Raw genomic sequence first — 57671 nt, 5'->3', positions numbered from 1 at the left:
ATGGTCTCGCGGCGCAGCTTGTCGAACTTGTAGCCGTACACATCCGCAAAGCGCTTCTTGTCGGTCGGCTTGTCGTCTGCGATGCGCATGCAGTCCGGCTCGCGGCGGCGCATGTAATCCTCTGCAAAGTTGACGGATGCGCCGTTCTTGCAGCGTACAACGTCAGCTTCCTTGATCTGGCCCTTGCCCGGTACATCGAATACAACGTCGTACACGTCGGCATGTTCCGGACCGAATACCATGTCGTACAGTTCCGCCTTGCTGGTGGGAACAACTACGCCCTTGCAGTTCTCGATGACATCGGTCAATTCATCGGTAAAGGTGAATTTGGTGAGCAATGAGTTCATCTGTATCATTTCCTCCTTAAGCACCGCGGAGTCCCTCGCCACGGCATGCTAACCGGGCCGGTTAAATTTCTTAACCTTTGCCCCATTGTCTTTCGATTATAGCATACCGCAAAACCCACCCTCTCGTCAACTGTGATTTTGCTTTTTTTGCAAGTTGAATTACAAGTTCTTGCAAAATGTACAAAACCTGAGGGATTTCTCACTGTTTTCCCGACACGGTCACTTGTCCGCCGATAGGACTTTTTTACGAAAACGTTTCCGCATGGCAAAATCCGTTTCACAATGCGCAATCGTGTATCAAAAGTGCGATACTGTGCATCTGTGTACACTTTATCTCACATTCCAGCGCTCCCACACGCGGGTGACGGAATTGCATTTTCCGTTTCTTGTAATATCGAACAGCGCACCGGAAACTGCACAGTCGCCCTCAGCTGTCTTGAAATACTCGGTCAGGTCACCGCGAAACATGGCGATAGACTGCTCCACGCGCACGCCGAGCACGGATACGATCGGGCCGGTCATGCCGATATCCGTGATATAGCCGGTGCCCTTGGGATTGATGCGCTCATCCGCGGTCTGCACATGCGTGTGCGTGCCCCAGACAGCCGCCGCGCGGCCATCGAGGTAATAGCCCATGGCCAGCTTTTCGCTCGTGGCGTTCGCGTGGATTTCGGCAAGCGCCACGTCGTACATGCCCTCGTTTTCCTTGAGGATGCGGTCTGCACACAGGAACGGATTGTCCGGGCCGAATTTCATGTCGCAGCGGCCGATCAGGTTCATGACAAGCAGGCGCATGCCCTGCGGGCCATCATAAATGCCCCAGCCCCGACCGGGGCTTTGCGGCGCAAGATTGGCCGGACGGAGAATATCCGAACGACTGTCCAGATACGGCACGATCTGCTGCTTGCCGAACACATGGTTGCCGAGCGTGATCACGTCCGCGCCGGCGGCAAAAATGTCATCCGCCTGACGCGGGAGAACGCCGTTTCCGGCTGCATTTTCGCCGTTTACGATGACGAAATCTGCGCCGGTGTCGCGCTTGATGCGGCGGAGCAGGCCGTGAAGCGCGTCGATACCCGCCTCACCGACCACATCGCCGATGACTAATAGTTTCATGGATTACCTCTTTCTATCATTGCTGCAAGCCGTTGATTGGTTCCGCTGGATTCAGCGAGGAGTGCGCCGCGCCCCGTGGCGGGGAGTGCGCTGACGCCGCGCGGGCGCACAAGAGGATAGACACCTACGGTTTCCACCCTCTTGTGAATCTCCCCTTTTCCCTTCGGGATAGTCTGGCGCAGAATGCCGACATGTGACCGCTACGAAAATGGGGAACGGCAGAGGATTTTTTCTACCGTAGGGGAGCACAGTGTGCTCCCCTGTCCCGACATATTCGCAGTGTCATATAACGTACTGCTACACATGTGGTTTCATCTCCGCAGGGCGCGGCATGACAGTGCCGCGCAATTCGTTAACGCGTTATGATAGACAGCACCTGCGAAGATAAATTGTACTAAACACCTAATTCGTAGGTGCCATACGGTATAACGCGTTAAAGAATTGCGCAACACGGGTATGTTGCGCCCTGCGCAGAGTAGCCGGTCTGTGTAGCAGAATGGTATCTGACCTTGCGAACAGGTTGCTCAAGAGGACGGACTCCGAAGGTAGTCCGTCCGTAGCAGAGAAAAAATCCTCTGTCGTACCCCTATTTTCGAAGCGGTCGCCGCTCTCCGATTTTCGCCGGGCAATCAAACAAGGGAAAGGTAGGAGTTCAAAGAGGAAGGAAAACCGCAGGTTGTCCTTCCTTTTTGCCCCCGCGGCGGGTGCCGCGACGCTCCCGCCGTCCGCAGACGGCGAATCCCCCCCGCTGCGGTTCAGCGAAAAACTTTCCGCCCGTTAGGGGCGAACACGCTAACGCAGTTCGAGTACCCCGCTCAGCCGGTGCAGAAAAGAAGCCGCCCGTCAGGGGCGAACCCGCTGACGCCGTTCGTGCCCCCGCTCAGCCGGTGCTGAAAAGGCTGCCGCCCTGTCAGGGGCGAACACGCCTGCGGCAGTTCGTGTCCCCCAGCTGGTCGGTGCAGAAAATATATACAAAAAAGAGCCGCTGCACCCATGCAGCAGCTCTTTTCCATGCAAAAACTTAATCGAACAGAGTAGATACGGACGTCTCCTCATAGATACGCGCGATCGCCTCGGTGAACACCGGTGCAACCGGCAGGACGTTGATCTTATCCAGCTTCTTGTCGTTGGTCAGCGGGATGGTATCGAGGATGGTCAGCTCCTTGATCGGGCTGTTCTGGATGCGCTCGATCGCCGGACCGGACAGTACGCCGTGGCTTGCACAGGCGTAAACCTCGGTTGCGCCGCCGCGCTCTACCAGAGCGTCCGCTGCGTGTACGAGCGTGCCTGCGGTGTCGATCAGGTCGTCAACCAGAATGCACTTCTTGCCCTCTACGTTGCCGATGATGTTCATAACCTCGGATACGTTGGCCTTCGGACGGCGCTTGTCGATGATGGCAAGCGGCATATCCAGCTTCTGGGTGAACTTGCGGGCACGGGTAACCGAACCCAGATCGGGAGAAACGATAACGGTATCATCGGTGCCAACGCCGAACTTGCCCGCAATGTACGGGATCAGAACGGAAGAACCGAGCATGTTATCCACCGGAATGTCAAAGAAGCCCTGGATCTGTGCAGCGTGCAGGTCCATAGTCAGCACGCGGTCAGCGCCTGCAGCGGTAATAAGGTTTGCGACCAGCTTTGCGGAGATCGGGTCACGCGCCTTGCTCTTGCGGTCCTGACGAGCGTAGCCGAAATACGGGATTACAGCCGTGATACGGCCTGCCGATGCACGCTTGCAGGAGTCGATCATGATGAGCAGCTCCATCAGGTTGTTGTTTACCGGACCGCAGGTGGACTGTACGAGGAACACGTCCGAGCCGCGAACGGATTCCGACATGGAAACCGAGATTTCGCCGTCAGCGAAGGTAGAGATGGCAGCCTTGCCGATCGGCAGTCCGAGCGCAGAAGCGATCTGCATCGCCAGTGCGGGATGGGAGTTGCCGGAGAAAATTTTGATGTTTTTTCCGTGAGAAATCATTGATTTGCCTCCGTCATATAAATATATTTTTTGTTCCGTGTGGATTTATATACGTTTTATGGATTTACTTCTTGTCCTTCTCGTGTGCGGCACGGCGGCGGTCGTTCCAGCCCTCGAGGTTGGTCTGACGGGCGCGCGCAACGCTCAGCGCACCGGCGGGTACATCCTTGGTGACGGTCGTACCGGCAGCCGTAAAGGCGCGGTCGCCCAGCTTGACGGGCGAAACGAGGTTGGTGTTGCAGCCGATGAAGCAGTCGTCACCGATCTCAGTGCGGTACTTGTGATAGCCGTCGTAGTTGACAACGACCGTGCCGCAGCCGAAGTTGACGCGCTCACCGACGGTCGCGTCGCCGATATAGGTCAGGTGCGAAACCTTGGTGCCGTTGCCGATGGTGGACTTCTTCAGCTCTACAAAGTCGCCGATGCGGCAGCCGTCACCGACCACGCTCTGCGGGCGGATATAGGCAAACGGACCGACCGTGGTATTGCTGCCGACGGTGGATTCATAAACCTGCGAATTGTTTACCGTGGTGCCTGCGCCGATCTCGGCTTTTTCGAGGATGGTGTTCGGGCCGATGACCGCGCCCGCGCCGACCTTGCAGCCGGGACGGATGTGACAGCCGGGCAGAATGGTCGCGCCCGGAGCAATATCAGCGTCCGGCGCAATGTAGGTGCTGGTCAGATCGAAGATCTGCACGCCCTTCTTGATGAGGCCGAAGTTGACACGCTGCATCATCTCGACCTGCGCCATAAAGGCCGCCGTACCGTCGCAGATGACGTAAATCTTGTTGGTGATGGCAATGCCCTTCTGCGCACCGGCTGCAACAGCCGCCGCAACCAGGCCGTCGAGCGTATCAGCGCCGCTCGCGAGTGCCTTTTCCAGCATATCCCAGGTGAACATGGCGGCATAGCAGCGGCTGTCTCTCGGCAGCGGCTGACCTTCCGCGTCAAAGCCCTGCTGCTCGGCAGACAGTACGCTGACGCCGTAACCGGTGTTCAGGTGCGTCTCCGCCAGATGGAACAGCGCGTCCTCCTCTGCCAGTGCAAACGGAGCCGCCAGCACCAGAACGTGCTCGCTCTCCGGCAGCGCAGCCAGCGAGGCAAAACGATTTGCAGCATCGAGCGCGATATCCTGTGCGCCGGCAACGGCAGACTCTCTGTCGTCGTGCGCAAAGAAGCATGCCTCCACCGCATCAGGCAGTGCATCCCGCATTGCATCGCCCGCAGTGCCGAACAGCACCGGACGCGCAAAGGCAGAAATGCCGCTTTCGTCAAACAGGCCGCCAACCATGACGGCATTTACTTTATTCATCGCAGAAATCCTTTCGTTTCTCAAGGGTCATACGACCAGATTTTCCGATATAGCTTTATTATACAACAGTATGCCGCAAATTGCATTATCATTTTTCGATAAATTTCTTCTCACCGCATAATATTTTTCGCCGTTTGCATACAAAGGCCGCAAAGCAAGCGTTTTGGTGGGAATTCGAGTAACGGAAAATTAAGACACCCACCGCAGTGGACGTCCAGCGAGCAACCGCCGCAGGCGGCTCTTAGCGAGTCGGAATGGAGGATGGCGAATTCGTGTGGAGAGTGAAGAGCACGCCAACCGCGAACCACGTTCGCGGCATACAATACGCGGTTTGCTTGCATAACCGCACCCACAAGGCAGGCGGCGCGTGCCGCCGAGCCTTCCGCGGGCGACCGCATTTCCGCCACCCCATAAAATTCCGCAGGGATTTCTGCACCCAGAGAGCCCATCACGCCGCGGAGCGCATAAAATGAAGCGCGTGCGCGACAAAAATGGCAGGACATGCGCCTGCCATTTTTAACAAACAGTAAAACACCCCGAAAACCGGAAAGTTTTCGGGGTGTTTTGCTGCAGCAGGTGTTCCCGCCCTGTCCGTGAAACGGACACGCGCGGCGACACCGTCCCTTGATTCAAAGGACAAGTCCTTTGAATCGAAAAAGCCGCAGGCTTTTAGCCCTGTACGGCTACTACTTCTACCTCAACCTTAGCGCCGAGCGGCAGAGCAGCTACTTCAACGCAGGAACGAGCCGGAGCGCCTTCCGGGAAGTACTTCGCGTACACGCCGTTGAATGCAGCGAAGTCGTTGATGTCGGACAGGAAGCAGGTGGTCTTGACAACACGGTCAAAGCCTACGCCGCCCTGTGCCAGAACGCACTGCAGGTTCTTCATAACCTGCTCGGTCTGCTCCTCGATGGTGGTTGCTACGATCTTGCCCTCCTTCGGGTCGATCGGAACCTGACCGGAGGTAAATACAAAACCGTTTGCAGCGATTGCCTGAGAGTACGGGCCTACTGCTGCCGGTGCGAGATCAGTGTGCAGAACTTCCTTGATAGCCATGGTGGGAATTCTCCTTTATATATCTTTATTTTTTGATAACAGGGTGAAATGAGTGCTTTTGTGCATAAAATCCGCACAGAAACGTAATTGTGGCGTTGCCACCATTACTTCTTGCCGCCCTTGGTCTTTTTCAGACGCTCGGTGTTGGACAGAACGCGCTTGCGCATACGGATGCTCTCCGGGGTGATCTCGAGCAGTTCATCGTCGGAGATGAACTCGAGAGCTGCCTCGATGGACATCTGGCGCGGCGGGATCAGGCGCAGCGCATCATCCGAGCCGGATGCACGCATGTTGGTCAGCTGCTTCTTCTTGCAGACGTTTACAGCCATATCCTCGCCACGCGGATTCTCGCCAACGATCATGCCTTCGTATACCATCGTGCCGGGGCCGATGAACAGCGGGCCGCGATCCTGTGCGTTGAACAGGCCATAGCCGACAGCCTCGCCGGCCTCAAACGCGATCAGAGAACCGGTGGTGCGCTTCTGGATATCGCCCTTATACGGCTGATAGCTGTTGAATACGGAGGACATAACGCCCTCGCCCTTGGTATCGGTCAGGAACTCGGTACGGTAGCCGAACAGGCCGCGTGCCGGAATGATGAACTCGAGGCGCATACGGTCGGTGCCCTTCGGGTTCATGGAAACCAGCTCGCCCTTGCGGGAGCCCATCTTCTCCATGATCGCGCCGACAGCATCCGCCGGAACGTCTGCGATCATGCGCTCCATCGGCTCGCAGGTCTTGCCGTCGATCTCCTTGAGCAGCGCCTTCGGTGCGCCAACCTGGAACTCGTAGCCCTCGCGGCGCAGGTTCTCGATCAGGATGGACAGGTGCATCTCACCGCGGCCGCAAACGCGGAATGCGTCGGTGGTGTCGGTTTCGTTTACGCGCAGAGATACGTCCTTGAGCAGCTCACGGAACAGACGCTCACGCAGGTGGCGGGAGGTGACAAACTTGCCTTCCTTGCCGGCGAACGGAGAGTCGTTGACCATAAAGGTCATCTCAACGGTCGGCTCGGAAATCTTAACGAACGGCAGAGCCTCAACGTGCTCGGGGTCGCACAGGGTCTCACCGATGGTTACGCCCTCGATGCCGGAGAAGCAAACGATCTCGCCTGCCTGTGCCTCCTCGATCGGCTGACGGCCCAGCTCCTCGATGGAGTACAGGGTAACCAGCTTTGCGTTATACGGCTTGGTGTTGCCGTGGTAGTCGCAGACGGTAACCTGCTGACCTACCTTCATCGAGCCGCGCTCGATACGGCCGATGCCGATACGGCCAACGTACTCGTTGTAGTCAATAGAAGAAACGAGCATCTGGGTCGGGCCTTCGGTGTCAACCTGCGGTGCCGGAATGTGCTCGAGGATCTGCTCGAACAGCGGGGTCAGATCCTTGCCCTCCACGTTCGGGGACATGGAAGCGGTGCCTGCACGGCCGGAGCAGTAAACGATCGGGCTGTCCAGCTGCTCGTCGGTCGCATCAAGGTTGAGCAGCAGCTCGAGAACCTCGTCGCCGATCTCGTTGAGACGAGCGTCCGGACGGTCGATCTTGTTGATTGCAATGATGATCTTGTGACCGAACTCCAGTGCCTTCTGCAGCACGAAGCGGGTCTGCGGCATCGGGCCTTCTGCTGCGTCAACCAGCAGAACAACGCCGTCTACCATCTTGAGGATACGCTCTACCTCGCCGGAGAAGTCGGCGTGGCCCGGGGTATCTACGATGTTGATCTTTACGCCCTTGTAATGTACAGAGGTGTTCTTTGCCAGAATGGTAATGCCGCGCTCACGCTCGATGTCGCCCGAGTCCATGACACGCTCCTCTACCACCTGATTTTCGCGGAAAGCGCCAGCCTGCTTGAGCATCTGATCGACCAGAGTAGTCTTGCCATGGTCAACGTGCGCAATGATGGCGATGTTGCGTAAATCGTTACGGATCATATATTCTATTCCTCCATCAACGGGATTATTTTCGTACAGAATTTATTATACCCGTTTTTTCGTTCATTTTCCACCTATTTTATCGTCAAAATTACGGCGATATATCCGCTCTAAATTGTAAAATATTTTGCTAACTGAGAAAAATTCCGCTCAGGATACAGTTGACGCAGACAGGCTGCTGCCGTACAATGAAGAAAAGGCACAGATGCCTGATAAAAGGAAGGAGAATCTCTATGAACAAAATCGGAAAGGCAATGCTCTGCACTGTACTGACCGGCGCAATGGCTGTCGGCGCTGCAGGCGCGGCTGACCTCGGTTCCCTGTCTCCGCAGGGTGCTAAGGCGTATCTGAATCAGATCACCACCCTGCAGAACCAGTACGGCAAGGCTGCCGCGCGTACAGATGACGGCTTCAGCGGACTGCTGACCGGACTTTCCATGGCAAAGCTGGTGGATATGGACGGCGACGGCACGCCCGAGCTGTACTGCGGCGCAGGTCTGGACGGGCAGCATATGTATTCGTATGCGGATGGGAAAATCTACGCGCTGGATATTCCGGAGGGCGTGAGCAACTTCGGCACGGATGTTTCGCCGTGCGCGGATTTCTATGTGGACGACACGAAAGCCTATCTGGTGGACGGCCATGAGATCATGAACGGCTTCCCCGTCAAATATCTGACCAAGCAGGGCCGCAAGATCGTCACCGCGCTGACCTATACCGATGCCATCGACGACGATACTGGTAACCATATCTGTACGCTCAACGGCGAAAGCGTGACCTATCACGAGCTAAGTGCCGCACAGGTTGCCTTCACCAAGGGTATGACCTGGGAGCACTACTCCTTCTGGGAGAGCCCGTACAATGTGCCGGAGGTGCGCTCCGCCCGCGCATCGCTGACCGACACCATCACTTCCCTTCGCACGCTCACCAATCCGACTGCATATGTTTCCAAGCACAAGGTCGAGCTCAACGGTGCAAAGGCCAATCTTGCAGCCTATACCATCAACGGCAGCAACTATTTCAAGCTGCGCGACCTCGCCGCTGCCCTCAAGGGTCTGGACAGCGAGTTTGCGGTAACATGGAACGCCGCCCAGCAGCGCATCGACCTGACGAGCAAGACCGCGTACACGCCGGTCGGCGGCGAGCAGACTGCCCTGCCCTCCGGCAATAAGGCTGCCACGCTCACGAACGCCGCTGTCTACCTCGACGGCAAGCCGCTTTCCCTCACCGCCTACTCCATCGGCGGCAACAACTACTTCAAGCTGCGCGACCTCGTTTTCGCGCTCGGCTTTTCCGTGGATTGGAACGCGGACACCATGACTATGATCTTGACCGTAAAATAAAAAACACGCTGCACACAGCAAAAAGCCACCGTTTCAAAGAAACGGTGGCTTTTTCATGCGCAAAACGAAATCTTACTGATTTACTTCGATGTAGTTTACGATGTCACCGATGGTGCTCATCTTAGCAGCTTCCTCGTCGGAAATCGTTACGCCGAAGTTCTCCTCGAGGTCCATCATCAGCTCTACAACGTCCAGAGAGTCTGCGTTCAGATCCTCCTTGACCTTGGTGTCCATGGTCATGGTGGAAGCGTCAGCGTCAAACTTGTCTGCCAGGATTTCACATACCTTTTCAAACATGGGATTTACACTCCTTCATTACTTTCTTGATTTATTGTTCTGAAAACTCCGACTCTGCGGAATTTTTCATACCGTTTCTGCAGCATCGTGTCGATGTCCGGCTCAGCATCCAGCTCGGCAAGCTGGTCGCGCAGCGTGCGCGCCACATTGCGGATAAGCTGTGCGGAGGATGTGCCCTCCTGAATGATGCCTTCGATCATACCGAAGCTGTACAGGTCCTGCGCGGTGATATGCAGCGTGTCCGCTGCCTCCGCCTCGCGCTTGGGGTCCTTCCAGAGAATGGACGCGCAGCCGCGCGGCGAAATAACCGAATACAGGGCGTTCTCGAGCATGAGCACACGGTCTGCCACCGCCAGCGCCAGTGCGCCGCCGGAGCCGCCCTCACCCGTCACGATAGAGATAACAGGCGTTTTCAGCTCGATAAACTCATACAAACAGCGGGCAATGGCCTCGCCCTGACCGCGTTCCTCAGCGCCTACGCCACAGAACGCGCCGCCGGTGTCAACAAAGTTGATGACCGGGCGGTGGAATTTCTCCGCCTGATGTGCGAGACGCAGGGCCTTTCGATAGCCCTCCGGGTGCGCCATACCGAAGTTGGCGTCCATATTCTGCTCAATGGTGCGGCCCTTGCGGTGGCCGATTACCGTCACCGGTGTGCCGTTGAAGTAGCCAACGCCGCCGAGGATGGCATGGTCGTCCGAAAAATAGCGGTCGCCGTGCAGCTCGGTGAAATCGGTGAACAGCTCATTGATATAGTCCGTGAGCATCGGACGCTTGGTATCGTGAATGATACGCATTTTTTCACTTGCGGGTTTGTTAATCACGACGCCACACCTGCCATTTCTTGGACTTGGAGCCGCAGTGCAGCTTCAAGAGTTTTTCCAGCGTTTCTCTGAGTTGATTACGCGGAACTATTTTATCACAGAAACCGTGCGATAGCAAGAACTCCGAGGACTGAAAATCGTCCGGGAGGGTTTGGCCGATGGTTCCCTCGATAACACGGCGGCCGGCAAAGCCGATGGTCGTGCGCGGCTCCGCGAGGATAATATCGCCCAGCATGGCGAACGACGCGGTAACGCCGCCCGTGGTCGGGTCGGTCAGCACGGTGATATACAGCAGTCCGGCATCCGAGTGACGGCGCGCCGCCGCGGACACCTTTGCCATCTGCAGCAGCGAAAACATGCCCTCCTGCATGCGCGCACCGCCGGAGCAGGTGAACAGCACGACAGGCAGACCCTTTTCGGTCGCGTACTCGAACAGACGGGTCAGCTTTTCACCGACGACCGAACCCATAGACGCCATCATGAAATGGCTGTCCATCACGCCGATCGCGGTCTCCACGCCGCCGATCTTACACACGCCGGTCTTGACCGCGTCCGGCATGCCGACCTTTTCAGCCAGCACTGCCGTTTTCTCTGCGTATCCCGGGAAGTGGATCGGGTCCGCCGGTGCCAGATTTGCGTACAGCTCCTCAAAGCTGTCCTTATCCGCGATCTGACGGATGCGCGTGCGCGCGAGCAGTCGTCCGTATCGTCCGCAGTGCGGGCACACATACAGATTCTTGCCGTAGGCATACGCCTTCAGTTCTGCGCCGCAGCCCTTGCAGGTTACAACCTTGGCCGCTTCGTCCTCCTGCGGTTTCATTTCCATAGAGGTCTCGCGTGTTTTTTGAAACAGGTCGATCAGACCCATGCGTAACTCCCCTTTCGTTTGGAGGCAGTACCGCACGATTGGCCTTCGGCGCTTTGCGGCTGTTTTGCCCCCTGGTTTTGTTGCGTACTTTTGCAATACAGCGTACTGCTGCAAGTCCGCGCCGCACCAGTGAACAAAACATCTCGCAAATCGCTCTTGTCCAACCGTGCGGTACTGCCTTTGAAATCCTTCGGATTACAAAAACTTCGCTTTTCAAAATACGCTGATTTTGTAAGACCTTCGGATTCAACTATACTTATGCTAAATCTATTATACCATAATAATTGATTTAGTCAAAATCGCCGTTTGCGATGGAATTAACATTAAAGTTTGCTTCCACAAACGCCTTCGAGCACAGGATGTGCATCTGATAGTCGGTTGCGGTCACAACACCCTCAAACAGCATCTCCGCGAGGGCGCGGCGCATGCGAACGATAGCCTGCTCACGGTCGGCGCCATAGACGATCAGCTTGCCGATCATGGAATCGTAGAACGGCGGAATCTTGTAGCCCTGATAAGCCGCGGAATCCACGCGCACACCGGGACCGCCCGGCAGATGCAGGGACACCAGCGTGCCCGGACAGGGTGCAAAGTTTCTCGACGGGTCCTCCGCATTGATGCGGCACTCGATGGCGTGACCGCGGATGGTCAGATCCTCCTGCTTAAAGGACAGCGGCTCGCCTGCCGCCACGCGAAGCTGCTCGCAGACCAGATCTACGCCGGTGACCTCCTCGGTGACCGGATGCTCGACCTGAATGCGGGTGTTCATCTCGCAGAAGTAGAAATTGCGGTCGTTATCGACCAGAAATTCGATCGTACCCGCGTTTCGGTAGCCGACGCGCTTTGCCAGCGCAACAGCCGCCGAGGTCATCTTCTCGCGCAGCTCGGGCGTGACAAAAGCCGACGGACTTTCCTCGATCAGCTTCTGGTGGCGGCGCTGCACCGAGCACTCACGCTCGAACAGGTGCACCACGTTGCCGTAGTTATCGCCCAGAATCTGCACCTCGATATGGCGCGGATTGTGAATATACTTTTCCATGTACAGGCGGCCGTCACCGAAGTTGGCGATAGCCTCTGCAGCGGCGCTGTCGTACGCGTCCTTGAGATCCTTGACGCTCTCCGCCACGCGTATGCCCTTGCCGCCGCCGCCGGATGCCGCCTTGAGCATGACCGGATAGCCGATGCGCTCGGCCTCGGAGATGGCTTCGTCAAAATCGCGCAGCGGGCCGTCCGTGCCGAGCGCGACCGGAACGCCTGCGGCGATCGCGTTGCGCTTTGCCTCGGATTTGTCGCCCATCAGGCGGATGGTTGCCGCAGTCGGGCCGATAAACGCCAGACCGGCCTGCGTGATGCGCTCGGCAAAATCCGGATTCTCGGACAGGAAGCCGAAGCCCGGATGAATGGCCTGACAGCCGGAAGCCAGCGCCGCCGAAATGATATTATCCATATTCAGGTAGCTGTCCGCCGCACGGGCCGGACCGATGCAGACCGCTTCGTCCGCGATCTGCGCATGCAGCGCTTCGCGGTCAGCCTCGGAGTAAACGGCCACCGAGATAATGCCTAAATCTCGGCAGGCCTGAATAATGCGGACCGCAATCTCGCCGCGGTTCGCAATGAGTACCTTCTGAAACATTCGATTAGCTCTCTCCCGCCTCAGTCATTGATGACCATGCATTTGATCTCCGCTTCGGCGGCCTTCTCGTCACCGACCCAGGCGATGCCCTCGGCTACTGCCATCGGGCCGCGGCGCTTGGTGAAGGTGACCTCCAGACGAAGGGTATCGCCCGGCTTTGCCATTGCACGGAATTTCGCCTTGTCAATGCCGGTGTAGACCGCAGTCTTGCCCTTGAATTCGGGCAGAGACAGCAGCGCTACGCCGCCTGCCTGCGCGAGCGCCTCCAGACGGAACACCGCGGGCATGATCGGGTTGCCCGGAAAGTGGCCCTGGAAGAAGAACTCGTCGCCGGTCAGGTGCAGCGCACCGACTACATGGTTCTCGTCCATTTCGAGGATCTCGTCCACCAGAAGCATCGGCGGACGGTGCGGAAGGATCTCCATGATCTGTTCTTTGTTCAGCATATTATAATCCCTCTCCTTACAAAATGCAAGTAAAACACGCAATACAGCACTAATTATGCGGTAAAACCGCAATGCTTTGCATTGCGCATGAAATAGAAGCGCCTTGCGCTTCGTAAAAACCCGCGACATGTGCGGCGCAGCGCGAACGGCGTCGCGCAAGGTTAGCGCTGGGTTTTTACACCCCGACTCAGCCGTCTTGGGCGCTATCCTTGTGCGACTTCTTGGTCGCACTGCGCGCGGCGACATTCGGGTATCGAAAACAGGTTTCTACGGAACCTGTTTTGTATACAGGGGGCTTGTGAAGCCCCCTATAAGCGTCATTCGATTACGCAGAGCACCTGGTTGTATTCAACCATATCGCCCGGCTGTGCCATAATGCGGATGATCTTGCCGTCGCACGGTGCCTTGATCTCGTTCATGATCTTCATCGCCTCGATGATGCAGAGGGTATCACCCTCCTTCACCTGCTGACCGACCAGCACGAACGGCGGTTCGTCCGGAGACGGAGAAGAATAAAACGTGCCGACCAGCGGGCTCTTGACCTGCGTGCCTGCCGGAAGCTGCTCCTCTGCCGGAGTGGCCTCGGTGCTCTCTGCTGCGGGTGCTGCCGCCGGCGCCGCTGCGGGTGCCGCCGCTGCTACCGGTGCTGCAGCGATAACCGGAGCCGGTTCAGCTGCCTTGATCTTGATTTTTGCGTCATCCAGCTCGAGCTCGACCTCGCCCAGCTTCTTTGCAGCCAGCGCGTCCATCAGCTCGAGGGCAATGTCTTTCAGTTCTTTCATATCCATAGCTTGTTACACTTTCTTAATAAGGATGCAGGCGTTGTGACCGCCGAAGCCCAGCGAGTTCGAGATGGCAACGTTTACCGGCATCTCAACCGCCTTGTTCGGAGTGATATCCAGATCGCACTCCGGATCCGGCTCCTTGTAGCCGATAGTCGGCGGTACAATGCCCTCGCGGATTGCCATAACGCAGGCAATGGCCTCAACCGCAGCCGCGCCGCCCAGCAGATGGCCGGTCATGGACTTGGTGGAGGATACCTTCACGTTGTAAGCCTCCTCGCCAAACGCCTTCTTAATGGCAATGGTCTCATACTTTTCATTCAGCGGCGTGGAGGTGCCGTGCGCGTTGATATAGTCAACGTCAGCCGGGGTCAGACCGGCATCCTCAATGGCACCGCGGATAGCGTGTGCAGCCGCATCGCCGTCCGGAGACGGGCTGGTGATGTGGTAAGCGTCGCCGGAGGCACCGTAGCCTGCCACCTCTGCCAGAATGGTCGCGCCGCGCTGCTGTGCGTGCGTCAGGCTCTCGAGTACGAGACAGCCTGCGCCTTCGCCCATGACAAAGCCGGAACGGCGTGCGTCAAACGGGATGGAAGCCGCCGTCGGGTCCTCGCCCATGTGAACCGCCTTCATATTCTGGAAGCCTGCCATCGAGATCGGAATAATGCCGTTCTCGGTGCCGCCGCAGACAACAACGTCCTGATAGCCGTGGCGGATGGCGCGCATTGCCTCACCGATGGAGTGGTTGCCGGTCGCGCACGCGGAGACCGGGCAGAAATTCTCGCCCTTGAAGCCGAAGTGCATGGAGATATAAGCCGCTGCGATGTTGGCGATCATCTCCGGGATAGCGAACGGCGAAACGCGGCCGGGACCCTTTTCGAGCAGCTTCGGGACCTCCTGCTCTGCAACGTGCAGACCGCCTACGCCCGAGCCGAAGATAACGCCCGTGCGATAGGGATCGAAATTGCCTTCCTTGAGGCCTGCCTGCTCGACAGCCTGAACCGCTGCCGCCATTGCGTAATGCACATTTGCGTCTGCGCGGCGCGCCTCACGCTTCTCCATATACTGGGTCGGGTCGAAATTCTTGACCTCTGCACCCAGCTTTACCTTAAAATCGGATACATCAAACTTGGTGATGGGACCGATGCCGCACTTGCCGGTCTTGAGCGACTCCCAAAACGACGGCACATCGTTGCCGACCGGAGTGATGGCACCCATGCCGGTGATTACTACACGTTCCATATATTTGCTCCTTCATTCCAATATCACGCATTTATCTAATCGCAATTTTTATTCCACGCAGCAAAAAAGGTTTCACCGGATAATTCGGCAAGAGCAATTTGCGCAGGAATTTTGCGTTCTGATTAGGCGCGGGTTTGCAGCAATACTTTGTGTATTGCAAAAAGCGCAGCAGTGCGGCCGGAGCCTGCACAAGAAACTGCGGCCGGCATCAGAGCGGAAAATTACCGCAAAGTGCCGCAGGCGAATTGTCCGGTGATGCCTTAATAAAGTCCGCCGTCCGCGATGATCGTCTGGCCGGAAATATAGCTTGCAGCGTCGGAGGCCAGAAAGGCAACCACGCCTGCGATCTCCTCCGGCTTGCCGAAACGGCCGAGCGCAATCTGCTTCTTGGCGTTCTCGCGGATGTCCTCGGGCACCTTGTCGCTCATCTCGGTGGCGATCCAGCCCGGAGCGACTGCGTTTACTGTAATGCCGCGCGCACCCAGCTCCTTGGCGGCGGTCTTGGTCATGCCGACCATACCCGCCTTGGCAGCAGTGTAGTTGATCTGGCCGTAGTTTCCGGTGAACGCCGAAACCGAGGTGATGTTGATGATACGGCCCTGCTTGGCGCGCATCATCATCGCACCGCACAGGCTGAGCATGTTGAATGCGCCCTTGAGGTTGGTGCGGATAACGTCGTCGAACTGGTCCTCCTTCATGCGGACCATCAGACCGTCGCGGGTGATGCCCGCATTGTTGACGAGAACGAACGGTACGCCGATCTCTTCCTTAATTTCCTTAAGCGCGGTGCTGCAGGCGTCATAGTCCGCAACATCCCACTTCTTCACATAAGCGTTGACGCCGTGCGCGCGGCACTTCTCCGCCACAGCCTCAGCCTTTTCGACCGAGGACGCACAATTGATGAGGACGTCGAAGCCGTCCTGCGCCAGCTTTTCCGCGATTGCCGCGCCAATGCCGCGGGAACCGCCGGTTACGATTGCTAAGCTCATTGTTTACTCCATTCTATAGACAGGCAGGAGTGAGGAGTTTTCGCATCTCTTCACTCTCCGCTCTTATTCAAATCTCTTGTAAGCGTTCTTCAGAAGGTCCTCCGCCTGCGCGGTCATGCCCTTGAGGATCTCCTCGCACGGATGCAGCTCCTTGAGCATACCCGCAATCTGACCGGACATAAAGGTGCCCTCCTCATAGTTGCCGTCCTGCACAGCCTTGCGCAGCGAACCGGCGGTTGCCTTCTCAAGCTCCTCAAGGGAGGCATCGGTGTTCTGCTTCTCGAGCTCGAGGCACTTGCGCGCCATCGGGGTCTTGAGCGAACGCACCGGATGACCGGACGGACGACCGGTAACAACGGTCGAAATGTCGGTAGCCTTGAGGACGAGTTCCTTATACTTTTCCGAAATCTGGCACTCCGGCGTTGCAAGGAAGATCGTGCCGCACTGTACGCCTTCGGCGCCAAGCATCATGGCAGCTGCCATGCCGCGGCCGTCTGCAATGCCGCCTGCGGCGATGACCGGAATATCTACCGCGTCCACGACCTGCGGAACGAGCGGCATGGTGGTCAGCTCACCGATGTGGCCACCGCCTTCCATACCCTCTGCGATAACCGCATCTGCACCTGCGCGCTCCATGCGCTTTGCCAGTGCAACCGAAGCAACGACCGGCATAACCTTAATGCCTGCGTTCTTCCAATCCGCAATATACTTGCCCGGATTGCCTGCGCCGGTGGTCAGCACTTCGATCTTCTCGTCGATGGCCAGCTGCGCCAGATCGTCCGCATTCGGGGAGAGCAGCATGATGTTCATACCGAGCGGCTTGTCCGTGATGGCACGCGCCTTATGGATCTCCTCACGGATGTAATCGACCGGAGCCGCGCCGCCCGCGATAATGCCCAGACCGCCTGCCTTGGAAACCGCAGCAGCCAGATGGTGCTCCGCGATCCACGCCATCGCGCCCTGCACGATCGGATATTCGATACCGAGAAGTTCTGTGATCTTGGTTTTCATAGGTTTGTTCTCCCCTTTTTAATAGGTAGTAAATTATTATAACATATTTTAACGCAAATAATAGACAGCGTGCATATTTTAGACAATTTACCTTAAATTTGTCTAACAGATAATGCCGGACGGCTGCAAGAACCGTCCGGATTTATCCAATATTATAGTTTAATCACAAATGCGCCATAAGTCAAGCCTCCGCCGAAACCGGTGCAGACAATGGTCTGTCCCTCGTGCAGCAGGCCGTTCTTACGCATTTCGTTCAGGCAGATCGGCACGCTTGCCGACGAGGTATTACCGAAACGATCCATATTGACGTAAATTTTCTCCTTCGGCAGATGGTATCTGCGTGCAATAACATCCAGAATGCGCAGATTCGCCTGATGCGGCACCACCCAGTCGATTTCCTCTGCGGTGACGCCCGCCCGCTTGAGTGCGGTGTCGATCGCAAGCGGTACGGCTCTTGCGGTGAAGCGCACGACCGGTGCACCCTGCATTTTCAGGAAACGCGCCTTCGGGTCCACCGTGCGGTCGCCGGAAAGCGGATCCTCGACCGGCAGGGCTTCCATGTGCAGGTACTCTGCACCCGAGCCGTCTGCCGCGGTGAAGGTGGACAGAATGCCGACCGATTCGTCCTCGGTCGCCTGATAAACGGCCGCAGCGGCACCGTCGCCGAACAGAATGCAGGTCGAGCGGTCGGTGTAGTCCACAATGCGCGAAAGCGTTTCCGCCGAGACAACCAACACGGTCTTTGCCTTGCCGGATTTAATGTAGCTGTCCGCAATGTCGGTTGCAGAGACAAAGCCGGTGCAGGCGTTGTTGATGTCGAACGCGCCGACCTGACGCGCCCCCAGCTTGTCCTGCAGGATAGACGCCGTATTCGGCGTGTTGGTATCCGGCGAGCAGGTGCTAACGAGAATGAGGTCAAGCTCCTCTGCGGTGATGCCTGCGTCCGCGAGTGCGTCCTGTGCGGCACCGAGCGCCAGCTCCCATGTATGTGTATTCTTTGCGATGCGGCGCTCGCGCACACCGGTGCGCTGCACGATCCACTCATCGTTGGTATCGACCATTTTTTCTAGCATGGCGTTGGTCAGGACAAAATCCGGAATGCAGGCGCCCGTGCCGATCAGTTTACTGTTGATGATTTCCACGCTCCTAAAAAGTCCAAATCGCTCTCCCAAAAAGCGTGGAAAAGCGACAATAGTTAGATTGACAAAGTATTCTCCGACTATTATAATAAAAGCACAGTAAATTGTCAAGACAGACCGTTATTATTTAGCAACACTTTGTGTAAAGAATATCTATTAAAATACGGTGCTGTCAGCGTTTGATTATTATTTTGGAGGAACGAAACGTGAACTACGGTTTTGCATTTTTCCCGGGTCAGGGCGCACAGGCCCCCGGCATGGGCAAGGATCTTTATGAGAACTCGCAGGCTGCCAAGCTGGTTTTTGAGGAAGCAAGCGAAGGTGCCGGTCTGGATGTAGCCAAGCTGTGCTTTGAGAGCGACAAGGCAACGCTCTCCCGCACGGAGAACAGCCAGATCGCTATTTTCACCCATTCCATGGCAGCCTGGGCTGCACTGAAGGAAGCAGGCGTGGAATTCAAGGCAGCGGCAGGCTTCTCGCTCGGTGAATACACCGCACTGGCGGCTGCAGGCGTTGTTTCCCTCGCAGACGGCGTGAAGATCGTTTCCATGCGCGGCAAGCTGATGCAGCAGGCAGCGGACTCGATCGACGGCGGCATGGCGGCTATCCTCGGTCTGGAGGACAGCGTAATTGAAGAAGCCTGCGCGAAGGTGACCTCCGGCGTGGTCCGTCCGGTAAACTACAACTGCCCGGGTCAGCTGGTTATCGCAGGTGAAAAGGCGGCTCTCGCAGAGGCGATCGAAAACTGCAAGGCTGCCGGCGCACGCCGTGCGCTCCCGCTTGCGGTATCCGGTGCATTCCACACCCCGCTGATGGCAAAGGCTGCCGCAGAGCTGCGCGCTTACGTTGCGGACTTTACCTTCTCTGCACCGAAGATGGATATTTACTCCAACCTCGACGGCAAGGTTTACGACTGCTCCGACCTGCCGGCACATCTCGAGCAGCACATGATCTCTCCGGTTCGCTGGACGCAGCTGGTGAAGAACGGCATGGCTGCCGGTCTGACCTCGGCGTGCGAGATCGGTCCGGGCAAGACGCTGACCGGCTTTGCGGGCAAGATCAGCAAGGAACTGACCTGCAAGACCGTGCAGGATATGGCAGGCGTCGAAGCCGCCTGCCACTAAGGGGGACACGTGTCCCGAGGCAGTGGGATAAAAGTCAGGTACACGCCCTGACTTTTATAGAGAATTGAATGCGGCGCACTGCGGTGCGCCTGTCCTGCCTGTTTCGGCTTTGCCGAAATGCGGCAGGAGCTGCAAAAAAAATTGCACGCCCTGGGCGTGCTCTTTTTTTGCTGTGGAACGGTAAAATCAGCTTTATCCCAGAAAACCCAAATGCTCCAGCAGGATTTTGAGACCCATCAAAATCAGTACGATACCGCCGAACAGCTCTGCGCGGGACTTATACTTTGTGCCGAACACATGGCCGATCTTCACGCCGATGCACGACAGCACAAACGTGATTGCACCGATGAACGACACCGCCGGAACGATATCGACCTGCAGGAACGCAAACGTCACACCGACCGCAAGCGCGTCAATGCTCGTGGCAACCGCAAGCGGCAGCATGGTCATAAAGCGGAACGAATCGCTGACGCTTTCGTCATCGTGCTCGCGCGACTCGCGCACCATGTTTGCGCCAATAAGCCCCAGCAGCACAAAGGCGATCCAGTGATCAATGCTCGTGATGAGCGACTGAAAGCGCACGCCGAGTGCAAAGCCGATGAGCGGCATTAAAAGCTGAAAGCCGCCGAAATACAGTCCGCAGATGACCGCGTGCTTAGCCTTGAGCGTGCGCACGCTCAGTCCCTTGCAGACAGACACCGCGAACGCGTCCATCGACAGACCGACTGCGATCAAAAACAACTCCAGCAAACCCATTTTCTTGTCCTCCTCAGTCGTTTATCCGGCGGAAAACAGGCACAAAAAAAGACCCATCTGCCGCGTAGAACAGATAAGTCTCGTCATTTCATGCAAAACCAGAGGAGCGTCCTCCCCAGTATGTTGGCTCTGCCGCGCGGCGGAACGCTCCGCGCCGACTACTCCCTTATTGCGCTTTATGATAGCATATGCGCAGCCGAAAGTCAATATGCGGGCAAAATTGTTGCCCTATGCAAACCGAAAAGCCGATACGGAAACGGCGGCACAGGCTGTCCGGTGTGCCCGAACCGCGCAGGCGGTTCGCCCTGTCCGGGCGGGGAGCTTTGCCGTGAACCACAGCGGGGAATTGCCGCTACGCGCGGCAGGCGCACAAGAGGATAGACAACCTGCGGTTTTCCACCCTCTTGTGAATCTCCCCTTTTCCCTACTACCTTGGGTGCAGACGGTAGACTGCGTAAGCGTAGAAAAAAGAGAACGGCAGAGGATTTTTTCTTCCGCGTTGTATAACACCTATTCGCATTTCGGCTACCATACTGCTACACAGGCGATTTACTCCACGCAGGCGCGGCATAACAGTGCCGCGCAACATTTTTACCTGTGCCGATTATCCCAATCCTGCGGGTATAGCTGATTGGCACTCGCAACCGAGTTGCGCGGCACCGTCATGCCGCGCCTGCGGAAAGTAGCCGGTATGTGTAGCAGTAAAGTAGCCGAAATGCGAATATGCGGATACCACGCGGAAGAAAAATCCTCTGCCGTTCCCCTTTTTTCGCAGCGGTCACATGTCGGCAATCTGCGCCAGACCCTCCAAGGGAAAGGAGTGATTCATAAGAGGGTGGAAACCGCAGGTGTCTACCCTCTTATGCTCCCGCGGCGAGTGCCGCAATCCCCCGCTGTGCCACAGCGCACTCTTCGCCCAGAAACGGCGAACCGTTCACACGGTTCGGGCACACCGGAAAGTCTGTGCCGAGAAATCTTCGCTCGAAAAGCGCACGCCGATCAGCTCTCCTGACGTTTTCCCTTGTGCAATGCCGCAAAATGCGCTATACTTATTTTATATGACTTGAAAAAAGAGGTTACAACAATGAAACTCCAAACCAGACTGGCGGTGCTGGTGTGCAAGGCATCGGGCGCTGTCCTGCGCAGGCTGGGACGCGGCGGCACCAACCTGCCGGGCAAGCTGGCACTGAAAATTGATAAAAATATTCTGGGTGAGCTGTCGCGCGGCGTAAAGGTCACGGTCGTGACCGGCACGAACGGCAAGACCACCACCTCCCGCATGATCGAGCAGGCGTTCGCCGATGCGGGACTCAAATATTTCTCCAACAAGTCGGGTGCGAACCTGCTGACCGGCATCATCGCGGTATTTGCACAGCATTCCACGCTGTCCGGCAAATGCCCGTACACGCACGCGCTCATCGAGTGCGACGAGGCAGCCTTCCGCAAAACGAGCGAATACCTGCCGGTTGAATGTCTGGTCGTCAACAACATCTTCCGCGACCAGCTTGACCGCTACGGCGAAATTACGCACACGCTCAACGCCATCCGCGAGGGTATCACGCATGTGCCGAATGCAACGCTCTGCCTGAACGCGGACTGCTCGCTCACCGCTTCCCTTGCGGACAGCGTGCCGAACAAGATCGTCTGGTTCGGCGTGAATGTCCCGATTTACAAGGAGACCGCTCACGAGCTGTCCGACGCGCCGTACTGCATCCACTGCAAGACCGAATATGAGTACGATTACATCACCTACGGCCATCTCGGCGGCTTCCGCTGCCCGAAGTGCGGCTACCACCGCCAGACGCCGCAGGTCGCTGTCACCAAGGTGCTCGCCACCGGTGCGGACTCGTCCGACATCATACTGGACATCTTCGGTCACGAGCACGAGGTACACGTCAACCTGCCGGGCGGCTACAACATCTACAACGCCGCCGCAGAAGCCGCTGTCGCGCATGTTGTCGGCATTGACGAGCAGACCGCGGTCAGCGCGCTTTCTCAGTTCGAATGTGGCTTCGGCCGTGCCGAGCAGTTCAAGCTCGGTCAGGCGCAGGCGCGCATGATGCTGGTAAAGAATCCTGCCGGCTTCAATCAGGTCATCAACCTGATCGCGCACGATGAGGGCAATTACAAGCTGGCCTTCCTGCTCAACGACCGCTTCGCGGACGGCACGGACATCAGCTGGATCTGGGACGTTGACTTCGAGGCACTCGCCGACCAGCAGGTGCGCTTTACACGCGTACTGGTTTCCGGCGTGCGTGCGGATGATATGGCGCTGCGTCTCAAGTACGCAGGCTTTGCACCCGAGCGTATCGAGGTTATCCGCGAGTACGACAAGCTGCTGACCGAGATCGGCTCGGATGAGACACCGGCGTTCCTTATGCCGACGTACACCGCCATGTTCGACCTGCGCGGTGAGATCAGCAAACACACAGACGTCAAGGCGTTCTACGAATAAGGGGGGCAACTGCAATGGAACTGAATATCTGCCATCTTTACCCCGACATTCTCAATCTGTACGGTGACCGGGGCAACATTATCACGATGAAGCGCCGTCTGGAGAGCCGCGGCATCAGCGTCAATGTGGACGAGTGCTCGATCGGTCAGCCGCTCGATGTGGACAAGTACGACATTTTCTTCATCGGCGGCGGACAGGACTTCGAGCAGGAGGTGCTGCTACGCGACCTCGCCTCCGGCAAGGGCAAGGACATCTGCACCGCTGTTGATGAGGAGAAGGTGTTTCTCGCCATCTGCGGCGGCTACCAGATGCTCGGCCAGTATTACAAAACGTGGGACGGAGTGCAGCTCGACTTCATCGGCGCGATCAACGTGCACACCATCGGCGCGAAAGAGCGCATGATCGGCAACTACATGTACCGCACAACGCCCGAGAGCAGCGGCTCCATCGTGGTCGGCTTTGAGAATCACTCGGGCAAAACCTATCTCGGCGAGGACGTTGCGCCGCTCGGCATGATGATAAAGGGCTACGGCAACAACGGCGAGGACCAGACCGAGGGCGCACGCTACAACAATGTGTTCGCCACCTACTCGCACGGCTCCCTGCTGCCGAAGAATCCCGTGCTGTGCGACTTTATCCTGCAGACCGCGCTCGACCGCCGCTACGGCAAGACCGAGCCGCTCGTACCGCTCAACGATACTCTTGAGCTGAACGCGCACAATTATATGGAGCAGCGTCTGAGCAAATAACCTGATAAAAGTTACAGAAAAAGGCATGATTTGGAGTCATGCCTTTTCTATTTGTCTCTCTGCGGAAAATATGTTAAAATATTATCAAGAGAAGATCGGGAGCAGCTCCCGACAGAAAAGGAAACGAGGAGGCACATCACATGAAAAGGAGAATGATCGCAGCAGCACTGGCATGCCTTGCCTGCACAGCAGGACTAAGCGCCTGCGGCGGCTCGGCAAGTGCAGAGAATGTATACCGCATTGCGGTAATTATCAAGCATACAGACGAACACTTCAAAAAAGTCATGGCGGGCGCGGAAGCCTGCGCCAGCGAGCACCCGAATGTAGAGATCGACATCCAGTCGCCCACCTCGGCGACCGCCTACGACGAGCAGCTGAACATGGTCGAGACCGTGCTCCACAACGACGGTATAGACGCCGTTGTCCTTGCACCGCTGCAGTCCAGCTCGGCGGCTGCGCTGGCGGAAACCGCAGACAAGCCGATCATCGCACTGGATACAGATTTCACCTCGGATAAAAAGCTGTCCTTTGTCGGCACCGGCAACGAAGCAGCCGCTCAGGCCGGCGGCGCGGTCGCTATGGAAAAGGCAAAGGCGAACGGCGCGGACAAGCCGCAGGCTGTCATCCTGACCGGCGCACAGGGCGACGAGACGCATGAAGCCCGTCTGCGCGGCTACCGCAGCGCCGTGGAGCAGGCGGGCGGCACTGTGCTCGAGGTGCAGTACTGCGACGCGCAGCCCGACCGTGCGGCAGCCGCGATGGAGGCTGTCATGCAGAAGTATCCGCAGGGGGTGGACGCGCTGCTCGTTACCAGCGATGATATGGCGCTTGCGGCCATCAAGTGCATCTGGGATAACAACAGCGCCGCCTACCGGAAAACCGTTATCTGCGGCTTTGACGGCAATCAGGCTGCGGTGGAAGCGCTCGACCGCGGTGAGCTGACTGTCGATATTGCCCAGCAGGGCTATGAAATGGGCTACAGGGCCGTCGAGGCCGCTTTGGACGCACTCGAGGGCAAATCCGTTGAATCGGTGATCGACTCGGGTTCCGAGGTCATCACAGCGGACAATATCGACGCATACATTGCCGACTGCAGGGAAAAAGGCTTATGGAAATAAACAAAAGAGGAAGTTTCAGCTGAAACTTCCTCTTTTTTCGCGTTAAAAGCCTTCTCGATGCACCAACTGATACAGCAGCGCATTGACAATGGACGCGGCTACATTCGAGCCGCCCTTGCGGCCTCGTGCGATGATATACGGCGTGTCCCCGCCGATGAACAGCTCCTTCGCCTCGACCACGTTGACAAATCCGACCGGCACGCCGATGACGAGCGCAGGCGCGACAATGCCTTCCTCAATCAACTCATGCAGACGGATAAGCGCAGTCGGCGCATTGCCGATGGCGAAGATGAGCGGGCCTTCCAATTTGGCGGCGTGCTCCATCGAAACGACCGCCCGCGTGACACCGCGAGCCTTGGCCTCGCTTGCCACCTGCTCATCCGCCATCAGGCAGACCGCCTTTCCGCCGAGCTTTGCCAGCGTCGCCTTGTTCACCCCGGAGAGCGCCATATTGGTATCGGTAACCACCGTCGCCCCTGCCGCAAGTGCGGCTTTTGCCTTTTCGATCACGTCCGGCGAAAACGCAAGGCTGTCCGCGTAGTCAAAATCCGCCGTGGTGTGGATGACGCGCTTGACTACCTCGGCGATGCCCGCCGGAAACGTGCGCTCGCCCAGCTCGGCGGTGATGATTTCAAACGACCGCTTTTCAATGTCCTGCGGCTTCATGTATCCATTCAAAATTCGATTCCCTCCCGCGCAGCGATGCCCTTTTCAAACGGGTGCCGCTGCATTTTCATTTCTGTAATGTAGTCCGCGTGTGCCTGCAGCGCTTCGGACGGACCCCGTCCGGTCAGTACGACCTCGAGCGTTTCCGGCTTGGTCTCAAGGAATTTTACGACCGTTTTCTCATCCAGAAAGCCGCACGAGATTGCCGCGCAGACCTCATCCAGCACGAGCAGCCGCGCGTGCTCCCGCACAGCAAAGCCGGTTGCCGCATCGAAGGTGCGGGTGAGCGCGTCCGCTGTCTCCCGCTTCTCCGCCTCCGTCATGCGGAAGGAGAACTTGCCGACCGGATTTGCCGCCATCACGGTCACTTCGGGCAATTTCGCCAGCACGCGGCACTCGCCCGAAGTCCCATCCTTGAGAAACTGCGCGAACACGACCTTGTTTCCGCGTCCGGCGCAGCGCACCGCCAGTCCGACCGCCGCCGTGGTTTTACCCTTGCCGTCACCGCAGTACAGGTGAATAAGTCCTGTCATGCTTTTCCCTCCATTATACGGTAAATCCACTCCATATCGAGCGATTTTCGCACCGAATCCGCCAGTTTGTCGTACTGCTGCTCCTTGTAGGCGTGTGTGTCGAGCGCTTCACCGGTGAGCGTCACACCCTTCTTTTGCGCCAGTGCCTGCGCCGTCCGCAGCGCCGCCTCCGGCGCATCGAACACGCCGTGCAGATAGGTGCCGAAGGCGTTTTCCGTCTGACAGCCGTCCTCGATTTCGCCTTCCCTGCGAAGCAATCGAACGAGCGGCTTTGCACTCGCGCCGCGCACAGTTTCACCCATGTGAATCTCATAGCCCTCGACCGCCAGACCGCTCAAATCGGACAGCACGCCGTCAATCTCAAGCAGCGTGCCGCGCGTCTGCGTCGTGGTCTTGCTCGGGCGGAACACCGTGTCGATCGGCAGCAGCTTCATGCCGCGCAGACTGCCGCCGCCCTCGGTATTGTCCGGGTCGGAGACCGTGCGTCCCATCATCTGGTAGCCGCCGCAGATACCGAAAACCGGTGTGCCTGCCGCGTGCGCCTTGAGAATCTGCGCCTCCATGCCGCTCTCGCGCAGCCAGCGCAGGTCTGCCAGCGTGGACTTGGTGCCCGGCAGGATAATCAGGTCGGCTCCGGCAAGCTGTGCCGGTTTGTCCGTGTACGCGACGCTCACGCCGGATACACGAGAAAGTGCGGAAAAATCCGTAAAATTGGAAAGACGCGGCAGCTTTACCACCGCAATGTTCACCAGTGCGGGAGCAGCCTTTGCGTCCAGACGCTCGGACAGGCTGTCCTCATCGTCGATGTCAAAATGACCGTACGGCACCACGCCGATGACCGGCTTGCCGGTCAAATCCTCGAGCTGCGTCAGACCCGGCCGCAGAATCTCCACGTCACCGCGGAATTTGTTGATGATGAGACCGCGAATCCGCGCCTGCTCGTCCTCCTCGAGCAGCTTGACTGTGCCGTACAGCGACGCGAACACACCGCCGCGGTCAATGTCGCCGACCAGCAGAACGGGTGCATCCACCAGCTTCGCCAGACCCATATTTACAATATCATCCTGCTTGAGATTGATCTCCGCCGGACTGCCCGCACCCTCGATCACGATGATGTCATTCTCGGCGGCAAGGCTGTCAAATGCGTCCTTGATCATGGGCAAAAGCGCCTTTTTGTGCCCCCAATATTCGCGCGCGGTGCGGTTTCCCTGCGCCTCGCCCATGATGATGACCTGCGAGCCAACGTCGCTTGTCGGCTTGAGCAGGATCGGGTTCATACGCACATCGGGTGCGATGCCCGCCGCCTCGGCCTGCACGACCTGCGCGCGGCCCATCTCCCTGCCGTCCGCCGTGATGAACGAATTGAGCGCCATGTTCTGTGACTTGAACGGCGCAACGCGGTAGCCATCCTGCCGGAAAATCCGGCACAGAGCCGCGCAGAGAAGGCTTTTGCCTGCATTCGAGCACGTTCCCTGTATCATGATTGTCTTTGCCATTTTACACCTCACATTGGGTATAATTAGTAATGATTTGCAGTAACCGCTCACTCGCTTCTCTCGTTTTTACGGCAACGCGATAGTATCCCGCCGAAAGTCCGCGATAATTATCGCAGTTTCGTATCATTATGCCGTGTTCAGCGAGTTTCTTGTGCAATCCGGTATCGTTTGAGCGGAACAGCAGGAAGTTGGCCTCGCCCGGAAAGACGGTCAGTCCGCAGGCTGCAAGTCCGTCGGATAAAAACCTGCGTTCCTCGGCAATGCGTTTGGCGGTTTCAGTGGCCCAGTCCGGCTCGTTTGCCGCCGCGACGGCGCACGCCTGCGCGATGACCGACACGTTCCACGGCTGTCCGGCATGGTATAATTTCTCAATCAGCGCCGCATCCGCCGTCATGCACCAGCCGAAGCGCACACCGGGCACGGCGTACATTTTCGTGTACGCGCGCAGAATGATCAGACCGGGATTGGATTCCAGCAGGTCTTTCCGTGTGTGCCGCTCTGCGTCTGTCAGGAAGTCGTTGAAGCACTCGTCTACAACCAGTTTTACGCCGTTTTCTGTACATTTCCGGACGATTTCCCGCAGAAGCTCTGGCTTAACGGTTCGCCCGGTCGGATTGTTCGGATTGCAGAGATACACCGCATCCAAATCCGGTGAAATCTCGTCCAAAATGCGCTCCGTGAGCGCAAAACCGTCCGTTTCCCGCAGATTATGCACCCGAATCTCCGCACCTGAGAGCGTGCGCTCGTACTCCGCAAAGGTCGGTGCGGTGAGAAGTACCTTGCGCGGTTTCAGCACCGCCGCAAGACGGTCAAGCACATCCGCCGCACCGTTGCCGCAGTACAGAAAATCCGGATTGACGCCTTCTCTCGCACCAATCGCCTGCCGCGCGGCGCGGCAAAACGGGTCGGGATACTGCGTGCAGTTATCCACAGCCCTGTGCATGGCCGCGCGTACCGCGTCCGGTATGCCGAACGGATTGATGTTCGCGGACAGGTCGAGCGGCGCGAAGCCGTGGCGGTCGATGTAGGTTTGGATGTCGCCGCCGTGGACATAGGTTGGCAATGTTGTCACCCTTTCAAATACGAATTTTCTCTCTCGCACAGCGTCCTAACTTTTTACGATCAGGCGGATTGCACAGCACAGCACCAGCGCAAACACGCTTGCCGCCGTCATCAGATCGACCGCTGCGAGAATATCCGTGCGGTCTACGCGGCGGATCGGATCACCGAAGGCGGCCTTTTTAACGACTTTGCCGAAGTAGCTGGCATCGCCGCCGAGCTGGATGTGCAGTGCGCCCGCGCACACAGACTCGGTCTGACCGGCGTTCGGACTTTTGTGCTTATTGCGGTCTCGGCGATAAATCCGCAGCGCATTTCGGTTATCGAGATGCAGCATTCCGGCACCGGCGATCATGCACAGTGCGGACAGTCTGGCAGGGATAAAGTTGAAAAAATCGTCCATTTTTGCCGAAAACTTGCCGAAATACTCGTATTTATCGTTATGATAGCCGACCATGGAATCCAGCGTGTTGACCGCCTTGTACAGCATGCCGAGCGGCGCTCCGCCGATGAGCATGAACACGAGCGGCGAGACCACACCGTCCGTCAGGTTTTCAGCCACGGTCTCAACAGCGGCCTTGACAACGCCCTCCTCGGACAGCTCTGCGGTGTCGCGGCCGACGTACCACGCGATGGCCTTGCGGCCCTCCGCAAGCGACTGCTTGATCGCGCCGTAGACATGGCAGCCGGCGTCTGCGAGGCTTTTTCGTGCAAAAATCATCCAGCAGAGCAGTGTTTCGGCGGCAAAACCGAGCCAGAAGTTCACATGATACAGCCAGCGCAAAAGGAAAAACGGCACGGCAAAGCTCATACCGCAGGTGATGAGCCAGAGTAAAATTCCGGCGAATGTCAGTGACGCAGGCGTTGCGGGAAAGATGCGGCGCAGAACTTTTTCGGTTCCTGAGATGAGTTTTCCGACCGCACATACCGGATGCGGCAATTTTTTCGGGTCTCCGAGCAGCCAGTCGAGCGCGAAGCCGAGCAGCACGGCAAGGGTTATCGTCATGGTTGTTCTCCTTTGATGAATTGCGGCACGCCTGCGATCACGCGCACGACTGCATCTGCTTTCTGTGCCAAAGCACAGCACAGACGACCAACCGTTTCACGCCAGTTTTCGTCCGCACGGTCGATGGGAACGATGCCGCAGCCGATCTCATCGCAGGTGATAACGTGTCCGCACAGCGTATCTGCGAGCGACAGCGGGTCTTTGCCTTCCTTCAGCATTTTTCGCACGATTTCGTGCAGATTTTCAATTCTCGGCAGGTCTGCATACAGGTTTTCGGCAACTTTTCGTTTCCCCTGATATGCGCCGCCAATGATGAGCACGGTCATAAAATCAGCCCTCCAATCGCTGCTGCCGCAAGCGTGATCAGTTCCGACAGCGAGATGCAGAATCCCGCCAAGTCTCCGGTGACACCGCCGAACACACGGCGGCTTATGTGCTCATGCACAGCATACCACGCAACGAGCACGATAACGAGCACTTTCGCCGCAGCAAGCGCGTGCGGCACGCGGTATATCCACAATCCGAGAAACACCGCAAACAGAACGAATTCAGCAACTAACATGCGCGATACCGCGCGTTTATCGCTGTTTTCCGCAAAGATATGTGCAAGTCCGCTGTCTTTCGCGCACGGTGACGCAACCACCTTGTGGCCGCCCATTGCCCGTGCGAAAGCAAATCCTGTGCATGCCAGCGGAAGAAGCACAGGCCGGTCGTAAATCTGGGCAAAACACCCGACCTCGGCCAGCAGGAATGCCATCAGCCAGAGCGGCCCAAACGCGCCAACGTGCGGGTCCTTGAGGATGGCCAGCCGCTTTTCCCGGTCGCCGAACGAGCACAGCGCGTCGCAGGTGTCGCACAGGCCGTCCAGATGAATGCCGCCGGACACTGCCAGAGGAATCAGCGCTGCGATCACAGCGTAAAACACGCCTGCCGCGCCGAAATGCACGCAAAATACGAACCAGAACCACTCTATCGCACCGATCAGCACACCGATCAGCGGCAGGAAGCCAAGTGCCCACCGCATGGTCTGTTTTTCCCAGTTCACCTGCGGAACAGGTATCGCAGAGTACATTGAGAACGCGACCAAAAGTCCGCTGATTACACTTTTCACGGCTGTTTTCCCTCCTTTACCGGCAGTAAAATTCCGCATACCGATTCATATACCGCGTCTGCTTTCCCAGTTAATTTCTGGTGCAGTTCTCCCAAAATCCGAATATACTGCATGGTCTCCGGCGGGTACGGCACGCCGTCCGCAAAGATTTCGTTGGAAACGATAACCAGCGTTTCACAGTATTTTTGCAGATTATCCACGCCTGCAACAATGCTGTCGAACGCCGATCCTGCGCCTGCGCCTTCCGGCGCAAACAGCTCGTTTGCCAGCAGATTGCCCAAATCCTCGAGCAAAATTCCGTCGTATTGCTGAGAGAGCCTGAGATTCGCTAAATCAAGTGTTCTCTCCACCGTAGCGAACCCCTTTCCCGCACGAAGCGCCCGATGCCGTGCAATCCGCGCCTCTGCAGACTTGCCGAACGGCTGCATGGTCGCCAGATATAATCGACTCTGTGCTTTTTCACACAACAGCCGTTCCGCGTGCTCCGACTTGCCCGAAGCCGCTCCGCCGGTCACTAAAATCAGCATTTTCGCTCCCCTTTCTTAATTAGACTTGCAATCCGCTCTGATTTTCGATACAATAACTTTATCCGAGTAAGTTGAGGTAAGGAAAAATGGAGCTGCATTACGATATCACCAAACAGGATTTCATTGATTTTAATTTGAATTATTACAACAATAATGCGATTGTTCAACGCAGCATTCGCACCATGAGAATCGCCACTGCGGCTATTGTCATTCTCGGCGGCAGTGCGCTCATGTACTGGCTGCATACGCTCACGCCGGTTTCCATCGCGGTTTACGTTGCGCTCGCTGCCGTCTGCTTCTGGGGCACACCGCGCTATATGCGTCATAAAATGATCAAAAATATCGAGAAAATCCTCAAGAACGCAAAGAACAAACAGCTTTGCGGACCGAAAACGCTCACGCTGCGCGAAAGCGAATTCGAGCTGTCCGGCGAGAACGAAGATACCGTTTACCAGTATTCGGCCGTTCAGCGCACCGCAACCGATGACAAGCATTATTATATTTTTGTTGATGAATTCTCCGCGGTCATCGTGCCGTTCTCAGCGTTTGAAAACGATGCGCAAAAGCAGGAGTTCTACAACAAAATCACCGCAAATATCGCGGATGAAGCTCTGAAATGCTAAGAATTTGAACCGTAAGCACCGAGTTAACGCTCGGTGCTTTTTGCTGCACGCAGTATTCCTGTAAAGAATGCGGGCAGATCGCATTTATCGGCGTTACACACAATATTTATATAAAAATTTGTGCTATCTGTCAGACAAACAACTACTTTTGCGGCTGATATGCCTCTATTCCAATGTCCGCGAAGCTCACCATTTCCCGATATGGCGCCAGTGCCAGGTCCAAAAGCGCCACGCCTGCCGCCGCGCCTGTCCCCTCCCCGAGGTGCATGCCCGCCGTCAGGAACGGCCGCTTACCGAGTGCATCGAGCAGCAAAATGCTCGCCGGTTCGTCCGATCTGTGCGCGGCAACCATAAAATGCACAGACTGCGGGCACAATCGCACCGCGAGAAGCGCCGCCGCACACGAAATCACGCCGTCCAGCACGACCGGAATGCGCTGCGCCGCCGCACCCAAATACAGACCGCACAGACCCGCGATGTCCAAACCGCCGACCTTGTGCAGCACGTCGATCGAGTCATTCGAGTCGGGTTTGTGAAGCGCCAGCGCCGCCTCGATCACCGCGATTTTCCGCTCCAGACCGGCCGTTGACAGACCCGCTCCGCGTCCTGTGACCGCCGCAGCCTCCGCGCCGGTGAGCGCCGCCGTGACTGCCGCGCTCGTAGTCGTGTTTCCGATGCCCATTTCGCCGCCAATAAGCAACGAATATCCCTTTTCAGCACACATTTCCGCCATTTTAATACCGATTTCGACCGCTTCGAGCGCCTCTTTCCGCGTCATGGCAGGCTCATGCGCAAAGTTTGCAGTTCCGCGCCGAACGGAAAATTGCAGTACTTTTTCGCTCTTTATCGGCTGTGCAACACCTATATCGACCGGAAACACGTCCATTCCGAGCTGTTTTGCCATTAGACACACGGTGGACTCGCCGCGGCCCATATTTTCCGCGACCGTTGCTGTCACCTCCTGCCCGCACTGCGTCACGCCCTCGGCGACCACGCCGTTGTCCGCGCAGAAAACTACCGCCGCACGTCTGGAAATATCCGGCACCGGCTGACCGAGAATACCTGCAAGCTGCACGATCGCGTCCTGCAGAAGCCCCAGTCCGCCGAGCGGCATGGCAATATTTGCAAAGCGGTTTTGCGCCGCCGTCATGCTTTTCTCATCCAGCGGCCGGATGGCAGAAATAGTCTGTTCAAGTGTCATTTTCCGCTCCTTTCTGCACATTTTCGGACAAAATTCGCTGCAATTTCAGTTTTCGCACGGAAATACAAATGCGGAAATCCTGCATAGAGCGTATCTGATGCAAAGCCGCAGTCCCACGCGCGCCCGTTTGGCTTGACCGCATGAAAATCTGTGCCATTATCCACAGCCTGTGCATAATGAAACTCGTGCACAGGAAATTGTCCACCGGCTTCGCACAGCAGGTTATCACTGTTTGCCGTGAGCATGACATAGCCGAACGGCTGCAGCCTGCCCGTCATGTACGCCGAAGTCGGCAGCACACCTGCCATTTCCGCGCCGTCGAGCGACTGCATCAGATAAAGAAATCCGCCGCATTCTGCAACCGTCGGCAAACCGTTTTGAATCGCTTTTTTGATAGAATTCCGCATGATTTCATTCTCTGAAAGCCGTTTTTCATACAATTCCGGATATCCGCCGCCGAGATACAGGCCATCGATATTCTCCGGCAGCCGCTCGTCTGTGAGCGGCGAAAACGGCACAAGCTCTGCCCCCAGCTCGCGCAGCACATCGAAGTTATCCTCATAATAGAAGCAGAATGCGCGGTCCTTCGCTACCGCGATCCGCACCGGAAAATCGGTCACACGAGCGAGCGATATGTGCGTATCGGTCAGCGGTTTCGCCGTCTGTGCTAATGCACACAATGCGTGGAGGTCAATGCCCTCCTCTGCCGCATCCGCGAGCCGATCAATTTTTTCACGCAGGTCGGACAGCTCGTCCGCCGTCACCAGACCGAGGTGGCGGTCAGGTATTTCGGCCTCCGGAACCGGCGGCAAAAAGCCGAGCACAGGCAGCCCCGCTTTCTCTGCGATTTGTTTGTAAAACGAGTACATTCCCGCCGAAACGCCGTTCAAAATCACTCCTGCGAGCGTATTTTCCGCAAATGTGCGGAACCCGTGAATCTGTGCCGCAAGCGACAGCGACTGCCCCTTAGGCCGCACGATCAGCACCGCAGGCGTGCCGGTTGCGCGAGCCAGATGTGCCGCCGAAGCCGTATCCGTCGTACCGGAAACGCCGTCGTAAAAGCCCATGACGCCCTCGATCACGCCGAGACCGTCCGGCTGGATATGCCGCGCAAGCTGACTGCGAATACCGACCTCGTCCTCGAAAAACAGGTCTAAATTGCGGCTCGGAACGCCCAAAACCGCCGTGTGGAACATCGGGTCGATGTAGTCCGGACCGCACTTGAACGCGCTGAGTGTTACGCCGCGGCGCTGCAGCGCCCGCAGAATCGCGGTCGTGACCGTCGTCTTGCCGCAGCCGCTGCCGGTGCCCGCAAGCAGCAGTCTTGATGCATTATTTTGTGTCATTTGCGGCCCTCCCGGACAGAATAAACACCGGATTGTTCGCAGTCAGCATGGTGTACGCGCCGACCGGCTTGCCGCGCGTGGCCGCCAGCTGTGTGACCTCGATGTCAGTAAATCCCAATTCTTTCAAAGCCGTCTGCGCCGCAAATAACGTCTCGAGCGCAATCGCGTTCACAACCACGCGAACTTCCGGATTTTTCTTCTTAGCAAGTGCCAGAATCTCCCGCATTCTGCCGCCGCTCCCGCCGACGAACACGCAGTCCGGTGCCGGAAGGTCCTCCAGCGCCTCCGGCGCAAATCCTTCAACGATTTTTACATTGTATCCGCCGAGTTTTGTGCGGTTTTCACGCAAGAGCGCGACCGCTTCCGGCTTTCGCTCGACGGCATAAACCGTGCCGTCGCCGGCCTTGCGCGCCAGCTCGAGCGTGACCGCACCGGTGCCCGCACCCACGTCCCAAACCGTGTCGGTCGGTCGGACAGTCAGGCGGTTCACCGACACCCACCGGACCTCTTCCTTGGTCATCGGCACCTTTCCGCGCGTGAGCATTTCATCTCGAATCGGTTCGTTTTTGTTCGCCGCACGCGGGTTTTCGAGCAGCAGAACCGCTAAATCCGAGCACGAAAGCTGCGCGATCTCCGCGGCTGTGCCGTGCACAATCCGCTCATTTTCCGCGCCGAGATTTTCCCCGAGATGAACGGGCAGCGCGCCCAATCCCGCGTCCATAAGGCTGCTGCAAACCGCCTGCGCGTTGTTTTCACCGCCGGTCAGCGCAAATGTTGCCGTATGGTAACTTACGGCACCGAGAATATTTCCTGCGCGACCGTGCAGGCTCTTAAAACACAGATTTTCGTAGGAAATGCCGCATTTCGCGCACATATACTGCATGCTTGACAATCCCGGCACGAGTGTTACCCCGCCGTACGGCAGGAGCCGCTCGCGCAGCTTTCCGGCCGCGCTGAAGAATCCTACGTCGCCGGAAACCAGCAGCGCCGTGTGCCGGGCATTACCGGAAATTGCCCGCTCAGCCAGCTCTGAGAACGCGCAGACCTCCGCCTTGGGCGACAGCGATGCGAGCCGTTTTGTGGCAAATACTTCCTCTGCGGCTGTAAGTGTGCGGACGGCTTCGCCGGTCAGCGTGTCCGCCGTGCCCATGCCTGCGCCGATGACGAAAAATTCTCGCTGCTGCTTTTCGTTCCGTAAACCGAGCAATTCCGTCAAAAATTCCTGCATCTGCGCCTGATTTTTGCCGTTTTCCATACGCGGACGCGCAATGACCAGTACCTTTGCACCGACCTCCTCGGCTGCCGCGACCTTCTCCGCAAAGCCGCCGGACACGCCAGTATCCTTGGTCACGAGGATTTTTGCGCCGGTCTCGCGCAGCAGCGCCGCGTTCATCGCCTGCGAAAACGGACCTTGCATGGCGATGATGTGCGCGCCCGGGAAGCCGAGTGCGGCGCACTTTTCGAGCACCGAAGCGGTCGGCAGCACGCGCGGGAACAGCCGCGTTTGGAAGTCCTGCACCGCCGTGTACGCTTCCAGTTCTTTACTTCCTGTGGTGAGCAGGACCGCGCCCTCGTGCGCGTTCAGCCAGTCCACTGCGGCGGCTGTGTCCAGCACGATTTCGCAGTTCTGATAAGGCAGAGCAGGCCGCAGCAGCCGCTCGTAGCGTGCGTCCGATTTCGCACAGGCCGCCCGCAGATTGTCGGTCACAGCCGCTGCATACGGATGCGTTGCGTCGATGAGCAGCGCATCCGAGGTCAATCGCTTTTCCATCTCCCGCTCATCCAAGCGGCCCTCGTGAACCGTGATTCCCGCCATCGGCTCCATCACCGCCGCACCATACTCTGTGGCAACGAAAACATCTGCCTGCACGCTGTTTTTCGACAAAAACCGGCACAAATCGTGTCCTTCTGTCGTACCGGAGAAAATCATCAGCTTCATACGCCGCGATACCCCCTCGGTGTGACCATGCGGCCGTCCATCACGCGCGTACGGCTGTTTCCGACAAACACGGTGGTCAGCATATCGACCTGTGTATCACGCAGCTCACCGAGCGTTGTAAGCGTGCAGCTTTCGCCTTCTCGGCCAATGCTGCGCACCAGACCGCAGACGGTTTCCGGCGGTACAATCTCCAGCAGAATATCGCAGGCACGGCGCAGATGGTCGGTGCGTTTTTTGCTCGACGGATTGTACAGCACGATGCAGAAATCGCCAGCCGCTGCGCCGCGCAGACGCTGCTCGATCTTGTCCCACGGCGTGAGCAGGTCGGACAGGCTGATGCACGCAAAGTCACACGTCAGCGGCGAGCCGAGCACGGCGCCGCCCGAGCAGGCCGCCGTGATGCCCGGAATGACCTCGACCTCGAGGTTCGGCTCGTGCTCGCAAAGCTCGAGCAGCAGGCCGGCCATGCCGTACACACCCGCATCTCCCGAAGACACGACCGCGACCGTTTTGCCCTGTTTTGCCGCCTCAACCGCCGCTTTGCAGCGCAAAACCTCGCGCGTCATGCCGGATTCGATGCGCTCCTTGCCCGAAATGAGGTTCTCGATCAAATCGAGGTACAGGCCGTAGCCTGCCACACAGTCACATTTTTCCAGAGCACGCACTGCGCGCAGTGTCATCTGCTCCTCGCCGCCCGGCCCGATGCCGATGCAATACAGCTTCATGCTTCACTCTCCCGTTCTTCAAACGTCACGCGCCAGTCCGGCACGGCGACAGCCGCCGTTACGCCGTTCTGCGCGAATTTGTGCAAGATAAGTGTGCCGTTCTGTGCCGCGCACACAGCCGCGCGTTCGCACACATTATCGACGCCGACGGTCTGCTGCACGAACGCCGACCGGCTGAATTCGCCTTGTGCGTCGTGCAGCTGCTCGGCCGTAAAGGTGCGGAACGGCAGTCCGTGCTTTTCGCAAAACAGCAGCAAACCCGGCTCATTCTGCTTGATATCAATGCTCACCGCGCCGCAAATCGCCTGCCAGGGCAACTTTTTCGATGCAAGCGCCGCCTGAACCGTCTGCTCGATGGCATCCGCGCTCGTGCCCTTGCGGCAGCCAATGCCGAGATACGCAATCCGCGGCACGAGATGCAGCGTATGTGCAAACGGCTGTGCGTCTGTGCGGAATCCAATCGTGAACCCGCTTTCCGCGTCTTTTTTAAGGTCAATGTGGGCGGGCAGCAGCCCGTCTACCGGAAAATCCGAGCGAACGCCCACGGTTTCCCCCCTGAGCAGCGCACCGGATACATATTTAATATGTTCCGGCTCCAGAACTGCACAGCTGTGTGCTTTTGCCCAAGTGTCCACGGCGAACACCTGCCGTCCGTCTGTCGCGGTGGTGAGCACCGGCACAGCCTGCAGACCTTGCGCAAGTATTTCTGCAATCTCGTTGGCACCGCCCAGATGTCCGGACAGGAGCGGAATCACGAACTTTCCCTGCTCGTCAATGACGATTACCGCCGGATCATAGGCTTTTCCCATCAAATACGGCGCCACTGCGCGTACCGCGATTCCGGTCGCGCCCACGAACACGATCAGGTCGCAATCGACCATTGCCTGCTGCGCAAAGCGTTTCAAGCTCGTGCCCGAGAGCGACGCATCCGCCGTCCGCGCGTACCGCTCACACCGGAAATCCGGCAGGAGTTTTACCGCCTTTTGCACAGTCTGTGCGCCGCACAGGGTAAAGGATACAAATTTTGCGTGCTTCATCGGCTTGCCTCACGAAATTCAGTCGTAAAGGTCGGGTCGTACAGCTTGGAGCGCTCGTACTCGGTGCCGAGGAACCCGCCCACCGTGATGAGCGCGGTCTTGGTAATGCCCTCTCGCGCACCGGCTTCGGCGAGGTCTGCGACCGTTGTCCGCACGACCTTTTCGTCCGGCCAGGTGGCCTTGTACACGATGGCCGCAGGCGTATCCGGCGCATAGCCGCCCGCGATCAGCCGCTCGGACAGGCGCGCCAGCTGACCCGCCGACAGGAAGATGACCATGGTGGCTCCGTGTGCCGCGAACGACTCGATCTGCTCCTTTTCGGGCACGGGCGTGCGGCCCTCCATGCGCGTCAGGATGACCGACTGGCTCACGTTCGGCAGTGTGTACTCGGCTTTGAGTGCCGCTGCCGCGCCGCAGAACGAGGACACGCCCGGGCAGACCTCATACGCCAGACCGAGCCTGTCCAGCTCGTCCATCTGCTCTCTATGCGCACCGTACACGCACGGGTCGCCGGTGTGCAGACGCACGACCGTTTTGCCCGCTTTCGCGGCAGGCGCCATCACGGCGATGACCTCCTCGAGCGTCATCTTCGCGCTGTTATACACCTCGCATCCGTCCTTTTTGTAGTCCAAAAGCGCCGGATTGACCAGCGAACCGGCGTAAACGATCACATCTGCCTCGCTCAGCAGACGTGCGCCGCGTACCGTGATCAGGTCGGGCGCACCCGAGCCTGCACCCACAAAATAGATCATTCGCTTTGCTCCTTTACCAATATAATAGAGAAATAGCCGCTCGGCTGTTCAAGCGCATCTAAATCTTCGATCAGCCGCTGACCGTCCATGCCAACGCGTTCGATCAGCACCGCGCTGCCAAGTTCGCCGCGCTGCCGGAGCAGTTCGCGCACCTCCAATACACTCTTTCCTGTCTTCATCAGCACCCTGCTGCCGGAGAGAGAAAGTCCCTCCTCTGCCCTGCCGTGCGTGACCGGAATGACGTGCAGCATTTCCCCGTCCTCGCACAGAGCGCGGCCCATGGCGGCAGCTGCGGCACAGAAGGACGGCACGCCGGGCACCAGCTCGGCAGCATAGCCGCGAGCGGCAACACGCTTGTGTACATACCAGTATGTGGAATATACCGTCGGGTCACCGAGCGTGAGAAACACCACGGTTTTGCCCTCGTCGAGCAGCGCACAGAGCGCGTCTGCCGCCGCGTCGTGGCTGGCGTTCCGCACCTGCTTGTCGTGCGTCATCGGCATATCGAACAGCAGGATCGTCTTGTCCTGCCCGATGTACGGCGAAGCAATATCCAGTGCGGTCTGTCTGCCGTCGGCGGACTTCGGTGCGGCGACCGCATCGCACTCGCGCAGCAGCCGGATCGCCTTGGCGGTCAGCAGCTCCGGATCGCCCGGACCGACACCGACTCCATATAAAATACCCTTCATTGCAGTTTCAACCTCTCACAGAGTGCGCGCGCACCGGCGGACTCCGCCAGCACGCCGTATTTTCCCGTAAACATGATGAATTCCACGCGTGCCTGCCCCTTCATGCGCAGGGCGATACGGGTTTCCATTTCCCTGCCGATGCGCGACAGGACGGGCTGACGCAGATTCACTTCGTCCAGCAGCTCCACGCACGCGTCCACCGAGATGGCGGCCATCAGTCCTTCGAGTGTCTCGCGCGGTGCGCCGCACAGTGCCGCATGCGCGGTGAAAATCTCCTGCCGTGCGTCTGCGACCGATGAATGCGTGTTCATCACGCCTGCAGCCATCTTGACCAGCTTTCCGGCGTGTCCGACGAGCAGAATCTCCGGATAGCCGCGGTACGCCGCATGGTCGAACGCCTCACCGATGAAGTTGGAGCACTTGACCGCGCGTTCGAGGTCAAGGCCGAGCGTGTCCCGCGCGAAATCCGCACCGTAGTTGCCCGGGCACAGGAACGCAATGCGCTGTCCCTGCGCGTACAGGCTGTCCAGCTCCAATCGGATGGTGTCCACGAGCGCCTTTTCGCTCATCGGCTCGACAATGCCGCTCGTGCCGAGAATCGAGATGCCGCCGACGATGCCGAGGTGGCCATTGTAGGTCTGGGCGGCAAGTGCCTCGCCGTCCTCCACCGAAATGGTGACAGAAAAGCCGCCGCCGTATCCGTTCTGTTCCGCGGCCCGGTGCACCGCATCCGTGATCTGCTGCCGCGGACCGGGATTGATCGCCGCTTCTCCGACCGGCATCGCCAGTCCCGGGCGGGTAATTCGTCCGACGCCGGCGCCGCCCTCTATGGTAACGCCCTTTTCGATTCGGCGCACGGAAGCCGTGATGCGGACCCCGTTTGTGATGTCCGGATCGTCGCCCGCGTCCTTGCGGACGGTGCAGACAGCCGCGTTTCCGCTCATATGCGCGTCCTCGGCCGGCAGGCAGAAGGTGATGCCGCCCGGCGTGTGCAGGTGAATCTCCGGCGGCGCGATTCCGGTCAGCAGCAGCACAGCCGCCGCCTGCGAGGCCGCCGCCGCGCACGAGCCAGTTGTCCAGCCGCGGCGAAGCGCCTTGCCGCCGCGATAGGCGGTGAGTTTTTCGTCCGGCATGCGGTGCACCTCCCTGTGAAATGTAATCCAATTTATTATAGCATACGCAGGCTTTTATTTGAAGTGCAAACGCGGGATGTCTTTTCTCTGCCCCGGTTTTCCGGTGTCGGAATTTTTATCATTTTCCGCGGCAGTGCCGCTCCCCCTGCGATTCTCCGTGAATTCTTCATCGCATTGTTTTAGTAGGATAACAAAAATTTTTTATAAATTCGCACTTTAATTGCCATGTTCTGTAAAATAATAAACTTTTCTAAGTGCGAGGTGAAAAAAGTAAATATTTTACGCAGTATTTTTGTACAAAAAGTCTGTTCAAAATTATCATTTTTCACAATAGTTGTTGATAATATTGATAAATACGCGAGATTTTTTTATTCATTCATCCAAATTGCACAAATACATCTTGACAAAGAATTTTAAAAGTGATAAATTTATCTCACGAAAGGACGAAAGGAGGCTGAGCAGGAAATGAAAAAGGTTATCTGTTCGGAACACGCACCCGCAGCCATCGGCCCGTATGCACAGGCAATTGCAGCAAACGGTATCGTATTTACTTCGGGTCAGCTTCCGATCGATCCCGCAACCGGTGCTTTTCCGGAAGGGATCGCAGCACAGACCAAGCAGTCGCTCACCAATGTAAAGGCAATCCTTGCTGAGGCAGGAACCGGTATGGATCAGGTGATCAAGACTACCGTCTTCCTGAGCGACATGAACAATTTCGGCGCGATGAACGAGGTTTACGCCACCTTCTTCGGTGAAGGCAGCTACCCGGCACGCTCCGCTGTGGAGGTTGCAAGACTTCCCAAGGACGCTCTCGTCGAGATTGAGGTAACCGCTCTCCTGCCGTAAGGCAAACCAAAAAGAAAAGAAAACAGCAAAAAAGAAAGGTGCTGTCCGCTAAGCAAAGCCGGAACCGGAAAACCGACTTTGACAACCGGGGTACCTCCAAAACACACAACTGGAGGTAATTTATTATGAGCAAGCAGTATCCGCTGAACGTACCCGCACCCCATCATTTCACTTACGCAGTCCGTGATCTTCCGGAAGTAACCGTTGAGCAGCGTGAGCGCGCTCTTCAGGCTACTCATTACAACGAGTTCGCATTCCCGTCCGGCATGCTGACCGTTGATATGCTGTCCGACTCCGGTACCACTGCAATGACCAATCATCAGTGGGCAAGCCTGTTCCTCGGCGACGAGGCTTACGGCCGCAACACCGGTTATTACGTTCTGCTCGACACCTTCCGCGACATCTTCGAGCGCGGCGGCGAGAAGAACTGGAAGAAGATCATCGACCTCGTTCGCACCGATTGCCGCGACGTTGAGAAGATGATGGACGAAGTTTATCTGTGCGAGTACGAAGGCGGCCTGTTCAATGGCGGCGCAGCTCAGATGGAGCGCCCGAACGCATTTATTATCCAGCAGGGCCGTGCAGCTGAGTCCGTTCTGATGGAAATCGTTCGCAACATCCTTGCTAAGCGTCATCCGGGCAAGAAGTTCACCATTCCGTCGAATGGTCACTTCGACACCACCGAAGGCAACATCAAGCAGATGGGTTCCATTCCGCGTAACCTGTACAACAAGACCCTGCTGTGGGAAGTACCGGAAGGCGGCCGTTACGAGAAGAACCCGTTCAAGGGCAACATGGATATCGAGAAGCTCGAGCAGCTGATCACCTCTGTTGGTCCGGAGAACGTTCCGCTGATCTTCACCTGCATCACCAACAACCCGGTTTGCGGCCAGGCCGTTTCCATGGGCAACCTGAAGGAAATCAACCGCGTTGCGCATAAGTACAACATCCCGCTGGTATTTGATACCGCTCGCTGGGCTGAGAACGCTTACTTCATCAAGATGAATGAGGAAGGCTACGCTGACAAGTCCATCGCTGAGATCGCTACCGAGATGTTCTCTTACTGCGATGCATTCACCATGTCCGCTAAGAAGGACGGCCACGCTAACATGGGCGGCATGCTGGCATTCCGCGATAAGGGCCTGTTCTGGAAGAACTTCTCCGACTTCAACGAAGACGGCACCGTTAAGACCGACGTTGGCGTTCTGCTGAAGGTTAAGCAGATCTCCTGCTACGGCAACGATTCCTACGGCGGCATGTCCGGCCGTGACATCATGGCTCTGGCAGTTGGCCTGTACGAGTCCTGCGACTTTAACTACATGAACGAGCGTGTTGCTCAGTGTAACTACCTGGCAGAAGGCTTCTACGACGCTGGCGTTAAGGGCGTTGTACTGCCGGCAGGCGGCCACGCTGTATACATCAACATGGATGAGTTCTTCGACGGCAAGCGCGGCCACGACACCTTCGCTGGTGAGGGCTTCAGCCTTGAGCTGATCCGCCGCTACGGCATCCGTGTATCCGAGCTGGGCGACTACTCCATGGAGTATGACCTGAAGACCCCGGAGCAGCAGGCTGAAGTATGTAACGTAGTTCGCTTCGCAATCGACCGCAGCCGTCTGACCAAGGAGCATCTGGACTATGTAATCGCAGCTGTTAAGGCTCTGTACGAGGATCGTGAGAACATTCCGAACATGCGTATTGTTTGGGGTCACAATCTGCCGATGCGTCACTTCCATGCATTCCTGGAGCCGTACGCTAACGAAGAGAAATAATCCCCTGTTCCATCCTTTCGTCAAAGGCGATACCGCATAATTGCATAAATTGTGCGGTATTTCCGCCAATGCTGCAGCAAAGGCGCTGCGGCATTGCATAACAGGAATTTCTCCTGACCTTTTTATAACTTGATAATCAGGGCGTAACCTGTGCCGCGTGGAAAGTGCACAGGAAAGCAAAGAACAAAGGCGTTCTTTTTGCCAGAAAACTAAACAGTTTCTGCGGCAAAGAGAACGCCTTTTTTCTATCCATTTACACATTAAAGGGGTGTAAGATAATGAGTAAAGAGCCTAAAAACTTAGAACAGAGAGATGGTTTCCAGAGTAAGTGGGGATTCATTCTGGCATGTATCGGTTCTGCGGTTGGTATGGGCAACATCTGGCGTTTCCCGATCATGGTGCAGAAGTACGGCGGCATGACCTTCCTGCTTCCCTATTTTATCTTTGTAATTTTGATCGGCAGTACCGGCGTTATCGAGGAGTTCGCTCTCGGCCGCCGTGCAGCTGCAGGTCCGGTTGGTGCGTTCGGTATGTGTACCAAGGAGCGCACCGGCAGTGATAAATCCGGTAAGGCGATCGGCGCAATCCCGATCATCGGTGCATTGATGCTGGCAATCGGCTACACGGTCGTTCTCGGCTGGATCTTCAAGTACACCTTCATGTCCCTCTCCGGCAGCCTGTTCAGTCTCGGCACGGACATGGGCGCTATCGGCGGTACGTTCGGTATGACCGCACCGGAGGCTGAGACCCTTCCCGAAGCCCTCAAGGCAATGGCGTCGGCCGGCTTCTTCGGCATCGGCAACGGCGTATGGCAGATCGTTGCACTGGTAGTTTCCCTCGCCATCATGGTAATGGGCGTTGCAGGCGGCATTGAGAAGGCAAACAAGGTCATGATGCCTGTTCTGTTCGGTCTGTTCCTCGTACTGGCAGTCTACATCGGCACTCTGCCCGGCGCATCCGAAGGCTATAAGTACATTCTGACCCTGAATCCGGCCGGTCTGGCTAAGCCCGACCTGTGGGTATTTGCATTCGGTCAGGCGTTCTTCTCCCTGTCTGTTGCAGGCAACGGTTCTGTAATCTACGGTTCCTACCTGTCCAAGAGCGAGGATATCCCGTCCTCCGCACGCAACGTAGCAGTATTTGATACCCTCGCAGCTCTGCTGGCAGCAATCGTTATCATTCCGGCAATGGCAGTTGTTCTGGGCGAAGGCATCCGCGACGTAACCGGCGGCCCCGGCCTGATGTTCGTTTACCTCGTAAATGTATTCAACGCAATGCCTGCCGGCCGTATCATCGGCGCGATCTTCTACATCTGCGTACTGTTCGCAGGCGTATCCTCTATCGTAAACCTGTACGAGGCACCGATCGCCTTCCTGCAGGAGCAGTTCAAGTTCAAGCGCGCAGCAGCCGTTGGCACCATTGGTGTGATCGGTCTGGTCGTTTCCATCGCAATCCAGCCGTGGACCTCTCAGTGGATGGACGTTGTTTCCATTTACATCTGCCCGCTCGGCGCTGCTCTGGCCGGCATCATGTTCTTCTGGGTACTCGGCAAGAAAAAGGCACTTGCTGCTGTTAACGAAGGCGCTAAGAAGCCCATCGGCAGCTGGTTCTTCCCGCTTGGTAAGTGGGTATACGTTATCTGTGCAATTGCTGCACTGATCCTCGGCATTATGTACGGTGGCATTGGCTAATCCCTCAAGCTAACCACTGGACTTTCGTTAGACGTTCATGGGTTTATGAATCGTCTGTATCCCCCCTTTTGTCTTTGTCCCCCGTCACTGCTGTGTGGCGGGGGACATGCTTTTCTAATTAGAAATTAGCAATCCGCAGGCAGTAATCGCTGAATGCAAAGCAAAACCCCGGCTTTGCCGCACTTGACAAAACCGGGGCTGCTCGGGTATAATATACCCAAGGGATGCTGTTCAGGCAGTCAGACCTTAATTGATTAGCGATTTTTAGTCACTGACCGTTCGGGCCTAATCGAGCGGTCAGTGCGCTTTTATACAGAAAATGTACAGTACAACAACTGCACATACGAAAAGCCGAAGCAATTTCTTCTGCATTTGCGACACCTCCTTTCCTCCCCAAACCGAGGAAAGAAAGAAGGTCTGACCGCTATCGGAACAACATCTGCTTACAGTATAGCATATACGACAGAATATTGTCAATAAACCGTCCTTTGGGGCGGTTTTTGTTGTTATAGCAGAAAAAGAGACGAACCAGGCAGGCTCGTCTCTTTTTACGTTGTATGGAGAAGATTCAGTTAAAGTAAACGATATCTTCCTTCGCCTTTTCGGCGGGTTCTACCGTGATGGCATGCAGCACCGGACCGGGACCGCGGTACTGCGGCAGCTCCTCGACGGTGATGGACGCCGTTACCTTGACCCAGTCACGGTTATGCAGCTGATCGCGGTCGGGATAGCGGCAGAGGAAGCCGAGGAAGGTGACGTCATCCGCACAGCAGACCATGCCGAAGCGGCCTGGTACGAAGCTGTCGGCGGGCACATCCTTGCCGACGTATGCCTGGGCAAGAAAGCGGACGGTCTTGCCGTCATACTTCATCGGGTCGCCGGTGGCGTCGATGTACCAGAGACCGTAGTCCTCCGGCCCGATGTCGATGATATCCGCATCCACATCAAACGGCAGCGGCATATTGCGGGCGTAGTCCTCGGAATTGCCGTTTACGTCATCCAGATAGATCGCTGCACGCGGGTTCATCGCCTTGATGTTCTTCTTGTACAGCATATCCTTCAGCTCGTCCGTGCAGCGGTTGAACACAACCAGATCCGCAGTGGTGATATGCTCGAACATCATCGGGCCGATGTTGTTGGAATACAGCTCAAACGTGGTCGCATCGACCGTGGTGACGATCTGGTACAGCTCCCAGCGGGCAGGAAATGCCTGCATCAGCTTTTCCAGCTTCCACATGCCGTTGTACTCAACAAGAATGCGGTCCGGCTGGTATTTCTGCTCCACGCGCTTGAGGATATTCGGCGTCAGACGGTCCTCGGACTCGATCGGCACAAGCGCGGTGCCGTAGTGCAGCAGCCACTTCTCGTCGTATTCCTCGATGCCTTCTTCGCACAGCAGCAGCACCGTGCGCTCGTTCTCGGTAAAGTTCGGGTCCGCGAGAATGTCCTGAATGAACTTGGTCTTGCCGCTCTCCAGAAAGCCGGTAAAGACGTATACCGGAATGGGTTCGTTAGCCATAATCTGGTTACCTCACTTTTCGTTTACGCCGAACAGAGCAGCGATGCGCTCCTCATCCAGCTCGGAGCCGATGACGCACAGACGGCCGGTGTAATCGGCAGCGCCGCGGCGGATTTCGGGTGCGCCCGGAACGTAGTCAAAGTGCAGCCACTCGCCGCCGTCTGCACACGGAACGATGCCCTTTGCACGCAGTACGGTGCCGAGCGTAACATCGCCGAGCGCGGTAAGAGCCGCGTTAAGCTCTGCCTCGGTGTACTTGTGGGTCGTTTCCTTACCCCAGGAGGTGAATACCTCGTCAGCATCGTGGTCGTGGTCGTGACCGCAGCAGCAGTGACCGTCGTGGTCGTGATGATGGTGCTCGTGGTCATGATCGTGGTGATGCTCATGGTCGTGATCGTGGCAGCCGCAGGTGCAGTGCTCGTCATGCTCGTGATGATGCTCGTGCTCCTCATGGTCATGCTCGTGGTCATGCTCATGCTCATGTTCGTGCTCATCATGCTCGTGGTCATGGTGGTGATGATGATGCTCGTGGTGCGGCTCGTGCGCGATTTCCTCGAGAACCTCCGCAACGAGGTCGCGGCTGCCTTCCATGGTGGAGAGCAGCTGCTCGCCGGTCAGGTCCTTCCACGGGGTGGTGACGATGCGGGCGTGCTCATTCAGGCCGCGCAGCATGGCAACGGTCTCGTCGAGGCGCTTCTCCGGGCACTCAGCCGTGCGGGACAGCAGAATGGCACCGGCATGCGCCACCTGATTCTCGAAAAACTCACCGAAGTTCTTGAGGTACATCTTGGCCTTGAGCGCGTCAACAACCGTGACGAAGCTGTTCAGCTGAACCTCGAGGTGCGCGTTCTGTACCGCAGCGATAACGTCCGACAGCTTGCCGACGCCGGACGGCTCGATCAGGATGCGGTCCGGATGGTACTGGTCCACAACATCGTGCAGCGCCTTGCCGAAGTCGCCAACCAGCGAGCAGCAGATGCAGCCTGCGTTCATCTCGTTTACAACAATGCCGGCATCCTTGAGAAAGCCGCCGTCAATGCCGATCTCACCGAACTCGTTCTCGATCAGAACAACCTGCTCACCCTTGAGCGCATCGGCCAGCAGACGCTTGATGAGGGTCGTCTTGCCGGCACCCAGAAAACCGGAAATAATATCAATTTTAGTCATGCTTTGTCGCTCCATTTCTATGCACGGCACAGGGATTCCCGAACCGTACTCAAATTTTTCGAACGCTTATATTATACCACATTTATCGAAAAAAGAAAAGCTATTTGGTTAGCGGACGCTAATCTTTCCGGCTGCGCGGAGCGTGAGGAGAAGTTAAACACAAAAACCGCCCAAAAGGACGGTTTATTGACAGTACATATTACGATATGCTATAATCAAGGCAGCAAACGGTGAATAAAGGTTGTTCCTCCCCATAGAAGGGAGGTGATCCGCATGACAATTCTGGAAGTCATTGGACTGCTTGATTTGCTCTGCTCGGTTATCTTTGGTATCCTCGGATACTTAAAGAAATAACCGCCCTCCGGTAGTTAAAAGAGAGCGGCTTCTTCTCGACTAAAAATCGAACTGAGGAACGACTGCTCTCCCTACAAGAGCCGCCGTTTGTCAGCTATATTATAGCGCGAAGCCCCGGTTTTGTCAAGCGACGAAACCGGGGCTTTGTTTTACCATTCCTAATCAGAAAGGAATTATTCTCCCATCACCTGAAAGACAATATCCCGCACACGGTTGCGGGTATCGCACTCCACAAGGGTCAGATTCTGCCACGGGCCGATGGTGATCTCGCCATTCACGAACGGGATAACGATAAACGGGCTGAGCAGCGCCGCCTTGATGTGCGACGAGCCGTTATCATCGTGCCAGGTATCGTGGTGGTGGTAATGAATGACCGCACCGGTCTCATCGCGGTAGGGCGAAAAGACGTCCATCGCCGCCTTGAGGTCATGGTAGACCATGCCCGGCTCAAACTCGAGCGTGGTCAGACCGGCAACGCCGCCGGTGGTAAAGCCGGTAATCGTGCCGGACTTCATGCCGGTCTTGCGGCAGGCGTTCTGCACCGCTGCGCGGAAGTCATCGGTAACGTCGATCATGCCCATGTGGGCCTTGGTTTTGTAGGTTTTGGTTTCGGTATAAACAGGCATTTGCGATTCTCCTTTAGAGGCACTCTAAGTAGCGGCCGTACAGCGTTTTGCTGAGGTCGGCGGCGTGACGGAGCAGCGTCTGACGGCTGATATAGCCGCGCGCGTACGCAATCTCCTCCAGACATGCGATGTAGCGGCCGCTCTCATCCTGCACGCGGCGGACAACCTGTGCGGATTCGAGCAGATTCTCGGCGGTACCGGCATCCAGCCAGACGAAATCCCGCTCGAGCTTTTCCACGTGCAGCTGACCGCGCTTCATGTACTCGATATTGACATCCGTGATCTCCAGCTCGCCTCTTGCCGAGGGCTTGAGTCCGCGGGCAATCTCCATAACCGAGTTATCGTAAAAATACAGACCCGGAACGATATAGTTAGACTTCGGATAGCGCGGCTTCTCCTCGATGGAAATAGCACGGCCCTGACCATCAAACTCCACAACGCCGAACGCACGCGGGTCATCGACATAGTAGCCGAACACGCAGGCGCCGGATTTCATCTGCACGGCACGGTCCAGATAGTTCTGGAAATTGGGGGAATAGAAGATATTATCGCCCAGAACAAGGCAAACCGAGTCATCCCCGATGAACTGAGAGCCGATGAGCAGCGCGTCCGCGATGCCGCGTGCAACCTCCTGCACCTCGTAGGTGATGTTGACGCCGAAGCGGCCGCCGGAACCGAGCAGGCGGTAGAACGGGCCTTCCTCTCCGGGCGGGATGATGATGAGAATATCGCGGATACCGGCCTGCAGGAGCGCAGCCAGCGGATAGTAGATCATCGGTTTATCGTATACCGGCAGCAGCGGTTTGCATACCGGACGTGTCATCGGGTACAGGCGCGAGCCCTTACCGGCGGCAAGAATGATTCCTTTCATTGGCTATTCCTCTATCTATATGGTTTTGTGAGATTAGTATAGCACACTTTGGGCAAATAAGAAAGCCTTTTGTAAAGGCAGAAGTCAGGAGGCAGGAGTAATGGAAAATTGAAAATTGAGAATGGAGAATGGCGCTATCCTTGCGCAGGCTCCGGTCGCGCTGCGCCCGTAATGGCTTACCTCCTGTGTAATATTCGATTCCACGGATTTAATTGATAAATGTCCGCAGGGCGGGGCACCCTCACCCCGCCCTACGATAACTCATTCACTCTTTCTCAATCGTCAGCACCGAATGATACGGCATCGGCTTTCCGTCCACGGCGTTATCGCGCGATGCGCCGCTGAATTCATACTCGTACCGGAAATCCAGTCCGTCGAGATGCGCCTCCTTGACGTTTTTCGTATCCGGTACATCGTATTCCCAGCCGTCGTCAATGATGTCATCCCTCATGTGGTCGGCATACAGCCAGCTCCATTTGGCATACGCGACCGCAAAGGCGTAATACACCGTCATGCGCTCCTGATAGCCGCACGAGCCGTTCTGCGAATCCGAAACCACCGTCACCGACTGCACATAGCCGTCCGCATCGGTTTCGACCGTCACATCGGATACAGAATCGCCCAGCGAGAATCCGGTGTACGAGCCGCCCATTCCCACGTCGCTATTCCAGCTGCCGTCCGGCCGGACATACGGCGCCAAGCCCTGATTATATTTCAGGCAGTCGTTGCAGTTCTCCACATACTCCGCAAGAGTCAGCTCGCCGCGATTGGGCGGCAGCTTGGCGTACAGGTCAATGCCGTAACCTGCGGCTGTTCGCAGCCCGATCACCAGCAGGTACAGCGCCACGCGATACCAGCGCACCTCCCGCTCGCGGACAACGATGCTGCACCCGTTCTCCAAATCCCACGAGAGCTCCTCTTCTTTGCACGCGCGGTAGCACTTGTAATTGTAGTACCAGTCGAAGAACGGCAGCGCATAGCAGTTGCCGTAGCCGAACACGCCCCACAAACGGGCATATGCGGTGCGGATGGACAGCTTGTTCCCGTCCTCATCGCGGACGGACAGCCCGAAGATCCACTTGCCGGGCGTTGTGCCCCAGTAATGCAGCAGCACCGGCTCGAACACGAACGTCAGCAGCCAGCCGACATAAGCGCACGCGGCCGACCACGCCAGACTCGCCGTGATCTGGATAAAATTCTCCGGATTGATGCGGAACACCCACTGCGACAGCATCAACCACAGCAGCCCATACAGTCCGGCATCCACATTGCGGGCAAGGAAGCGCCGCCACGGGCAGCCTGCCGGCGGGATGCGGTCTTTCTCGCGCGGGTCGTCTGCGGGCAGCACGATGGACTGGTACCGGTCTACATCCAGCCCGTTCCACTCCGCCCTGTCCTCGCAGATGGCGCGGCACATCGCATACGCCTGTTCGCTCTCGCGGATGTCCCCCTGCAATACGTCGAGCTGGCCTGCCGCCGCCTCGGGCAGCGCTTTCTCGCCGCTCTCGATGGCGCGGATGTCGGGCACGCTCAGGCGCAGCCGCCGCAGCAGCATGATCTTCCGCAGCGTCTGCACATCGTCCTCGGTGTAATCGCGGTAGCCGTTCTCGCCGCGTGTCGGCGTGAGCAGCCCTTCCTTTTCGTAAAACCGGATGTTCGCCCGGGTCAGTCCCGTCCTGCGCTCTGCTTCCGCTATGTTCATACGATCACCTTCCCTTCTATTGATTACATTATAAGGGATAAAGTGGGTTTACAGTCAAGTGTTTTCGGGGAAAATGTTAAGAAAAAAGAGTGGATAAAACTCCACTCTTTTTATATTTAATTCAGCTTAATGCAGCTTAGTTCAGCGCTGCAATCGACTCTTCCAGCTTTGCGAGGTGCTCGCGCAGCTTTTCGGCCTTTTCGCGCTCGGCTGCAACAACCTTCTCGGGTGCCTTATCGACAAACTTCGGGTTGTTCAGCTTCTTCATAACAAAGTCGATATCAGCCTCGACCTTGCTCTTCTCCTTGCCGAGGCGGGCCCGCTCGGCCTCAAAGTCGATGAGGTCGCCCATCGGCATATAGATCTGTGCGTCGCCGGTGACTACGGATGCCATCTTGGCAGCGTCCGCCGGAACCGCGTCGATGAGTTCAATCTCGGAAGCGTAAGCCAGCTTCGGGAAGAAGCCTGCGCCTGCGGAGAACGTATCCTTCTTCTCGGTCAGGATGAGCACCTTGGCCTTCTTGGAGGGCGGTACGTTCATCTCGGCACGGCGGTTGCGGATGGCGCGGACAGCGTCCATCAGGCTCTCCATCTGTGCCTCCTCAGCGGCAAAGTGCAGCTCGTCCTTGTACTCCGGCCATGCGGATACCATAACGGACGGACCCTCATGCGGCAGCGCCTGCCAGATGGTCTCGGTGATGAACGGCATGAACGGGTGCAGCAGCTGCATTGCGCCGCTCAGCACATAGCACAGCACCTTCTGTACGTTCTCGTCGCCGGTCTGCAGACGGGTCTTTGCAATTTCGATATACCAGTCGCAGAAGTTCTCCCAGATGAAGTCGTTCAGCTTGGCAGCTGCCAGACCCAGCTCGTACTGGTCGATGTTGCGGGTAACGTCGGCTACCAGCGTGTTGAACTTGCTGATGATCCACTTGTCCTCGATGGCAAGGTCGCTCGGCAGCTCGACTGCCTTGTCCTTGTCGATGGTCAGGTTCATCTGGATAAAGCGGGATGCGTTCCAGATCTTGTTGCAGAAGTTGCGGGACGCCTGTACGCGCTCGTCCGAGAAACGCATGTCGTTTCCGGGGCTGTTGCCCGTTGCAAGGGTGAAGCGCAGCGCGTCCGCGCCGTACTGGTCGATGACCTCGAGCGGGTCGATGCCGTTGCCGAGCGACTTGGACATCTTGCGGCCCTGCGCGTCGCGCACCAGACCGTGGATATAAACCGTCTTGAACGGGGTCTCGCCCATGTGCTCCACACCGGAGAAGATCATGCGGGCAACCCAGAAGAAGATGATATCGTAGCCGGTAACAAGCGTAGAGGTCGGGTAGAAATACTCCAGCTCCTTGGTCTTATCCGGCCAGCCGAGCGTGGAGAACGGCCACAGAGCGGACGAGAACCAGGTGTCGAGAACGTCCTCTTCCTGACGGATGTTCTTGCTGCCGCACTTCGGGCAGGTGCATACGTCGGTCTTGGAGACGGTCATCTCACCGCAGTCGTCGCAGTAGAACGCCGGAATGCGGTGCCCCCACCACAGCTGACGGGAGATACACCAGTCGTGTACGTTTTCCATCCAGCGCAGGTAGGTCTTGGAGAAACGGTCGGGCACGAACTTGGTCTTGCCCTCGTTTACAACGTCCATAGCGGGCTCGGCGAGCGGCGCCATCTTGACGAACCACTGCGCCGAGGTCATCGGCTCAACGGTCGTACCGCAGCGGTAGCAGGTGCCAACGTTGTGCTCGTGGTCCTCGATCTTGACCAGCCAGCCGCCTTCCTCGAGGTCCTTTACAACCGCCTTGCGGCACTCGTAGCGGTCCATGCCCTCGTACTTGCCGCCGTTTGCGTTGACGGTCGCGTCCTCGTTGAACACGAGAATCTGCTCGAGGTTGTGGCGCTGACCCATCTCGAAGTCGTTCGGGTCGTGGCACGGCGTAACCTTAACACAGCCGGTGCCGAACTCCATGTCAACGTACTCGTCGCCGAAAATCGGAATCTCGCGGTTCATGATCGGGAGGATGCAGGTCTTGCCGATCATGTGCTTGTAGCGCTCGTCGTTCGGGTTGACGGCAACGCCGGTATCGCCCATAAAGGTCTCCGGACGGGTGGTCGCAACCACCAGATCGCCCGAGCCGTCCGCCAGCGGATAGCGGATGTGCCACAGCTTGCCCGGCTGGGTTTCGTACTCAACCTCAGCGTCGGACAGGGCGGTCGCGCAATGCGGGCACCAGTTGATGATGCGGTGGCCCTTATAGATCAGGCCCTTGTTGTACAGGTTTACAAAAACCTCACGGACAGCCTTGGAGCAGCCCTCGTCCATGGTGAAGCGCTCGCGGTCCCAGTCGCAGGAGGTGCCGAGCTTCTTGAGCTGGCTGATAATGCGGCTGCCGAACTTGTCCTTCCACGCCCAGACGCGCTTCAGGAACTCCTCACGGCCGAGGTCGTAACGGGTCAGGCCCTCCTCCTTGCGGAGGTTCTCCTCTACCTTAATCTGGGTTGCGATACCGGCGTGGTCGGTGCCCGGCATCCACAGTGCCTCGTAGCCCTGCATGCGCTTGGTGCGGATGAGGATATCCTGCAGGGTCTCGTCGAATGCGTGGCCCATGTGCAGCTGGCCGGTAACATTCGGAGGCGGAATAACGATGGTGTACGGTTTCTTGTCCGGATTGACCTCGGCGTGGAAGAAGCCGGAATCGACCCAGAACTTGTACAGCTTGTCCTCGACCGATTTCGGGTCGTAGGTCTTAGGCAGTTCGCTCATTGATCTATCTCCTTCAATTTGATTTACGATATAAATGCGGGATACTTCTGTGCAAACAAAAAAGAGCATACTCATCCCGACAACAGGACGAAGTATGCTCCGTGGTACCACCTGAATTCGCGTAAAGACGCGCACTCGTTGCCCCGTAACGCGGGTTAGACGGAACAGCTTAACGAAAATTCGGCTGTTCTGCTCCAAAGCGACCTTCTTCTTCCCCGCCGAGGTGCTTGCACCGACCGCACCCTCTCTAAACGCGCAAAGGAAAAATACTCCTCTTTTTCACGGCATTTGCGTATTAACTTTAATATTATATCTGTTAAATTCGGGTTTGTCAAGGGATATCCCTTGTTTTCCGGCACCGACCCCCGGGGTACTTGAACCGCGCAGGCGGTTCACCCTATCCGGGCGGCTCCTTTTCAGCACCGGCTGAGCGGGGCACTCGAACTGCCGCAGGCGGGTTCGCCCCTAACGGGCGGAGAGTTTTTCGCTGAACCTCAGCGGGGGGATTCGCCGTCTGCGGACGGCGGGGATGTTGCGGCGCCCGCCGCGGGGACGACGCCGTACCCACGGCGGTGGGCAAAAAGGAAGGACAACCTGCGGTTTTCCTTCCTCTTTGAACTCCTACCTTTCCCTTTGCTTCATAGCCTGACGCAAACCAGAGAGCGGCGACCGCTTCGAAAAATAGGAACGGCAGTCGGGTTACTCTTGCGTTTGTTTCGCAAAATATTCGCAGTTCACAGATAGCGTACTGCTACACAGGCGGGTTAATCAACGCAAGGCGTGGCATGACAGTGCCGCGCAAATCCTTGGCACGTTGTAACGCACGGCACCTGCGAATTAAGCGTTTGGTACAATTTATCCTCGCAGGTGCTGTCTATAATAACGCGCTAAAGAATCGCGCGGCACTGTTATGCCGCGCCTGTGAAGACTTTCCGGTCTGTGTAGCAGTAATGTATCTGACTCTGCGAACAGGTTGAGAAAGACACGGAAGAAAAAATCCTCTGCCGTTCCCCTATTTCGCAGCGGTCACATGTCGGCAATCTGCGCCAGACTATCCAAGGGAAAGGGGTGATTCACAAGAGGGTGGAAACCGCAGGTGTCTACCCTCTTGTGCCCCCGCCGGGTAGGCGCACTCCCCGCTGAGGTTCAGCGAAAACCTCCCGCCCGTTAGGGGCGAACCCGCTGACGCAGTTCGCGCGCCCCGCTCAGCCGGTGCAGAGAAACAGGCTCCCGCCCGGCAGGAACTTACGAAAGTCTCCGCTTGAACTCCTCATACCCGAACATCCGCACGACCTCATCCGTGCCGTCGGCGCGTCTTACCGCGATGAGCGGCAGCGGCATGCCGTTAAACGTATTGGTCTTGACCATGGTGTAGAGCGCCATGTCCTCAAATACGACCTGCTCACCGGCGCCGAGCGCCACATCGAACGAATACTCACCGATGACGTCGCCTGCGAGACAGGAGCGGCCGGTCAGCAGATAGGTGAACGCCTTTTTCCCCGGCTCGCCGCCGCGGTACACCGGCGGACGGTACGGCACCTCGAGCACGTCCGGCATGTGGCACGCCGCCGAGGTATCCAGAATCGCAATGTCCTTATGGTTGTGCATCACCTCGAGCACGGTGGAGACCAGATAGCCCGCATTTAGCACAACGGCCTCGCCCGGCTCCAGATAAACCTGCACCTTGTACTTTTTCTGCAGATAATCAATGCAGTGCACCAGCGTTTCCACATCGTAATCCGCACGGGTGATATGGTGGCCGCCGCCGAGGTTGATCCATTTCAGGCCATCCATATACTGACCGAAATTCTGCTCAAATGCAGCGACAGTCCGCACCAGATCGTCCGAATTCTGCTCGCAGAGCGTGTGGAAATGGAAACCCTCAATGCCGTCGAGCAGCTCCGGCTGAAAATTCTCTATCGTAATGCCGAGGCGCGAATCCGGACCGCACGGGTCATACATCGCGTGGTCGCTCGGCTGCGTGGAGCACTCCGGATTGAGCCGCAGGCCGCAGCTCTTCCCTGCCGCGCGGGCAAGGCTGCCGTAGGCCTTCCACTGCGTGAACGAGTTGAACACAATGTGGTCGGCGTACTCCAGAATCTCGCGGAACTCGCCCTCCGCGTAGGCCGGCGCGTAGACATGGGTCTCGCCGCCGAATTCCTCATGACCGAGCCGTGCCTCGTACAGACCGGAGGCCGTTGTGCCCGCCAGATACTCCCGAATCAGCGGGTACACGGAAAACATCGAGAACGCCTTCTGCGCCAGCAGGATCTTCGCGCCGGTGCGTCTGGCAACGTCCCGCAGGACGGCCAGATTCTGCACCAGACGGTTTTCATCGAGCAGGTAGCAGGGCGTAGGAAGCTCAGTAAATTTCATATCAGTCCACCAGTACCGGCTTGTCGTTGATCTGCCACGGCAGACCCCACTTGTTCAGCGCCTCCATGTACGGATCGGGATCAAACTCCTCGACCGTGTACACGCCCGGCTTGTTCCACTTGCCGGTCAGCAGCATCGCCGCGCCGATCATCGCCGGAACGCCGGTGGTGTAGCTGATGGCCTGCGAGCCGACCTCGCGGTAGCACTCCTCGTGGTCGCAGACGTTGTAGATATAGGCGGTCTTTTCCTTGCCGTCCTTCTTGCCGGTGAAAATGCAGCCGATGTTGGTCTTGCCCTTGGTGCGCGGACCGAGCGTTGCCGGATCGGGCAGCAGCGCCTTGAGGAACTGGATCGGCACGATCTGGTGGCCCTCAAACTCGATCGGGGTGGTGGACAGCATGCCGACGTTCTCCAGGCAGTTCATGTGGGTCAGGTAGGACTGACCGAAGGTCATGAAGAAGCGGATGCGCTGCACGCCCGGAATATTCTTGGCGAGGGACTCGATCTCCTCGTGGTGGAGCAGGTACATGTCCTTGTGGCCGACCTGATCGAAGTCGTACTCGCGCTTGATGCTCATCGCCGGAATTTCAACCCAGTGACCATTCTCCCAGTACGAGCCCGGTGCGGATACCTCACGCAGATTGATCTCCGGGTTGAAGTTGGTCGCAAACGGATAGCCGTGGTCGCCGCCGTTGCAGTCGAGGATGTCGATGGTGTCGATTTCATCGAACAGGTGCTTCTGTGCGTAAGCGCAGTACGCCTGCGTTACACCCGGGTCAAAGCCGGAGCCGAGCAGAGCGGTCAGACCGGCCTCCTCAAACTTTTTCTTGTACGCCCACTGCCAGGAGTAGTCAAAGTACGCGGTAAAGCCCTCGTCCTTGCAGCGCTTCTCGTAAATGGCGCGCCACTCCGGATCGTCGGTGTCCTCCGGCTCGTAGTTGGCCGTATCCATGTAGTTTACGCCGCACTTGAGGCACGCATCCATGATGGTCAGGTCCTGATACGGCAGCGCAATGTTCATCACGATGTCCGGCTTGTACTCGTCGATGAGCGCGCACAGCTCGTCCACGTTGTCCGCGTCCACCTTTGCGGTGCGGATCTTGGTTGCGGTCGTACCGTCCAGCTTCTCCTTAATCGCATCGCACTTGCTCTTGGTGCGGGATGCGATCATGATTTCCTCAAAAACGTCGCTGTTCTGGCAGCACTTGTGGATAACTACGCCGGCAACACCGCCGCAGCCGATGATCAATGCTCTTCCCATTGTTAATTCCTCCTCATTTTTAACTGTATATATAATTGAGATTTATTGAATGGTCTTTATTTGTTAAACTGCCGCTTGAGAAGCGAACGGAACTGCGCAGGCGGCAGCCTTTTTCTCTGCACCGGCTGAGCGGGGGACGCGAACTGCGTCAGCGGGTTCGCCCCTAACGGGCGTGAGGTTTTCGCTGAACCTCAGCGGGGAGTGCGCCTACCCGGCGGGGGCACAAGAGGGTAGACACCTGCGGTTTCCACCCTCTTGTGAATCACCCCTTTCCCTTGGGGATATTCCGGCGCAGATTTCCTATATGTGACCGCTCAGAAAAGGAGTACGACAGAGGATTTTTTCTTCCGTGTCTTTCGCAACCTG

The 57671-nt window shown here is 57.3% G+C and carries 50 protein-coding genes and 1 other annotated feature (1 of these 51 running past the window's edge); of the genes, 9 read left to right on the top strand and 41 right to left on the bottom strand.

Features of this window, described 5'->3' with window-relative positions; translation table 11 throughout:
• The 6 genes from PG722_RS11825 to typA form a co-directional block, all read right to left on the bottom strand.
• Positions 1-347 carry the 5' portion of a DUF4914 family protein gene (locus PG722_RS11825; protein ID WP_118478388.1) on the bottom strand. The gene continues 1528 nt to the left of window position 1, outside the view, so the window shows 347 of its 1875 coding nt (coding positions 1-347); the start codon lies at positions 345-347; its stop codon lies beyond the left edge, outside the window.
• A 330-nt stretch (positions 348-677) separates the two neighbouring features.
• Positions 678-1463, bottom strand: coding sequence for a TIGR00282 family metallophosphoesterase (locus PG722_RS11820; protein WP_270580667.1), 786 nt, complete (start codon positions 1461-1463; stop codon positions 678-680).
• A gap of 1021 nt (positions 1464-2484) precedes the next feature.
• The gene (locus tag PG722_RS11815; protein WP_117488850.1) at positions 2485-3444 is read right to left on the bottom strand and encodes a ribose-phosphate pyrophosphokinase; all 960 of its coding nucleotides are present in this window, start codon (positions 3442-3444) and stop codon (positions 2485-2487) included.
• A 64-nt stretch (positions 3445-3508) separates the two neighbouring features.
• The gene (locus PG722_RS11810; RefSeq protein WP_270575985.1) at positions 3509-4756 is read right to left on the bottom strand and encodes a DapH/DapD/GlmU-related protein; all 1248 of its coding nucleotides are present in this window, start codon (positions 4754-4756) and stop codon (positions 3509-3511) included.
• Between the two features lie 669 nt (positions 4757-5425).
• Positions 5426-5812, bottom strand: coding sequence for a RidA family protein (locus PG722_RS11805; protein ID WP_118478380.1), 387 nt, complete (start codon positions 5810-5812; stop codon positions 5426-5428).
• A 104-nt stretch (positions 5813-5916) separates the two neighbouring features.
• Positions 5917-7743, bottom strand: a complete 1827-nt coding sequence (gene typA, locus PG722_RS11800; protein WP_118478378.1) for a translational GTPase TypA — start codon at positions 7741-7743, stop codon at positions 5917-5919.
• A gap of 233 nt (positions 7744-7976) precedes the next feature.
• On the opposite strand from typA, the gene PG722_RS11795 reads away from it, so the two are divergent.
• Positions 7977-9086 (top strand): stalk domain-containing protein, encoded by a 1110-nt coding sequence (locus PG722_RS11795; RefSeq protein ID WP_270580666.1) that lies wholly within the window; start codon positions 7977-7979, stop codon positions 9084-9086.
• A gap of 72 nt (positions 9087-9158) precedes the next feature.
• Here the strand turns inward: PG722_RS11795 and acpP are convergent, their stop codons facing one another.
• The 10 genes from acpP to PG722_RS11745 form a co-directional block, all read right to left on the bottom strand.
• Complete coding sequence (gene acpP, locus PG722_RS11790; protein WP_270580665.1) at positions 9159-9383, bottom strand: acyl carrier protein; 225 nt, start codon at positions 9381-9383, stop codon at positions 9159-9161.
• A 5-nt stretch (positions 9384-9388) separates the two neighbouring features.
• On the bottom strand, positions 9389-10180 hold the full coding sequence (locus PG722_RS11785; RefSeq protein ID WP_118360857.1) for an acetyl-CoA carboxylase carboxyltransferase subunit alpha: 792 nt from the start codon (positions 10178-10180) through the stop codon (positions 9389-9391).
• Positions 10181-10199: 19 nt separating this feature from the next.
• Positions 10200-11075, bottom strand: a complete 876-nt coding sequence (gene accD / locus PG722_RS11780) for an acetyl-CoA carboxylase, carboxyltransferase subunit beta (RefSeq protein ID WP_117488860.1) — start codon at positions 11073-11075, stop codon at positions 10200-10202.
• Between the two features lie 289 nt (positions 11076-11364).
• Positions 11365-12708, bottom strand: coding sequence for an acetyl-CoA carboxylase biotin carboxylase subunit (accC, locus tag PG722_RS11775; protein ID WP_117488862.1), 1344 nt, complete (start codon positions 12706-12708; stop codon positions 11365-11367).
• Between the two features lie 20 nt (positions 12709-12728).
• Positions 12729-13154, bottom strand: coding sequence for a 3-hydroxyacyl-ACP dehydratase FabZ (fabZ, locus tag PG722_RS11770; RefSeq protein ID WP_181967688.1), 426 nt, complete (start codon positions 13152-13154; stop codon positions 12729-12731).
• Positions 13155-13471: 317 nt separating this feature from the next.
• Positions 13472-13936 carry an acetyl-CoA carboxylase biotin carboxyl carrier protein gene (gene accB / locus PG722_RS11765; RefSeq protein WP_270580664.1) on the bottom strand — a complete coding sequence of 155 codons (465 nt, stop codon included), beginning with the start codon at positions 13934-13936 and terminating at the stop codon, positions 13472-13474.
• Positions 13937-13948: 12 nt separating this feature from the next.
• Positions 13949-15178 (bottom strand): beta-ketoacyl-ACP synthase II, encoded by a 1230-nt coding sequence (fabF, locus tag PG722_RS11760; RefSeq protein WP_270580663.1) that lies wholly within the window; start codon positions 15176-15178, stop codon positions 13949-13951.
• 260 nt (positions 15179-15438) lie between these two features.
• A complete protein-coding gene (gene fabG, locus PG722_RS11755) occupies positions 15439-16167 on the bottom strand; it encodes a 3-oxoacyl-[acyl-carrier-protein] reductase (RefSeq protein WP_110435157.1) in 729 nt (242 codons plus the stop codon).
• Positions 16168-16230: 63 nt separating this feature from the next.
• Positions 16231-17178 (bottom strand): enoyl-[acyl-carrier-protein] reductase FabK, encoded by a 948-nt coding sequence (fabK, locus tag PG722_RS11750; protein WP_270580662.1) that lies wholly within the window; start codon positions 17176-17178, stop codon positions 16231-16233.
• A gap of 152 nt (positions 17179-17330) precedes the next feature.
• Positions 17331-18320, bottom strand: a complete 990-nt coding sequence (locus PG722_RS11745; protein ID WP_270580661.1) for a beta-ketoacyl-ACP synthase III — start codon at positions 18318-18320, stop codon at positions 17331-17333.
• Positions 18321-18523: 203 nt separating this feature from the next.
• Between PG722_RS11745 and fabD the strand changes: the two genes are divergently transcribed.
• Complete coding sequence (gene fabD, locus PG722_RS11740) at positions 18524-19441, top strand: ACP S-malonyltransferase (protein WP_118285715.1); 918 nt, start codon at positions 18524-18526, stop codon at positions 19439-19441.
• 192 nt (positions 19442-19633) lie between these two features.
• Here fabD and PG722_RS11735 read toward each other — a convergent pair whose 3' ends face one another.
• Positions 19634-20197 (bottom strand): manganese efflux pump MntP, encoded by a 564-nt coding sequence (locus PG722_RS11735; protein ID WP_117751486.1) that lies wholly within the window; start codon positions 20195-20197, stop codon positions 19634-19636.
• Between the two features lie 1084 nt (positions 20198-21281).
• On the opposite strand from PG722_RS11735, the gene PG722_RS11730 reads away from it, so the two are divergent.
• The 3 genes from PG722_RS11730 to PG722_RS11720 all read left to right on the top strand — a co-directional run bounded on the left by PG722_RS11730 (position 21282) and on the right by PG722_RS11720 (position 24519).
• Positions 21282-22652 (top strand): Mur ligase family protein, encoded by a 1371-nt coding sequence (locus tag PG722_RS11730; protein ID WP_117751485.1) that lies wholly within the window; start codon positions 21282-21284, stop codon positions 22650-22652.
• Between the two features lie 14 nt (positions 22653-22666).
• A complete protein-coding gene (locus PG722_RS11725; protein WP_188885581.1) occupies positions 22667-23401 on the top strand; it encodes a type 1 glutamine amidotransferase in 735 nt (244 codons plus the stop codon).
• 140 nt (positions 23402-23541) lie between these two features.
• Positions 23542-24519, top strand: coding sequence for a sugar ABC transporter substrate-binding protein (locus PG722_RS11720; protein WP_270580660.1), 978 nt, complete (start codon positions 23542-23544; stop codon positions 24517-24519).
• Between the two features lie 42 nt (positions 24520-24561).
• Here PG722_RS11720 and PG722_RS11715 read toward each other — a convergent pair whose 3' ends face one another.
• From PG722_RS11715 to PG722_RS11680, 8 genes are read right to left on the bottom strand one after another with little or no spacing between them, the layout of a single operon-like run.
• Positions 24562-25185 carry a precorrin-8X methylmutase gene (locus PG722_RS11715; protein ID WP_270580668.1) on the bottom strand — a complete coding sequence of 208 codons (624 nt, stop codon included), beginning with the start codon at positions 25183-25185 and terminating at the stop codon, positions 24562-24564.
• Between the two features lie 8 nt (positions 25186-25193).
• A complete protein-coding gene (locus PG722_RS11710) occupies positions 25194-25718 on the bottom strand; it encodes a cob(I)yrinic acid a,c-diamide adenosyltransferase (protein ID WP_270580658.1) in 525 nt (174 codons plus the stop codon).
• Positions 25715-27214, bottom strand: coding sequence for a cobyric acid synthase (locus PG722_RS11705; protein WP_270580656.1), 1500 nt, complete (start codon positions 27212-27214; stop codon positions 25715-25717). The genes PG722_RS11710 and PG722_RS11705 overlap by 4 nt, the downstream gene beginning before the upstream one ends.
• A gap of 1 nt (position 27215) precedes the next feature.
• On the bottom strand, positions 27216-28286 hold the full coding sequence (locus PG722_RS11700) for a pyridoxal phosphate-dependent aminotransferase (protein WP_270580654.1): 1071 nt from the start codon (positions 28284-28286) through the stop codon (positions 27216-27218).
• 36 nt (positions 28287-28322) lie between these two features.
• Positions 28323-29279, bottom strand: coding sequence for an adenosylcobinamide-phosphate synthase CbiB (gene cbiB / locus PG722_RS11695; RefSeq protein ID WP_270580652.1), 957 nt, complete (start codon positions 29277-29279; stop codon positions 28323-28325).
• Positions 29276-29605: a bifunctional adenosylcobinamide kinase/adenosylcobinamide-phosphate guanylyltransferase gene (locus PG722_RS11690; protein WP_270580650.1), complete on the bottom strand. Its 330-nt coding sequence runs from the start codon at positions 29603-29605 to the stop codon at positions 29276-29278. Before PG722_RS11690 ends, cbiB begins: the two co-directional genes overlap by 4 nt.
• Positions 29602-30390: an adenosylcobinamide-GDP ribazoletransferase gene (locus PG722_RS11685; protein WP_270580648.1), complete on the bottom strand. Its 789-nt coding sequence runs from the start codon at positions 30388-30390 to the stop codon at positions 29602-29604. The genes PG722_RS11690 and PG722_RS11685 overlap by 4 nt, the downstream gene beginning before the upstream one ends.
• A complete protein-coding gene (locus PG722_RS11680) occupies positions 30387-30917 on the bottom strand; it encodes a bifunctional adenosylcobinamide kinase/adenosylcobinamide-phosphate guanylyltransferase (RefSeq protein WP_270580647.1) in 531 nt (176 codons plus the stop codon). The genes PG722_RS11685 and PG722_RS11680 overlap by 4 nt, the downstream gene beginning before the upstream one ends.
• Positions 30918-31099: 182 nt before the next feature.
• Here PG722_RS11680 and PG722_RS11675 point away from each other — a divergent pair, with 182 nt between their 5' ends.
• A complete protein-coding gene (locus tag PG722_RS11675; protein ID WP_158578261.1) occupies positions 31100-31540 on the top strand; it encodes a YcxB family protein in 441 nt (146 codons plus the stop codon).
• 142 nt (positions 31541-31682) lie between these two features.
• On the opposite strand, the gene cobT is transcribed toward PG722_RS11675, so the two are convergent.
• Genes cobT through cbiD form a run of 8 tightly spaced genes read right to left on the bottom strand, consistent with a single transcriptional unit; the run spans position 31683 to position 40362 of the window.
• Positions 31683-32741, bottom strand: a complete 1059-nt coding sequence (gene cobT / locus PG722_RS11670; protein WP_270580646.1) for a nicotinate-nucleotide--dimethylbenzimidazole phosphoribosyltransferase — start codon at positions 32739-32741, stop codon at positions 31683-31685.
• The gene (locus PG722_RS11665; protein ID WP_270580644.1) at positions 32738-34087 is read right to left on the bottom strand and encodes a cobyrinate a,c-diamide synthase; all 1350 of its coding nucleotides are present in this window, start codon (positions 34085-34087) and stop codon (positions 32738-32740) included. The genes cobT and PG722_RS11665 overlap by 4 nt, the downstream gene beginning before the upstream one ends.
• Positions 34074-36026 carry a precorrin-6A reductase gene (gene cobK, locus PG722_RS11660; RefSeq protein WP_270580642.1) on the bottom strand — a complete coding sequence of 651 codons (1953 nt, stop codon included), beginning with the start codon at positions 36024-36026 and terminating at the stop codon, positions 34074-34076. The genes PG722_RS11665 and cobK overlap by 14 nt, the downstream gene beginning before the upstream one ends.
• On the bottom strand, positions 36023-36751 hold the full coding sequence (gene cobJ, locus PG722_RS11655; protein ID WP_118564046.1) for a precorrin-3B C(17)-methyltransferase: 729 nt from the start codon (positions 36749-36751) through the stop codon (positions 36023-36025). Before cobJ ends, cobK begins: the two co-directional genes overlap by 4 nt.
• On the bottom strand, positions 36748-37788 hold the full coding sequence (locus PG722_RS11650) for a cobalt-precorrin 5A hydrolase (protein ID WP_270580639.1): 1041 nt from the start codon (positions 37786-37788) through the stop codon (positions 36748-36750). Before PG722_RS11650 ends, cobJ begins: the two co-directional genes overlap by 4 nt.
• Positions 37785-38540, bottom strand: a complete 756-nt coding sequence (cobM, locus tag PG722_RS11645; RefSeq protein ID WP_110435177.1) for a precorrin-4 C(11)-methyltransferase — start codon at positions 38538-38540, stop codon at positions 37785-37787. The genes PG722_RS11650 and cobM overlap by 4 nt, the downstream gene beginning before the upstream one ends.
• The gene (cobI, locus tag PG722_RS11640; RefSeq protein WP_270580638.1) at positions 38537-39229 is read right to left on the bottom strand and encodes a precorrin-2 C(20)-methyltransferase; all 693 of its coding nucleotides are present in this window, start codon (positions 39227-39229) and stop codon (positions 38537-38539) included. The genes cobM and cobI overlap by 4 nt, the downstream gene beginning before the upstream one ends.
• The gene (cbiD, locus tag PG722_RS11635) at positions 39226-40362 is read right to left on the bottom strand and encodes a cobalt-precorrin-5B (C(1))-methyltransferase CbiD (RefSeq protein ID WP_270580637.1); all 1137 of its coding nucleotides are present in this window, start codon (positions 40360-40362) and stop codon (positions 39226-39228) included. The genes cobI and cbiD overlap by 4 nt, the downstream gene beginning before the upstream one ends.
• Before the next feature lie 465 nt (positions 40363-40827).
• On the opposite strand from cbiD, the gene PG722_RS11630 reads away from it, so the two are divergent.
• From PG722_RS11630 to PG722_RS11620, 3 genes are all read left to right on the top strand, one after another.
• On the top strand, positions 40828-41208 hold the full coding sequence (locus PG722_RS11630; RefSeq protein WP_110435180.1) for a RidA family protein: 381 nt from the start codon (positions 40828-40830) through the stop codon (positions 41206-41208).
• Between the two features lie 125 nt (positions 41209-41333).
• Positions 41334-42980, top strand: a complete 1647-nt coding sequence (locus PG722_RS11625) for a tryptophanase (RefSeq protein WP_117488913.1) — start codon at positions 41334-41336, stop codon at positions 42978-42980.
• A gap of 278 nt (positions 42981-43258) precedes the next feature.
• Positions 43259-44671, top strand: coding sequence for a sodium-dependent transporter (locus tag PG722_RS11620; RefSeq protein WP_270580635.1), 1413 nt, complete (start codon positions 43259-43261; stop codon positions 44669-44671).
• A gap of 568 nt (positions 44672-45239) precedes the next feature.
• On the opposite strand, the gene PG722_RS11615 is transcribed toward PG722_RS11620, so the two are convergent.
• The 8 genes from PG722_RS11615 to PG722_RS11580 all read right to left on the bottom strand — a co-directional run bounded on the left by PG722_RS11615 (position 45240) and on the right by PG722_RS11580 (position 57305).
• Entirely contained in the window at positions 45240-46190 is a 951-nt protein-coding gene (locus PG722_RS11615) for a TIGR03943 family putative permease subunit (RefSeq protein WP_270580634.1), read from the bottom strand.
• 12 nt (positions 46191-46202) lie between these two features.
• Positions 46203-47357 carry a CobW family GTP-binding protein gene (locus PG722_RS11610; protein ID WP_118728925.1) on the bottom strand — a complete coding sequence of 385 codons (1155 nt, stop codon included), beginning with the start codon at positions 47355-47357 and terminating at the stop codon, positions 46203-46205.
• A 527-nt stretch (positions 47358-47884) separates the two neighbouring features.
• Entirely contained in the window at positions 47885-48337 is a 453-nt protein-coding gene (locus PG722_RS11605) for a YjbQ family protein (protein WP_117488921.1), read from the bottom strand.
• A 13-nt stretch (positions 48338-48350) separates the two neighbouring features.
• Complete coding sequence (rfbA, locus tag PG722_RS11600) at positions 48351-49208, bottom strand: glucose-1-phosphate thymidylyltransferase RfbA (RefSeq protein WP_270580633.1); 858 nt, start codon at positions 49206-49208, stop codon at positions 48351-48353.
• Between the two features lie 265 nt (positions 49209-49473).
• A complete protein-coding gene (locus PG722_RS11595; RefSeq protein WP_270580632.1) occupies positions 49474-50910 on the bottom strand; it encodes a MerR family transcriptional regulator in 1437 nt (478 codons plus the stop codon).
• 136 nt (positions 50911-51046) lie between these two features.
• Positions 51047-53668, bottom strand: a complete 2622-nt coding sequence (locus tag PG722_RS11590; protein ID WP_270580631.1) for a valine--tRNA ligase — start codon at positions 53666-53668, stop codon at positions 51047-51049.
• A gap of 80 nt (positions 53669-53748) precedes the next feature.
• Positions 53749-53960, bottom strand: a binding site (T-box leader).
• A gap of 953 nt (positions 53961-54913) precedes the next feature.
• Positions 54914-56044, bottom strand: a complete 1131-nt coding sequence (nspC, locus tag PG722_RS11585) for a carboxynorspermidine decarboxylase (RefSeq protein WP_270580630.1) — start codon at positions 56042-56044, stop codon at positions 54914-54916.
• A gap of 1 nt (position 56045) precedes the next feature.
• A complete protein-coding gene (locus tag PG722_RS11580) occupies positions 56046-57305 on the bottom strand; it encodes a saccharopine dehydrogenase family protein (protein ID WP_118361766.1) in 1260 nt (419 codons plus the stop codon).
• Between the last annotated feature and the right edge of the window lie 366 nt (positions 57306-57671).

The organism is Butyricicoccus sp. OF27-2pH9A, assembly GCF_027693185.1.
Lineage (GTDB): Bacteria > Bacillota > Clostridia > Oscillospirales > Butyricicoccaceae > Agathobaculum > Agathobaculum butyriciproducens.
The sequence above is the reverse complement of the archived record's forward strand: the minus strand, read 5'-3'. Positions and strand labels throughout refer to the sequence as shown.

Bases quoted from the DNA above. Each gene is read 5' to 3' on its own strand.
- PG722_RS11795 (WP_270580666.1), top strand. From the start codon at position 7,977: ATGAACAAAATCGGAAAGGCAATGCTCTGCACTGTACTGACCGGCGCA.
- PG722_RS11610 (WP_118728925.1), bottom strand. From the start codon at position 47,357: ATGACTAAAATTGATATTATTTCCGGTTTTCTGGGTGCCGGCAAGACG.
- typA (WP_118478378.1), bottom strand. From the start codon at position 7,743: ATGATCCGTAACGATTTACGCAACATCGCCATCATTGCGCACGTTGAC.
- accC (WP_117488862.1), bottom strand. From the start codon at position 12,708: ATGTTTCAGAAGGTACTCATTGCGAACCGCGGCGAGATTGCGGTCCGC.
- PG722_RS11630 (WP_110435180.1), top strand. From the start codon at position 40,828: ATGAAAAAGGTTATCTGTTCGGAACACGCACCCGCAGCCATCGGCCCG.
- accD (WP_117488860.1), bottom strand. From the start codon at position 11,075: ATGGGTCTGATCGACCTGTTTCAAAAAACACGCGAGACCTCTATGGAA.
- PG722_RS11620 (WP_270580635.1), top strand. From the start codon at position 43,259: ATGAGTAAAGAGCCTAAAAACTTAGAACAGAGAGATGGTTTCCAGAGT.
- cobM (WP_110435177.1), bottom strand. From the start codon at position 38,540: ATGATCTATTTTGTGGGTGCAGGCTCGGGTGCGCCCGACCTGATCACG.
- PG722_RS11815 (WP_117488850.1), bottom strand. From the start codon at position 3,444: ATGATTTCTCACGGAAAAAACATCAAAATTTTCTCCGGCAACTCCCAT.
- PG722_RS11735 (WP_117751486.1), bottom strand. From the start codon at position 20,197: ATGGGTTTGCTGGAGTTGTTTTTGATCGCAGTCGGTCTGTCGATGGAC.
- PG722_RS11715 (WP_270580668.1), bottom strand. From the start codon at position 25,185: ATGAAGCCGCAGGACATTGAAAAGCGGTCGTTTGAAATCATCACCGCC.
- acpP (WP_270580665.1), bottom strand. From the start codon at position 9,383: ATGTTTGAAAAGGTATGTGAAATCCTGGCAGACAAGTTTGACGCTGAC.
- accB (WP_270580664.1), bottom strand. From the start codon at position 13,936: ATGAAAGAACTGAAAGACATTGCCCTCGAGCTGATGGACGCGCTGGCT.
- rfbA (WP_270580633.1), bottom strand. From the start codon at position 49,208: ATGAAAGGAATCATTCTTGCCGCCGGTAAGGGCTCGCGCCTGTACCCG.
- PG722_RS11805 (WP_118478380.1), bottom strand. From the start codon at position 5,812: ATGGCTATCAAGGAAGTTCTGCACACTGATCTCGCACCGGCAGCAGTA.
- PG722_RS11665 (WP_270580644.1), bottom strand. From the start codon at position 34,087: ATGACACAAAATAATGCATCAAGACTGCTGCTTGCGGGCACCGGCAGC.
- cobI (WP_270580638.1), bottom strand. From the start codon at position 39,229: ATGAAGGGTATTTTATATGGAGTCGGTGTCGGTCCGGGCGATCCGGAG.
- PG722_RS11580 (WP_118361766.1), bottom strand. From the start codon at position 57,305: ATGGGAAGAGCATTGATCATCGGCTGCGGCGGTGTTGCCGGCGTAGTT.
- cbiD (WP_270580637.1), bottom strand. From the start codon at position 40,362: ATGCCGGACGAAAAACTCACCGCCTATCGCGGCGGCAAGGCGCTTCGC.
- PG722_RS11725 (WP_188885581.1), top strand. From the start codon at position 22,667: ATGGAACTGAATATCTGCCATCTTTACCCCGACATTCTCAATCTGTAC.
- PG722_RS11680 (WP_270580647.1), bottom strand. From the start codon at position 30,917: ATGCTGATTTTAGTGACCGGCGGAGCGGCTTCGGGCAAGTCGGAGCAC.
- PG722_RS11785 (WP_118360857.1), bottom strand. From the start codon at position 10,180: ATGCGTATCATTCACGATACCAAGCGTCCGATGCTCACGGACTATATC.
- cobK (WP_270580642.1), bottom strand. From the start codon at position 36,026: ATGAAGCTGATGATTTTCTCCGGTACGACAGAAGGACACGATTTGTGC.
- PG722_RS11720 (WP_270580660.1), top strand. From the start codon at position 23,542: ATGAAAAGGAGAATGATCGCAGCAGCACTGGCATGCCTTGCCTGCACA.
- fabK (WP_270580662.1), bottom strand. From the start codon at position 17,178: ATGAAAACCAAGATCACAGAACTTCTCGGTATCGAATATCCGATCGTG.
- PG722_RS11590 (WP_270580631.1), bottom strand. From the start codon at position 53,668: ATGAGCGAACTGCCTAAGACCTACGACCCGAAATCGGTCGAGGACAAG.
- cobJ (WP_118564046.1), bottom strand. From the start codon at position 36,751: ATGAAGCTGTATTGCATCGGCATCGGGCCGGGCGGCGAGGAGCAGATG.
- PG722_RS11690 (WP_270580650.1), bottom strand. From the start codon at position 29,605: ATGACCGTGCTCATCATTGGCGGCGCATATCAGGGGAAACGAAAAGTT.
- PG722_RS11625 (WP_117488913.1), top strand. From the start codon at position 41,334: ATGAGCAAGCAGTATCCGCTGAACGTACCCGCACCCCATCATTTCACT.
- PG722_RS11650 (WP_270580639.1), bottom strand. From the start codon at position 37,788: ATGAAGCACGCAAAATTTGTATCCTTTACCCTGTGCGGCGCACAGACT.
- cbiB (WP_270580652.1), bottom strand. From the start codon at position 29,279: ATGACGATAACCCTTGCCGTGCTGCTCGGCTTCGCGCTCGACTGGCTG.
- PG722_RS11675 (WP_158578261.1), top strand. From the start codon at position 31,100: ATGAGAATCGCCACTGCGGCTATTGTCATTCTCGGCGGCAGTGCGCTC.
- PG722_RS11615 (WP_270580634.1), bottom strand. From the start codon at position 46,190: ATGGCTAACGAACCCATTCCGGTATACGTCTTTACCGGCTTTCTGGAG.
- fabF (WP_270580663.1), bottom strand. From the start codon at position 15,178: ATGGAACGTGTAGTAATCACCGGCATGGGTGCCATCACTCCGGTCGGC.
- fabG (WP_110435157.1), bottom strand. From the start codon at position 16,167: ATGAGCTTAGCAATCGTAACCGGCGGTTCCCGCGGCATTGGCGCGGCA.
- PG722_RS11710 (WP_270580658.1), bottom strand. From the start codon at position 25,718: ATGACAGGACTTATTCACCTGTACTGCGGTGACGGCAAGGGTAAAACC.
- PG722_RS11595 (WP_270580632.1), bottom strand. From the start codon at position 50,910: ATGAACATAGCGGAAGCAGAGCGCAGGACGGGACTGACCCGGGCGAAC.
- fabZ (WP_181967688.1), bottom strand. From the start codon at position 13,154: ATGCTGAACAAAGAACAGATCATGGAGATCCTTCCGCACCGTCCGCCG.
- PG722_RS11810 (WP_270575985.1), bottom strand. From the start codon at position 4,756: ATGAATAAAGTAAATGCCGTCATGGTTGGCGGCCTGTTTGACGAAAGC.
- nspC (WP_270580630.1), bottom strand. From the start codon at position 56,044: ATGAAATTTACTGAGCTTCCTACGCCCTGCTACCTGCTCGATGAAAAC.
- PG722_RS11730 (WP_117751485.1), top strand. From the start codon at position 21,282: ATGAAACTCCAAACCAGACTGGCGGTGCTGGTGTGCAAGGCATCGGGC.
- PG722_RS11820 (WP_270580667.1), bottom strand. From the start codon at position 1,463: ATGAAACTATTAGTCATCGGCGATGTGGTCGGTGAGGCGGGTATCGAC.
- PG722_RS11705 (WP_270580656.1), bottom strand. From the start codon at position 27,214: ATGGCAAAGACAATCATGATACAGGGAACGTGCTCGAATGCAGGCAAA.
- PG722_RS11605 (WP_117488921.1), bottom strand. From the start codon at position 48,337: ATGCCTGTTTATACCGAAACCAAAACCTACAAAACCAAGGCCCACATG.
- cobT (WP_270580646.1), bottom strand. From the start codon at position 32,741: ATGACACTTGAACAGACTATTTCTGCCATCCGGCCGCTGGATGAGAAA.